The sequence below is a fragment of the Paenibacillus xylanivorans genome (assembly GCF_001280595.1).
In the GTDB taxonomy this organism is placed as follows: Bacteria; Bacillota; Bacilli; order Paenibacillales; family Paenibacillaceae; genus Paenibacillus; species Paenibacillus xylanivorans.
The window spans coordinates 17345-75015 of sequence record NZ_LITU01000005.1; the positions used below are offsets into that span (position 1 = coordinate 17345).

The 57671-nt window shown below is 47.1% G+C and carries 49 protein-coding genes, 3 pseudogenes and 1 riboswitch (1 of these 53 cut by a window edge); of the genes and pseudogenes, 14 read left to right on the forward strand and 38 right to left on the reverse strand.

The features are described 5' to 3' along the window. From AMS66_RS32605 to yyaC, 5 genes and pseudogenes are all read right to left on the reverse strand, one after another. A pseudogene (locus AMS66_RS32605) lies at positions 1-1128 on the reverse strand (hypothetical protein); the annotation flags it as partial. A 183-nt stretch (positions 1129-1311) separates the two neighbouring features. Continuing rightward, positions 1312-2589: a class I SAM-dependent methyltransferase gene (locus AMS66_RS00470; protein WP_082350503.1), complete on the reverse strand. Its 1278-nt coding sequence runs from the start codon at positions 2587-2589 to the stop codon at positions 1312-1314. A gap of 90 nt (positions 2590-2679) precedes the next feature. Next, the gene (locus AMS66_RS00475) at positions 2680-3369 is read right to left on the reverse strand and encodes a DUF6483 family protein (RefSeq protein WP_053778970.1); all 690 of its coding nucleotides are present in this window, start codon (positions 3367-3369) and stop codon (positions 2680-2682) included. Between the two features lie 239 nt (positions 3370-3608). Further along, a complete protein-coding gene (locus AMS66_RS00480) occupies positions 3609-4400 on the reverse strand; it encodes an alpha/beta fold hydrolase (RefSeq protein ID WP_053778971.1) in 792 nt (263 codons plus the stop codon). Between the two features lie 76 nt (positions 4401-4476). Beyond that, positions 4477-5019, reverse strand: a complete 543-nt coding sequence (gene yyaC / locus AMS66_RS00485) for a spore protease YyaC (protein ID WP_236703052.1) — start codon at positions 5017-5019, stop codon at positions 4477-4479. Between the two features lie 160 nt (positions 5020-5179). On the opposite strand from yyaC, the gene AMS66_RS00490 reads away from it, so the two are divergent. After that, entirely contained in the window at positions 5180-5404 is a 225-nt protein-coding gene (locus AMS66_RS00490) for a DUF1128 domain-containing protein (protein WP_053778972.1), read from the forward strand. 121 nt (positions 5405-5525) lie between these two features. Here AMS66_RS00490 and AMS66_RS00495 read toward each other — a convergent pair whose 3' ends face one another. Continuing rightward, positions 5526-6251 carry a pirin family protein gene (locus tag AMS66_RS00495; RefSeq protein WP_053778973.1) on the reverse strand — a complete coding sequence of 242 codons (726 nt, stop codon included), beginning with the start codon at positions 6249-6251 and terminating at the stop codon, positions 5526-5528. A gap of 143 nt (positions 6252-6394) precedes the next feature. Next, complete coding sequence (locus tag AMS66_RS00500; RefSeq protein WP_053778974.1) at positions 6395-7414, reverse strand: asparaginase; 1020 nt, start codon at positions 7412-7414, stop codon at positions 6395-6397. Positions 7415-7593: 179 nt separating this feature from the next. Here AMS66_RS00500 and AMS66_RS00505 point away from each other — a divergent pair, with 179 nt between their 5' ends. From AMS66_RS00505 to AMS66_RS00520, 4 genes are all read left to right on the forward strand, one after another. Continuing rightward, positions 7594-8289, forward strand: a complete 696-nt coding sequence (locus tag AMS66_RS00505) for a phosphatase PAP2 family protein (protein WP_053778975.1) — start codon at positions 7594-7596, stop codon at positions 8287-8289. Between the two features lie 134 nt (positions 8290-8423). Further along, positions 8424-8681, forward strand: a complete 258-nt coding sequence (locus tag AMS66_RS00510) for a GlsB/YeaQ/YmgE family stress response membrane protein (protein ID WP_053778976.1) — start codon at positions 8424-8426, stop codon at positions 8679-8681. 64 nt (positions 8682-8745) lie between these two features. After that, positions 8746-9153 (forward strand): YtxH domain-containing protein, encoded by a 408-nt coding sequence (locus AMS66_RS00515; protein WP_053778977.1) that lies wholly within the window; start codon positions 8746-8748, stop codon positions 9151-9153. Positions 9154-9236: 83 nt separating this feature from the next. After that, entirely contained in the window at positions 9237-9602 is a 366-nt protein-coding gene (locus tag AMS66_RS00520; RefSeq protein WP_024631356.1) for a DUF5665 domain-containing protein, read from the forward strand. 24 nt (positions 9603-9626) lie between these two features. Here the strand turns inward: AMS66_RS00520 and AMS66_RS00525 are convergent, their stop codons facing one another. The 11 genes from AMS66_RS00525 to AMS66_RS00575 form a co-directional block, all read right to left on the reverse strand. Further along, positions 9627-10655: a magnesium transporter CorA family protein gene (locus tag AMS66_RS00525; protein WP_236703054.1), complete on the reverse strand. Its 1029-nt coding sequence runs from the start codon at positions 10653-10655 to the stop codon at positions 9627-9629. 129 nt (positions 10656-10784) lie between these two features. Then, positions 10785-11558 carry a sigma-70 family RNA polymerase sigma factor gene (locus tag AMS66_RS00530; protein WP_024631358.1) on the reverse strand — a complete coding sequence of 258 codons (774 nt, stop codon included), beginning with the start codon at positions 11556-11558 and terminating at the stop codon, positions 10785-10787. Next, positions 11555-12007 (reverse strand): anti-sigma B factor RsbW, encoded by a 453-nt coding sequence (gene rsbW / locus AMS66_RS00535; RefSeq protein ID WP_053778979.1) that lies wholly within the window; start codon positions 12005-12007, stop codon positions 11555-11557. Before rsbW ends, AMS66_RS00530 begins: the two co-directional genes overlap by 4 nt. Positions 12008-12025: 18 nt before the next feature. Next, a complete protein-coding gene (locus tag AMS66_RS00540) occupies positions 12026-12364 on the reverse strand; it encodes an STAS domain-containing protein (protein ID WP_053778980.1) in 339 nt (112 codons plus the stop codon). Positions 12365-12450: 86 nt separating this feature from the next. After that, entirely contained in the window at positions 12451-14124 is a 1674-nt protein-coding gene (locus tag AMS66_RS00545) for a response regulator (RefSeq protein WP_053778981.1), read from the reverse strand. Between the two features lie 16 nt (positions 14125-14140). Further along, positions 14141-15013, reverse strand: a complete 873-nt coding sequence (locus AMS66_RS00550; protein ID WP_053778982.1) for a CheR family methyltransferase — start codon at positions 15011-15013, stop codon at positions 14141-14143. A gap of 71 nt (positions 15014-15084) precedes the next feature. Next, on the reverse strand, positions 15085-18804 hold the full coding sequence (locus AMS66_RS00555) for a response regulator (protein WP_053778983.1): 3720 nt from the start codon (positions 18802-18804) through the stop codon (positions 15085-15087). Beyond that, positions 18801-19970: a PP2C family protein-serine/threonine phosphatase gene (locus tag AMS66_RS00560; protein WP_144424374.1), complete on the reverse strand. Its 1170-nt coding sequence runs from the start codon at positions 19968-19970 to the stop codon at positions 18801-18803. Before AMS66_RS00560 ends, AMS66_RS00555 begins: the two co-directional genes overlap by 4 nt. Before the next feature lie 389 nt (positions 19971-20359). After that, on the reverse strand, positions 20360-20704 hold the full coding sequence (locus AMS66_RS00565) for a general stress protein (RefSeq protein ID WP_053778984.1): 345 nt from the start codon (positions 20702-20704) through the stop codon (positions 20360-20362). Positions 20705-20797: 93 nt separating this feature from the next. Then, positions 20798-21331 (reverse strand): hypothetical protein, encoded by a 534-nt coding sequence (locus AMS66_RS00570; protein WP_144424375.1) that lies wholly within the window; start codon positions 21329-21331, stop codon positions 20798-20800. 66 nt (positions 21332-21397) lie between these two features. After that, the gene (locus tag AMS66_RS00575) at positions 21398-21910 is read right to left on the reverse strand and encodes a DUF948 domain-containing protein (protein ID WP_053778986.1); all 513 of its coding nucleotides are present in this window, start codon (positions 21908-21910) and stop codon (positions 21398-21400) included. A gap of 219 nt (positions 21911-22129) precedes the next feature. Here AMS66_RS00575 and AMS66_RS31465 point away from each other — a divergent pair, with 219 nt between their 5' ends. Both AMS66_RS31465 and AMS66_RS00580 read left to right on the forward strand, forming a co-directional pair. Next, the gene (locus tag AMS66_RS31465; RefSeq protein WP_017692264.1) at positions 22130-22294 is read left to right on the forward strand and encodes a DUF1328 domain-containing protein; all 165 of its coding nucleotides are present in this window, start codon (positions 22130-22132) and stop codon (positions 22292-22294) included. A gap of 400 nt (positions 22295-22694) precedes the next feature. Next, the gene (locus AMS66_RS00580) at positions 22695-23198 is read left to right on the forward strand and encodes a hypothetical protein (RefSeq protein ID WP_053778987.1); all 504 of its coding nucleotides are present in this window, start codon (positions 22695-22697) and stop codon (positions 23196-23198) included. Between the two features lie 105 nt (positions 23199-23303). Here AMS66_RS00580 and AMS66_RS00585 read toward each other — a convergent pair whose 3' ends face one another. Then, complete coding sequence (locus AMS66_RS00585; RefSeq protein WP_053778988.1) at positions 23304-24194, reverse strand: cation diffusion facilitator family transporter; 891 nt, start codon at positions 24192-24194, stop codon at positions 23304-23306. A gap of 291 nt (positions 24195-24485) precedes the next feature. On the opposite strand from AMS66_RS00585, the gene AMS66_RS00590 reads away from it, so the two are divergent. Further along, a complete protein-coding gene (locus AMS66_RS00590) occupies positions 24486-24674 on the forward strand; it encodes a hypothetical protein (protein WP_024631370.1) in 189 nt (62 codons plus the stop codon). 140 nt (positions 24675-24814) lie between these two features. On the opposite strand, the gene AMS66_RS00595 is transcribed toward AMS66_RS00590, so the two are convergent. The 6 genes from AMS66_RS00595 to AMS66_RS00620 all read right to left on the reverse strand — a co-directional run bounded on the left by AMS66_RS00595 (position 24815) and on the right by AMS66_RS00620 (position 33546). Further along, positions 24815-26440, reverse strand: coding sequence for an ABC-F family ATP-binding cassette domain-containing protein (locus AMS66_RS00595; RefSeq protein ID WP_053778989.1), 1626 nt, complete (start codon positions 26438-26440; stop codon positions 24815-24817). Between the two features lie 214 nt (positions 26441-26654). Further along, positions 26655-27719, reverse strand: a complete 1065-nt coding sequence (locus AMS66_RS00600; protein ID WP_053778990.1) for an MBL fold metallo-hydrolase — start codon at positions 27717-27719, stop codon at positions 26655-26657. 71 nt (positions 27720-27790) lie between these two features. Next, positions 27791-28000, reverse strand: coding sequence for a cytochrome bd oxidase small subunit CydS (gene cydS / locus AMS66_RS34605; protein ID WP_407944514.1), 210 nt, complete (start codon positions 27998-28000; stop codon positions 27791-27793). Further along, on the reverse strand, positions 27997-29031 hold the full coding sequence (locus AMS66_RS00610; protein ID WP_053778992.1) for a cytochrome d ubiquinol oxidase subunit II: 1035 nt from the start codon (positions 29029-29031) through the stop codon (positions 27997-27999). The genes cydS and AMS66_RS00610 overlap by 4 nt, the downstream gene beginning before the upstream one ends. Next, positions 29028-30374 (reverse strand): cytochrome ubiquinol oxidase subunit I, encoded by a 1347-nt coding sequence (locus AMS66_RS00615; protein ID WP_053778993.1) that lies wholly within the window; start codon positions 30372-30374, stop codon positions 29028-29030. The genes AMS66_RS00610 and AMS66_RS00615 overlap by 4 nt, the downstream gene beginning before the upstream one ends. A 325-nt stretch (positions 30375-30699) precedes the next feature. Beyond that, a complete protein-coding gene (locus AMS66_RS00620; protein ID WP_053778994.1) occupies positions 30700-33546 on the reverse strand; it encodes an ATP-binding protein in 2847 nt (948 codons plus the stop codon). A 344-nt stretch (positions 33547-33890) separates the two neighbouring features. On the opposite strand from AMS66_RS00620, the gene AMS66_RS00625 reads away from it, so the two are divergent. Beyond that, the gene (locus AMS66_RS00625) at positions 33891-34589 is read left to right on the forward strand and encodes a response regulator transcription factor (protein WP_053778995.1); all 699 of its coding nucleotides are present in this window, start codon (positions 33891-33893) and stop codon (positions 34587-34589) included. Between the two features lie 40 nt (positions 34590-34629). Here the strand turns inward: AMS66_RS00625 and AMS66_RS00630 are convergent, their stop codons facing one another. Next, entirely contained in the window at positions 34630-35070 is a 441-nt protein-coding gene (locus tag AMS66_RS00630) for a hypothetical protein (protein WP_053778996.1), read from the reverse strand. 225 nt (positions 35071-35295) lie between these two features. Between AMS66_RS00630 and AMS66_RS00635 the strand changes: the two genes are divergently transcribed. Further along, positions 35296-36438 carry a virulence factor gene (locus tag AMS66_RS00635; RefSeq protein ID WP_053778997.1) on the forward strand — a complete coding sequence of 381 codons (1143 nt, stop codon included), beginning with the start codon at positions 35296-35298 and terminating at the stop codon, positions 36436-36438. Positions 36439-36580: 142 nt separating this feature from the next. Beyond that, positions 36581-36797: riboswitch (Lysine riboswitch) on the forward strand. Between the two features lie 115 nt (positions 36798-36912). Then, a complete protein-coding gene (locus AMS66_RS00640) occupies positions 36913-38379 on the forward strand; it encodes an amino acid permease (protein WP_053778998.1) in 1467 nt (488 codons plus the stop codon). A 168-nt stretch (positions 38380-38547) separates the two neighbouring features. On the opposite strand, the gene AMS66_RS00645 is transcribed toward AMS66_RS00640, so the two are convergent. From AMS66_RS00645 to xylA, 7 genes and pseudogenes are all read right to left on the reverse strand, one after another. Further along, positions 38548-39675, reverse strand: a complete 1128-nt coding sequence (locus AMS66_RS00645) for a transglutaminase domain-containing protein (RefSeq protein ID WP_053778999.1) — start codon at positions 39673-39675, stop codon at positions 38548-38550. 204 nt (positions 39676-39879) lie between these two features. Next, positions 39880-42279 (reverse strand): YcdB/YcdC domain-containing protein, encoded by a 2400-nt coding sequence (locus tag AMS66_RS00650; protein ID WP_053779000.1) that lies wholly within the window; start codon positions 42277-42279, stop codon positions 39880-39882. A gap of 202 nt (positions 42280-42481) precedes the next feature. Further along, complete coding sequence (locus AMS66_RS00655; RefSeq protein WP_053779001.1) at positions 42482-43432, reverse strand: alpha/beta hydrolase; 951 nt, start codon at positions 43430-43432, stop codon at positions 42482-42484. Between the two features lie 154 nt (positions 43433-43586). Beyond that, positions 43587-44219: a bifunctional 4-hydroxy-2-oxoglutarate aldolase/2-dehydro-3-deoxy-phosphogluconate aldolase gene (locus tag AMS66_RS00660; protein WP_053779002.1), complete on the reverse strand. Its 633-nt coding sequence runs from the start codon at positions 44217-44219 to the stop codon at positions 43587-43589. A 290-nt stretch (positions 44220-44509) separates the two neighbouring features. Then, positions 44510-45584 (reverse strand): annotated as a pseudogene (locus AMS66_RS00665) (glycosyltransferase). A gap of 199 nt (positions 45585-45783) precedes the next feature. Then, positions 45784-47277, reverse strand: a complete 1494-nt coding sequence (gene xylB / locus AMS66_RS00670; RefSeq protein WP_053779003.1) for a xylulokinase — start codon at positions 47275-47277, stop codon at positions 45784-45786. Positions 47278-47696: 419 nt separating this feature from the next. Further along, entirely contained in the window at positions 47697-49013 is a 1317-nt protein-coding gene (gene xylA, locus AMS66_RS00675; RefSeq protein WP_053779004.1) for a xylose isomerase, read from the reverse strand. Between the two features lie 199 nt (positions 49014-49212). Between xylA and AMS66_RS00680 the strand changes: the two genes are divergently transcribed. Beyond that, positions 49213-50379, forward strand: coding sequence for an ROK family protein (locus tag AMS66_RS00680; protein ID WP_053779015.1), 1167 nt, complete (start codon positions 49213-49215; stop codon positions 50377-50379). 145 nt (positions 50380-50524) lie between these two features. After that, positions 50525-50722, forward strand: a complete 198-nt coding sequence (locus tag AMS66_RS00685) for a hypothetical protein (protein ID WP_053779005.1) — start codon at positions 50525-50527, stop codon at positions 50720-50722. A gap of 236 nt (positions 50723-50958) precedes the next feature. On the opposite strand, the gene AMS66_RS00690 is transcribed toward AMS66_RS00685, so the two are convergent. After that, positions 50959-51189: a glutaredoxin family protein gene (locus AMS66_RS00690; protein WP_053779006.1), complete on the reverse strand. Its 231-nt coding sequence runs from the start codon at positions 51187-51189 to the stop codon at positions 50959-50961. A 60-nt stretch (positions 51190-51249) separates the two neighbouring features. After that, entirely contained in the window at positions 51250-52191 is a 942-nt protein-coding gene (gene trxB, locus AMS66_RS00695; RefSeq protein WP_053779007.1) for a thioredoxin-disulfide reductase, read from the reverse strand. A 253-nt stretch (positions 52192-52444) separates the two neighbouring features. Between trxB and AMS66_RS00700 the strand changes: the two genes are divergently transcribed. Beyond that, on the forward strand, positions 52445-53176 hold the full coding sequence (locus AMS66_RS00700) for a ZIP family metal transporter (RefSeq protein ID WP_053779008.1): 732 nt from the start codon (positions 52445-52447) through the stop codon (positions 53174-53176). A gap of 147 nt (positions 53177-53323) precedes the next feature. Here AMS66_RS00700 and AMS66_RS00705 read toward each other — a convergent pair whose 3' ends face one another. The 3 genes and pseudogenes from AMS66_RS00705 to AMS66_RS00715 all read right to left on the reverse strand — a co-directional run. Continuing rightward, the gene (locus AMS66_RS00705; protein WP_053779009.1) at positions 53324-54139 is read right to left on the reverse strand and encodes an alpha/beta fold hydrolase; all 816 of its coding nucleotides are present in this window, start codon (positions 54137-54139) and stop codon (positions 53324-53326) included. Between the two features lie 204 nt (positions 54140-54343). Then, positions 54344-56355, reverse strand: a pseudogene (locus AMS66_RS00710) (heavy metal translocating P-type ATPase). A 361-nt stretch (positions 56356-56716) separates the two neighbouring features. Continuing rightward, positions 56717-57671, reverse strand: the 3' portion of a protein-coding gene (locus AMS66_RS00715; RefSeq protein ID WP_053779010.1) for a homocysteine synthase. Its footprint extends 353 nt past the window's final position; 955 of the gene's 1308 nt are visible here — the last part of the coding sequence; the start codon falls outside the window, past its right edge — the gene reads right to left on this strand; its stop codon occupies positions 56717-56719.

A 57671-nucleotide genomic window follows, 5' to 3' on the forward strand; every position in this document is an offset into this window, starting at 1 on the left:
CAGCACTGTGGCCGTCAGGGCAGCGGCGCGTGCACGAGCGTCGCTGTGCCACAAACGGCACAGCAGCAGCGTGCCGAGCAGCGCAGCTGCCCATGCCCCGGCCAGTGCCAACAGGCCGGGCACGGGTGCAGGCGCCAGCTGGGCAGCAGCCAGCTGGCGGTAGAGCCAGGCCGCGCACGCCAGGGGCGCGGCCATGGCCAGCAGCAGCGGCAGGCGGGCACCGCGCCGCTGCAAAGCGAAGGCGGCGACCGCGGCGCAGCCGGTCGCCAGCCAGGCGCCGCGCGACTCGCTCAGCAGGAGCGCGGCTTGCGCGGGCATGAGCGGCAGCACTGCCGCGATGAGCCGCCCGGCCGACAGTGGCCGGGCCATGGCGCGTGCGGCGGCAGCCAGCCGCTCCAATGCGTACATGCCGGCAACGGCGCCGTACGCATTGGGGTACTGCAACAATCCGCCGAGCCGGGCTCCGGCGGAGCTGATCTCGGGGTCAGCGGTTCGCATGACCCCATAAGGCAGCGGCAGCACACCGCACGCGGCAAGCACTCCGCTTAGCACAAGCAGGCCGCCTGCCATTTGCCAGCCGCAGACAAACCATCGCGCTCCGTTCGCGCGCGAAGCCAGCATCGCTGTTAGCAACGCAAATATAGCCAGCAAGCTCCAGCGCAGCATCTCATCCAAGCTTCCCTGTACGCTGACAGAGCCCGTCCATGCATGCAGGCCAAACCAAACTGCCAGAGCCAAGGGCCAAAGCATCCATCGGAGATGAGCGTACTGCATAATAACCACATACAATCGTTTGAGGTAATCCAACCACTGAGCAATCCCTAGGTGCCCACTCGTCTTCGGTGCATTGAAGCACATCATGAATAGGATAAACCAAATAAGTGCACTGCCTGATGCCATCAGCACTATGGGGTATACGTCCGTAAAATAAAACAATCCCCTACGTAGACAGCCTGCTAACAGTAAAACGACTAAGATTACACCAAGCACTACCGTTAATGCTGGCTCTGATAATCGGGAAAACGTCATCCCCTGATTTGCTCGGTCCAACTGTTCCACCTTGTCCATGCTGTACCAATCATCTGACTTACCCCACTTAACCTTTTTATCCGATTTTGCTTCCTCCATACGTCCACCTCCTTTCTCACATCATCGTATTCATCAAAATTCCAACTAAAAACAAAAAAGACAGAAGCTCCCGTTAGGGTCTTCTGCCTGATTACATGCCTCTGGCACCTTATGTTGTTTTCACGGGACCCTCTTACCAGTATGTCCCGTCAAGGACGATGGCAGACGATCTGCATCAACTATTCAACAGTGATCACAGTTGCTAGGATCTGGGGTGACATCTTGGATAGATTCCCCATTTGAATTCTCTTGGCTCGCATCTGCCCCATCGTTCGGCACAGCTTCTTTCAGCTTGCCCCCACCTGGAAGCAAGTCCGCACAAGCTCGCTCCAAATAAGGATCTGCGTGAATGAAATCACGGAATGCGGTATATTCGTTCCACATGTCAGCAGTCTGCCCAGCCTGGCCTCGTACTGCACGGATTAATATATTTTTTGGCGTATGCTCCATATCGATAAATTCCAGCAGCTGCGTTTTGTATCCCATCAGATCCAGCAGCTTCGCCCGGATGGCATCCGTTGCTAGTGCGGAGAAACGTTCCTTCAGAATACCGTGTGACAACAACGGATTCATCACGTTGGATTCAATCTGGTCAAACAGCTCGTGCTGACAGCACGGTACAGATAGAATGACGGAAGCCCCCCAACGAACGGCCTTCTCCAAAGCTGCATCGGTAGCTGTATCGCAGGCGTGCAGAGTCACGACCATATCCACTTCATTCAGCTCGTCATAGTCAGCGATGTCTCCAACAAGGAACTTCAGATCACCGTAATGCAATTTGTTTGCCAGATCATTGCAGTGTTCAATAACATTGGCTTTTAAGTCCAAACCAATAATCTTGAGCGATCTGCGCTGCTGTACAGACAAATAGTGATATAAAGCAAAGGTCAGATAAGACTTCCCACACCCGAAATCAACAATGGTAAGTGGACGGCCCTCCGGCAGATGCGGGATGACATCCTGTACCATTTCGAGGAAACGGTTGATCTGTCTAAACTTGTCGTACTTGCGAGCCAAAACGCGGCCTTCCTCGCTCATAATCCCCAGCTCGACCAGGAACGAAACGGGAACTCCATCTTCCAGCACATATTGCTTTTTGCGATTATGCGAGAGGTCCACCGCCGTCTTGGAAGGCGACTTGGTCAAGATGGACACTTTATATTTTTTGCTGATCAAAATTTGATAGTCTGCGTCTGTAGTACAGAGCAGACCTTGACGAAACGTCTCTTCGCATAGCAAAGTCATGCGCTCTGCCGCTTCATCCGGAGTCAAATTCTCGTGCAGCACTTTGTTGGTATAATGAAATGCGAATTGATAATGAAGCTGATTCTTGAGCGTTACCGGCTTGACTTGCACTTTCGTATACGAGACATTGTCCCGTCTGCGCAGCTGGCTCCAGGTCGCTGTAATCAGCGAATTCTGTTCAAAGATGTCTTGTATAAGCTTTCGCAATGAATCCACGGGGGTACATCTCACTTTCGGTTTGGTTTGGTCAACCGTTACCATAACACAATTCCGTTCCCTCTCCAAGTTAACGTCCTATTCATCGGTTTAACGGTTCAGCTCGGCAAGCCCCTCTTCCACTTCCTCACGAGGCAAGCCACCTTGTTGCAACTGCTCATCTTCCAGTTGTCTTAACCTTTCATAGAAAGCCTGTACCTCACCCCGATACTGAATAGGATGGCTGTCGTCTACCTGCAGCAGTCTGTACCAGCTATTCTCAGCCTGATCATAACGCCCCTGCTGTTCACGATACAGGGCAAGCTGCTTTTCCGTTCGTGCCGGAAGTTCGTATTGTTTCGTCTGCTTCAATATTCCCTCCACACGATCTGGTGCATCCAGCAGCTTCGGATTAGCCCCATTATTCAGTGCGTACAGGTAAAAATGAAGTGATCTCATCAGACGAATAAGTGCTTCATTCTCTGACTCTATTTTTTCCTGGTCATCTATGCCCTCTACTTTGGCCTTTTCATTATAAATGTACGCCTCTTCTTCGATCAGCCTGGCGGCTTGTTGCAGATTGTCCACTTCAATAACGCCGCGAAAACGGAACATTTCAATGACATCTTCGGCCGGCAGTGAGTTCAGCAGAGATAAATTCAAACCAAACTGCCTACGTAGGAGCTCGTCCAACTCAGACAGAGCCTCCGTGTGTTTTCGCTGTTGTTTGAGTGTAAATACTTTGCCGATCGCTTCTGTCATTTCCTCCATCATGCGGAGCAGATAATCTTTCCTGAACATGCTATGTGCCCCCTCATCGTTCGATCGTGTACATCCAGTTTCACTTGAGTGATCCATTCTCATCATTTTAATTCATGCCATGACAAAAAGCCAAAACATGGTCTATGGCTCGTCCTATGCTCTGGCCCTGAACAAATAAAACCCCTGCCGTTCTTGAGCGAACGTTGCAGGGGTTTAGCAAGGTACCGACGCTCCGCCAAGGAGGCGAAATCATCTGATACTCTATTCATGTTCCATTATTACTTCGATAATCCCGTCAAAAATTGTTTAATGACCTGAATTAATTCTTCCGGAGCTTCATACATGCTCATATGTCCTGCTCCAGGAATCACGGCTTGTGTAATATGTGGCTTGTCACTTGTGAATGTACGTTCCGGCGGAATGACGGCATCCTTCTCTCCGGCAACCAGCAGGACGGGAAGCGGTGTAGCTGACAATACATCACGACGGTCCGGTCGTTCCCGCATAGCCAGTGCAGCTCCAGTTGCCCCTTGTGGTGCAGTCTGGTAACCAATTTCCTTCACACGAGTCACTTGCGTCGATAGCGATTCTACATGTTCTTGTGCAAACAAACCGGGAACCAGCCCATCTACAAAGTGAACAATGCCTTCCGTCTGAATGGTGGATACTGCACGAAGGCGTTTTTCTTTGCCTTCTTCACTATCCGGATACGCTGTGGAATGAATCAAGCCGAAGGCATTCAATCGTTCTGGGTGGCGCTGTGCGATAGAAAGTGCGATATATCCGCCCATGGAGTGACCGAGCAGGAAAGCCTTGTCCACCTTTAGCTCGTCCATTAATTGCAATACGTCATTGCCCATCTGATCAATGGTATAACTACCTACAGGTGCGTCCGTTTTGCCGTGTCCACGCAGATCGGGTACGATGCAGCGATAGCTGCGTGCAAGCTCAGGCACTACTTCATCCCAGTAGGATGAACTGCCGCAGTATCCGTGGAGCAAAATGAGTGCTTCTCCCTTACCCTGTTCGGCATAACAAATCGTCGTTCCGTCACACATCACTTTTTCCATATAAATCCCTCTCTCTGCGCGAATTAAATTAATTCAAGTTGTATATTATTAAGCCTGCATATCATTAATGAAACGTTTATCTGTATTTCACTGCTTCGGCGACCGCCTCAGCAATCGTTCGGGACATGCCCATAACAAAATGAAGCGAGGTCATCTGTAGAATGGAATAAGGTCTCGGTCCATTGGCATTCACTACAGCAGCCACGCTGTAATGACCAACTGGCGGCAGCTTTCCGCCAACCGATTTTGCCGGAATAAGTGGATGTTCCGCAAGATAGTATGTACCTGTTGCCTGTTTTGGACCCAGACAAGCATCTATGGCGATGATGACATGATGTGACGGGACAAGCGCCAACCTCTTCTCCAGCGTATCAGCATCACAAGGAGAAGCCAGAGTCCCTACAACGTGATTCACTCCATACTCCTGCAGTAGACTGCCTGTCAGTGGGCCCAGTGCATCTCCGGTGGAACGGTCCGTCCCGATACAGACAAAGGTGATTGCATCCAGTGAATGAAGCTTATAGATGTGCTTGAAAAATAATACCAAGTCTTCTCCGTGCACATTTTTGCGGGCTTCCCTACTTTGATGCCTAACCAATTCCCGCTTATATGTTGCCAATCTATTTACCTCCTTTACACATGTACTCCCTACCTGAGGCTCTATTGTTGTATTCCTCATTTTACCCGATGCTTCGTTACGCCGCAAAAGCATTGGCCTGGGCCTGTCCAATCATGATACAATGACAACAGTTTCCGATACGGAAGGGATGGACATAACAATGGATTTAACGCAAGCAAGCCCAGCCAACATGGAATATATGATTGAAGCGATCAAAACGAAGCTGCGGATGGCCAGTGGAGCTGCAATGCAGGCTTCGGCTTTTCCACTCGACAAGTATGAAGATCTGTTTGACCTGTATGAGATGGTTCTGGGCAAGGAACATCTCAGTATTTCTGAAGTGGAAGCTGTCGCTTCCGAACTGGGTAACCTCCGCAAATCTTAGGGCGACATTGTTCTTGGACATTTGAGCGGCTCTTTTATGAAGGTATCCAAAGCAACCCGTACAAAGAGGACCTGTCTTCCACATCAGAGTGGAAACAGGTCCTCTTTCGGTTGTTTTTTCGTTAAGGCAAATCCACCAATACAAATTCAGCAGTCTCGCTGCCTGTACCTGTAATTTGCAGATCACAGCTTTTACGGATTCGTGCAGCGTCACCCGGCTTGAGATTGAAGTTGCCATCTGAACATACAATCTCAATATGACCACTAATCAGGAAAAGATGTGTACGCCTATCTTCATGTTGAGGGTACATTAATTTTTTACCGGATTCCAGATGGGATAGATAGCAAGTTACATCCTGTGAAATAGGCAATGCTCCCTCAGCTCCTTCTCCCCCTTGTCCCGATACAATCGGACAAAGACGATTCAAATGCTCCTGAGCCTCCACACGACGATTGGTATACGATGGCTTCAGCATGCGCTGGGATGGCAAAAACCACATTTGTAAAAAGCGTACAGCTTCATCCTCGGAGGGGTTAGTCTCCGAATGCTCGACACCGGTACCCGCACTCATGACCTGAACCGTTCCCGGTTCCAACAGTTGCTCTGTTCCCATGCTGTCCGTATGTTTCAACGTACCTGAAATCACATAACTAACAATCTCCAAGTCATGATGTGGATGTCGCTTAAAGCCTTCCTGCGGCATCAGTGTGTTGTCATTATGAGCCAAAAGACAACCAAAATGGGCATTGCTTGGATCATCATAGTCCGCAAAGGAAAAGCTGAATTCACTGTGTATCCAACCTCGATCCGACGTGTGCCTTTCTTCCGATGTCACTACTTTAATCATGTTCATCCACCTCCAAGGGTTTAGAACTGCCACACTTTCGTAACAGTTCATGCGTGTATATTTAGAATTCTATAGATCAATACCAGTTGGTATGTCATCTTTACCCGTGGTCCGAGAATTCTAATCACGCCCCTTGCTTATGGTTATACGCTTTCTTCAGGTGAGTGAAGCTTGAATTCGCTGTCTGCCCGCCCCACGACTTTACCCGCGTCGTTCCGAATATCAGGTGGATATACTTCTGCCAGTCGTTCGATAGTTTTCCTATTGCTATACCCAATCTGTTCCAGAATAGATTGGGCAATAAAGGCCCATTCTTCTTCCGAACCGTCAAGCACTTTGAACGTAATTCCAAGACGTTCCTTTTTCAGGGCAAAACCAAACACACCCTTGAAACCGCCCTTGGCTACTATGTTACTGTCTTCAAGCAGCACGGAATCCACACGCTGCGTTCCTCCAACCATTAGCGGATATTCGTTCATGGCTCCAGTAATGGTTTCTACCGCGGAGCGTGTAGATAGATCTTCGATCAGATCCGGGCAAGCCAGCTTCAGATATGCGTTCGACAATGCCGACAACGGCAACGAAAATACCGGAAAGCCGCAGCCATCCGTCCCAAGTTTAATCTCTTTCTCTTCAATACCTGCCATATAAGCCATGGTCTCCAGAATTTCACGCTGTACCGGATGTTCTGGTTCTGCATAACTACCCAAATCAGCCTGTTTCATCTGAGTGTACGCGAGAATGCCCAGATGTTTACCGGAACAGTTGTGGAGGATACGACGCTTCTCTCCTTGAGCACGCAGCCATTGATTCCGGCTTTCTTCATTTAGGGGATAACTTGGTGCACATATGAGGCGTTCTTCTCCCAATCCTATCTTGCTTTCCAACTGCTCCAGCACCTGAATATGCATCGGTTCCGATCGGTGCGAGGAAGACATGATCGCAATCTCCTGAGCTGTCAGGTTATAATGCCCGGCAATACCGGCCCGAATTCCCGGAATGGCCTGAAAAGGTTTGGCAGATGAACGGGTAAACGCTCTAAAATGAGGATCGCCAGCTGAATATACAACCTTGCCGTTCTCATCCGTAATGCTTATGTGTCCGTAATGGGCGCATTCCATAACGCCCGCACGGTATTCTTTAATTAACAGGGCACTCTCCATGCGAGTTCTCTCCTTTATACTCCCGAATTCATCTCTGCTTTGCGTCACGACGCCGCATGGGATATCTTAAATAGTATAGTACAAAAGCGACGTTTTTACAGTTTTTTCGACAGACATTTCGGGTAATCCTTTATCAATCTTTATCTACCTACTACCATCACTGAAGGAGATACTCATTTATGCAGCGCAAAACGCATTCATCCTCATCCGGCTTAATTCGCAAAACTTCAGTACGTCCACTGCTCAACTGGGCTGGTGTTGGAATTATAGCCAGCGTTTCAGTCGTCTTCTTACTGGCGGCTCTGGGAGCGTTGCTTGGTACCGATGCTATCCTTTCAATGGATGAGCGTATCCAGCAGCTGTTCTATCTGAACTCGGATTCACGTATTTATCTGTTGCCCTTCATTTCATTCATTACTGCGCTCGGTTCTTTCAATCTTTCTGCCATAGCAGCTATCGGTTTTTCAATTCCTTTCTTGCTGCAGCGTCGTCCCCGTTTCCTCATATATGGATATGCGTTACTCAGCAGTTTTGCCATGATGTGGATTCTCAACACCTTATTGAAGGAAATTTTCAGGCGCAGCAGACCTGAACTGGAACATCTGCTGGTCGTTCATGGATATAGTTATCCAAGCGGTCATGCGATGATCTCGATGGGGTTTTATGGAATGATCTTTGTCATCTGGGCGATTGAACGTCATCAACGGTTGTCTGGAATCGCTCTGCCTGTCCTTTGCGGAATTGCGTTTATAGTCCTGGTCGGCCTCAGTCGTATCATGCTGGGTGTACATTTTCCAACCGATGTTTTCACCGGATTTGCTGCCGGACTGGCTTGGATCTTCTGCATGATTAAAGGGATTAAACGTTCCGTCTGAATTGTATTATCCTACAATTTCCATACCATTTCTCCCCACGTTGATTGTTTCACCTGGAAGCACGGCGTTTATATACGAAGTAAGCAAACGCGAACAGACAACATCCTACATCAAGCATAAAGGAGGCGGTTGTTATGTGGGGTATTATCATCAGCATTGTGATGGCAGTCATTATTGGTGTAATCGGTGATGCACTTGCCGGTCATAACATGCCTGGAGGAATCATCGGTGCAATGATTGCCGGATTTGTCGGAGCCTGGCTAGGAGCACTTTTGCTTGGTAACTGGGGGCCGGTCATCGGTAACTTCGCCGTAATTCCTGCCATCATTGGAACAGCGCTCTTTGTCTTCTTGCTGGGGCTTGTGTCCAGACTGTTCAGACAGGCTGCCTGATCGGTTTACAAGGTGTTCGTTGTTTCGTATCTGTTTTTTAAATTTGAAGAAGGAGTGATTTGACATGAATAAAGCAGAAGAACAATATCCTGTACAAAGCGGTTCCACTTTCGCCAAAGGCATTTTCATCGGAGGTTTGCTGGGTGCTGCAGCAGCGCTGCTCTTTGCCCCTAAACCAGGACGCGAATTGCGTGGTGACCTTTCCGAGAAAGTGGGGATCGTTACGGATCGCACGAAAGAAGTTGCAGCGGTTGTGGGTGATAAAGCTTCCGAACTGGCTAAAACGGTCTCTTCCAAAACTTCTGATATTGCAAAAACGGTAAATCAAGGACGCAATGACGTCATGGATTCCGTGAGAAAAGCTTCCGCTGATGTGGCGAATGAAGCGACCAAAGCATCAGAAGAAGTGGCTGCTGCTTCTGTAGAAGCCAAGGAAGATGCACGTAAAGAAATAAACTCGACCAGCCTGTAAGGCTTGTGATTGAGTGACCAATAGCCAGCTGTATTCCAGCTGGCTATTTTTTATCCACACCGCGAGATTAAAGGAGGAAGAACATGAGTAAAGTCACAATGAACGGAAATACGCCCATTACCGGAGGAAAACCCGCACAACAGTATGATACCAGCGAACATCCTTTTGAATTGCGTCATGAGGTAAAGCGCCTGAACACAAGGCTGGATCAAATTGCTGACAGTCTGGAGAAATCTCAAATCAAGGATATTATCGAAAACTACAGTAGTCCCAAAAAACGCATCATTACCAATTTTACAGCGGGTATGGCACGTGGTTTGGGTTTGACCGTAGGGACCTTCGTTGTTCTTGGTCTGCTCGCCTTTATTCTCAGTCAATTCGTGAATATGCCGATTGTGGGACAATATATTGCTGACTTGCTGGGATACATCGAAGATTATAAAAAATAAAGGAAGCCTGTGATGCTTCCAAAGTCATTGCCTTCGTTTACCAATGCCACGCTTCTCTGTTTCTTTGACTGACGGCTGGGAGGACTTTACTTTGAGCAGATCCCCTGTCCAGCCTTTCATCATCATCCATACATACATGCCGACCATGCTAATGATGATAAGTGCAAGGACTAGTACAACACCCCAGGTTTTGTCGATCCAAGGCAGATTCTCGAAGTTCATTCCCCATATGGCTCCAGCAGCGGTTGCGGGCGTGAATACCGAGGTAACGAGTGTCAGCGTCTTCATGATCTCATTGCCACGAACCCCTGAAATGGCATTATCAATAGAAATAAGCGTATCAATCTCTTTCTCATAGTGTTTAAACAAACGCTCCATACGTTCGATCCGGTGATGAAGCTGCTGGAAAAAACGATTCTCTTTCAATTCATCCAGGTAGGCTTCTCTGGCGGCGGCCATCAACTCAGAATACGGAATAAACAGGTTACTCCAATACAACAGTTCAAATCTGGCCGCAAGGATCTGATCCATCAGCGTGCGTGCATTGCGGGATTCCATCGTCCGTTCCAAATCCCTCAGATTCATCTCAAAATGATCCATACCCACATGGTAATAATGCAATATGGCCCGAAAGAGCACAAACATGCCGTCTCGTGCTTCACTGCATTGTTGTAACATCGCTGCACGCTCACCTGTATTCATAATACCTCTGGTATTGTCATCTATGTTCAAGGTAACCAGTCTTTCTTGATCCACATAGAAAAACATCTGATTATCTTTACGTTGATCGTTTCTTTCATTCTTAACTGCATATAATAATGACCCGAATATCACGGGTTCCGTACCGTTCATGAAGCGGACGGACAGGTAGTTGGACTCTACCTCCGGTATTTTGCGAAGCCAGTACTGCATTTCTGGAAATGTGCTCGTTAGTTCCTCCAAGGCGCCAGCCATACTCTCCTGATCCGGTGCCACCCAATCCCACCATTCCCAATGGTCTGAGTAGGTGACCTTGTCCCGACGCGCTTCCAGCTTGACTTTGTCCACAATCACAAACATCCACTCCTGCATTCATACTGTTCATTAGGAAATCACTGATCCCCAAAAAAGGACACGTATGCATTCCATTGGAATCACGTGTCCTTCTCTATGCCGTGCTTAATATCATCACCAATCTGCATCTCATAACAATGAAGCATTCGACATAATCTGCTTTAATTTCTCAGTGGCTCGCTTCTGGATGCGGGATACACTCATTTGGGAGACTCCCAGTTTCTGAGCAATTGCCCGCTGCGACTGACCATCCTGAAATGCCAAAATAAGCACCTTTTGTTCCTGTTCCTTCAACTGTCCCAATGCCTGCTGCAAGTCCATCCGCTTCTCAACCGAATCGAAGTCATTCACATCAGAACTGATCAGTTCGCCCAATGTGGCTGCACTCTCATCCTGTGATAGCGGAGAATCCAGTGACACATAGTGGTAACATTCCCGACCAGCCAAGACTTCGATGGTTTCCTCAGGGGTTAAATCCAGGTATTCTGCAATCTCGTTCACACCTGGTGAACGCTCCAGCTTCACTGTCAATTCATCAATGGCATGCTGGACAAGTGCTCCCTTTTCCTTAATCCTGCGAGGCACCTGAATATACCAGGACTTGTCCCTTAAATAATTTTTCATATGACCGATCATGCTCTTCATGGCATAAGGTTCAAACGGAATACCCAGATTGATATCGTATTGCTTAAGCAAACGAATTAGGGCCATCTGCCCGGTCTGATACAAATCTTCATACAGATCGGGTCGATTCCGCGCAATTTTACCTGCTGCCATCTTCACCATCGGTTCATATTTGCGGATAAGAACTGTTGCAATTTCGTTATCCTGGGTCTGCTGGTATTCCCAGATCAAACCTATTGCTTCAGACATGGACTCTGGGGGAGTCACTTTTTCATTCATACTTTCTCCTCACTTCTTGCAAGACGTTTTACGAGTACTACTTTCGTACCTTTGCCCGTCTCACTTTCCACACTGACATCGTCCATCAGAGCTTGCATCAGGTAAAATCCAAGTCCACCGATTTGGGCATCAGTCAGCTCTGTGTCGTGAAGGCCTGCACGGGATACCGCCGGGTTAATGTTCTCAAAGCTGGCACCTTCATCTTTGACGGTAATGGCCAACGTGTCACTATCCACTTCGAACACAACCTCAACCATGCCGCCTTCGTGTGAGTAAGCATACAGTACAGAGTTATTACAGGCCTCGGATACAGCAACCTTCATATCCTCAATGTCCTCATAAGAAAATCCCATTTTGGACGCAACACCATATAGATTGAGTCTTACAATATCAACGTAATCAGCTGTCGCCGGTAAATTAAGGGTGACTCTTTGAACTTCTGCATTCATTCCTTTTTCGATCCTTTCCTATTGGGAATTCTTCTGTGAGACAAAGAATTTGGCAATACCCGTCATATCAAAAAGTTTCTGAATTTGCGCAGGAACTTCCTGTACTTCAAAGCGAGCTTCCATTCCATGCCGTGCTTTCAGAACAGATAACAGGATACCAATCCCTGTACTATCGATGTACTTCAAGTCTTGCATGTTAATGATCAAATCTTGTTCCTTGTTGTCCACGAGCGGCTCCATCACCAAACGGAATTCAGGAGCAACCGACAAATCCAGTTCGCCAGTCAGATACACCGTGCACACGCCGTCATGTGTTTCTGTTCTTGCATTGAATTTTTCATTTTTATTTGTATTCATTAGACATCTCTCTCCTGATCAATGGTTTCTTTACCTAATAACCCATCTTCAGCACATATGAAACAGGAATCGAATTAGCAAATATTTCAATTGGCCTGATTTATCGCCGATGCGTCGGATTTGAACACTTGCCTTTCTTCTTGAAATCGGGACAACTTCTGTTTCACATTGCCCATTTTCACAGGTTTACTGATGTAATCGTCCATACCTACAGTGGAACATCTCTGCTGAATACCATCCATGACATTGGCGGTCATCGCTACAATAACCGGCTGCTGGTCTTGAGGGAGACTCTCACGAATTCTGCGAGTACACTCCAACCCATCCATCACGGGCATTTGTAAATCCATAAATATATAATCATAATTGCGGTTCCCCAAAACCATATCCAATGCCTTCTTACCATCTTCGGCGATATCTGCGATGAGTCCAAGCTTGCTCAGCATGATGGACATTAGTTTCTGATTAATAGGGTGATCATCGACGATTAATACGCTTGGATGCATTTCATAATTTTTCATATCCGTAAGCTGATCTTCCCCAATACCTGTCTTAAGCTCAGTCTCGATATACCGCTGCGCCTGAATGGTGAATACAAACGTAGCACCACGCAGTTCCGACGTATCCAAATATATCTGTCCACCCATCATTTCAACGAGCGTTTTACATATAGCCAGTCCCAGACCGGTTCCACCATACTTGCGCGTCATGGACGTATCCAGTTGGGAAAACGGCTGGAAAAGGCGGTCGACTTTGTCTAGAGCTATACCTATTCCTGTATCTTTTACCGCAAACTCCAGCGTCATTCGCCCGTCTTTTTCCTCATTAACGGATACGATCAGATACACGCCGCCATGGTCCGTAAACTTGATCGCATTGGCAATGAGATTCAGCAAAACCTGACGTAGCCTTGCCATATCTCCATAGATCAATTCAGGAACCGAATCTTCAAGGAAATATTCCAGCTCAATATTCTTTTTGCCGGCTTCTGCCGCGAATAGTCTCAGTACTTCACGAATACAGGAAACAAGTTCGAATGGATGCTCTTCCAGCTCCATTTTTCCGGATTCCATCTTGGTGAAATCAAGAATATCATTAATCACCGTAACAAGTGCATCCGCACTGCGACGTACAATATCCGCGTATTCCTTCTGATCTTCCTTCAGATCCGTTTCCATCAACAGATCAACCATACCAATGACGCCATTCATTGGCGTGCGAATCTCGTGACTCATCATGGCAAGGAACTCGGTCTTGGCGTTCGCAGCGATTTCCGCTTCCTCTTTGGCCTGAATGAGCTGCTGATTCATCTTCTCCAATTCCTGCGTCTTCTGGTGCAGAAGCATGGTCTGTGTTTTCAAACGTTTATTCGTGATAAACATTTCCACAAAACCCTCGATTTTGGACTTCAAAATCTGAGGGATAAACGGTTTGACCATGTAATCAATGGCTCCGGCGGAATAACCTGCAAATAAGTGCTCGGCCTCTCTGCTATTTGCAGAGATGAAAATGATCGGCACGTCCTTGGACTTGTCACGCGCCTTGATTAATTTTGCTGTCTCAATACCGTCCATACCAGGCATCTGCACATCAAGCACAATGACCGCAAATTCGTCTTTCAGCAAACAACGAAGTGCCTCTTCTCCTGAGGTTGCCTTGACGAGCTTGTACTGTTCCGATTCCAGAACCGCTTCGAGAGCGAGCAGGTTCTCGGGGCGGTCATCTACCAATAATATGTGGATTGGTTCATTGAGCCCCATGACTAAGCCTAACCCCCTATTTAATCTTCCGGTATATTTTTTCATTCCGGTCTAATGGCTCGTAGGCATCGCTGAATTCCGTAAAATGTATCGATTCTTTAGAACCCAGAACAAGGATGCCAAAGTGGCTCAAACTTTCATGAAAAAGTCCGTGTACATGGTTCCGCAGTTCATCATTGAAATAAATCATGACATTGCGGCAAAAAATCACATTAAACTCGTTAAATGAACGGTCTGTTGCCAGATTATGCTCGGCAAAAATAATGTTTTTCCGTAGATAAGGATGGAATATAACGGAATTATATTTCGCTGTGTAATACTCCGAGAATGCACGGGTGCCCCCGGCTTCAAGGTAATTGGTAGTATATAGTTTCATTTTATCAATGCCATATACGCCTTCCTTGGCCTGCTGCAATGAGCGATCATTCATATCTGTCGCATATATTCTTGCCTTGTCGTACAGTCCTTCCTCGTGCAGCATAATCGCCATGGAATAGACTTCTTCCCCTGTAGAACAGCCTGCATGCCATATTCGGATGTACGGATATGTTCTTAATATCGGAATAATCTGTTCGCGAAACATTCGGAAAAGCGTAGGATCACGAAACATTTCCGTCACGGGAATGGACAAGTTCTGTACAAAACGATCAAACGCAGAACGGTCATGCAGCACTCGCTCTTGTAAACCGGAAATGGTCTTAACGCCTTCGGCATGTGCATAGTGCCAGATTCTGCGTTTTAATGAAGGCAACGCATAGTTTCTAAAATCATATCCATATAAACGGTGCATACCTTCCAACAGCAACTCGATCTCGATCAGTTCACGCTCTTCGTCTTGCGGCATGCGGATCGATTCTGCCTCCGCCTCGGTAGGTTCCCACGGTGTCATATTTTCTCTCCACTTCTTCATTTGTTACTTGCGTTGTAGATGTATTGTCTTTCATTACCCAAACTATCGGGTTACGAATACAACCATACCCGCATTAAGGATAATAATTGATCTGTTTGGATCGGTTTTTTCACATAATCGGATGCTCCAGCCTCAATACACTTGCCACGATCATCTTTCATCGCTTTTGCGGTTAAGGCGATAATTGGCAACTTTTCGAACTTCGGTATTTGTCTGATCCGCGTCATGGCCTCATAACCATCCATTTCCGGCATCATCATGTCCATTAAGACCAGATCAATTTCCGGGTCCTTATCCAGAATCTCCAGTGCTTCACGGCCGTTCTCTGCAAATGTCACATCCATCCGATAACCTTCGAGCACGCTTGAGAGTGCAAATACATTACGGATGTCGTCATCCACAAGCAATATTTTCTTACCTTCAAATAAAGTTTCCTTGTTATGCAGTTTCTGCAGAATTCGACGCTTATCTTCCGGCAGGTTGGCTTCTACTCGGTGCAGGAACAAGGTCGTCTCATCGAGCAGACGTTCAGGTGACTTCACGTCCTTGATGATAATGGACTCCGCATATTTGCGAAGCTTCATCTCTTCTTTACTGTCCAGCTCTTTGCCTGTATAAATAATGATCGGCAGATCATTCAAATATTGATCGTCCCGAATCTGGTCAAGCAATTCGAATCCGGTCATATCTGTCAGCATCAAATCCAGTACCATGCAGTCATAGCGTTGACTGTGCAATTCATTCAAGGCCTCACTGCCGGTGGAAACTGCTGTGATTGCAACATCATCGTGGCCAATCAGTTCAATAATTGCTTTCCGCTGTATTTCATCATCTTCCACAATCAACAGACGTTTCAATTGATTCTCTGTATAGGATTCGATATGCGAGAAAGCTTTATCCAGCGAATCTTTACTGGAAGGTTTCTTCAGATATGCAATGGCTCCCATCATCAAACCTTGTTTCATATCATCTATTACCGAAATAACATGTACCGGGATATGACGTGTCGCTGAGCTGCCTTTCAGTTCGCCCAGAATTGCCCAGCCATCCATGACAGGCAACTGAATATCAAGGATAATCGCATCCGGCAAATATTGACGGGCCATTTCGAGTCCTTTGTCTCCCTGAAGCGCCACAATAGCCTTAAATCCTCTGCCTCTCGCCATATCCATCAAAATATGCGCAAAATTCACATCATCCTCAATGATGAGGAGAATTTTGTCGCCCTCCATCAGATTCATCTGATCATCTTCCAGCTGTGCAAGTACAGGTGAGTCGGATTGAGGCATCTCCATGAACGAATTGCTATCCGGATCCGGTGTGAGGATCGTCTGTCTACCCGAACGCATGGTCCACGTGTCTCTTGCAGACTTTTCGATCTCAGAAGAAGCAGCAGCTTCTGTCATAGCTTCGTCCACCTGAATTTCTTCATCGTGATTATCCGGCAGGAACAGAGTAAAGCAGCTGCCCACACCTTCGGAGGATTCTACCTGAATGGCGCCACCAAGCAGGCGGGCAAGTTCGCGACTTATAGACAACCCTAAGCCCGTTCCACCATATTTGCGGCTGGTTGTGCCATCCACCTGCTGGAATGCTTCAAAGATTAGATCCGTTTTGTCCGAAGGAATTCCGATCCCGGTATCCTTCACGGTAAAGCCTACATATTCCTGATTCGTATTTAGGTACCCAGGAAGCTCTTCAATTTTCATCTTTCGTCCAATCAGGCTTACAGATCCCCGGTTGGTAAACTTGAACGCGTTCGACAACAGATTTCGCAAAATCTGCTTGACGCGATGGCTGTCGGTATATACCCATTCCGGCAAATTGCTGTCGAACTCAATGTTCAAACTAAGTTCTTTTTTATTCGCCATTGGGCCAAAATTCTGTTGAACAAAGCTGGTCAGTTCTTCCATGCGAACCGTCTCATAGTTGATATCCATTTTGCCCGCATCCACCTTGGACAGATCCAAAATTTCATCAATCATTTTCAGCAGATCAGCACCGGACATATAGATCGTTTGGGCATATTCCTGCTGTTTAACACTCAGATTTCTATCCTTGTTCTCAGATAACAGTTGGGACAGAATCAAAAGACTGTTAAGTGGTGTACGCAGTTCATGCGACATATTTGCCAAAAATTCCGATTTGTACTTGCTCGTCATCGACAATTGCATGGCTTGCTGTTCCAACTGTGTTTTCGTTTTCTCAATCTCGTCGTTCTTCTCTTCCACTTCACGGACTTGCTCTTCCAAAGCTCGTGTTTTGGCAATCAGTTCGGTATTGAAGTGCTCCAATTCTTCCTGTTGACGCTGAAGGAGCTCTTCCGAACGTTTAAGGGCCCCCGTCTGCTCTTCCAGATTTTCATTGGAACGACGCAATTCTTCTTGCTGGGTCTGAAGTTCTTCAGATTGAACCTGTAATTCCTCCGTAAGCGCCTGGGATTCACGCAGCAGTTCTTCCACCCGCAAACGGCGACGAACGTTGTTGAGAATGACACCAAGATTCATAATCAGCTGCGAGAACAGCTGTGTATGCAGATTTGTGAACCCTTCAAACGAAGCCAGTTCAACAACACCAATTAATTCATCCTCAAATACGACAGGATAGATCATCACACCAGATGCACGCGATGATCCCGTTGCTGATCCAATATTCACATAATCCTCCGGAGTTTTCCCCAGGATTATTGGAGTCATATCCAATGCGGCTTGTCCAATTAATCCCTCTCCGATACGGTAGACCTCTTTGCCAACATCTTCATTCTCTTCAAACGCATAAGCACCATAACGTCTCAGTTCGTCCGGATGTTTCTCTTCATCGATCAGATATACGACGCCCAGTTGAGCTCCAAGTACAGGCGTAAATTCACTGATAAACATCTGTGAGATCTGGCGAATCGAGCCAATACCTCGCAGCAATTCCGGAACTCTGGCTATGTTGGAACTCATCCAGTTCTGATCTTGCTGTGCTTGTAAATAAGCTTTCTCGACTTCCAGTTTCTCCTCCAAATCATTGGAGACATCCTTGAACACACTGGCAATCTGTCCAATCTCGTCGGTGGACTTCACCTGTATACGACGAATGGTTCGATATCGACCTTTACCAAAACTGGTAATCATCATCGACACCGTATTCAGACCACGCGTAATACTAGGCAGTACCCACATAATAACCCCGAGAGCAAGTAGTAGCCCCGCAATCATGATGCCTACTGTAATCTGAACTGCCCGTGTATATGCTGCGTTAGCAGCCTTAATTTCGCTATCAATCTCCTGATCCTGAAAACGGGAGAGTGCATTTAGACTGTCTACAGCTTCCTTTTGCACAGCAAGACCTGTTGAATTCCTGTAGCTGTTTCCATCTTCCGCACGTCCTTGAGACATCAAGCTGAGCTGTCTGGCGGCATAAGAATTATAAGAATTCCAAGCCACATTCACACGGTCAACCAATTGATGCTCCGACGCACTGTCAGCCCGTTCACGAACTTCCTTAAGGTAACTTTCTCCCCGTTCCTGCATTTCCTTAAGCTCATTTTCTGCAGTGCCGGTTGAGTTATTCGGGTTAAGCAACAAGTTAGCCAGCACTTTCGCGATATCATTAACCTCTCCACGTACGGACGAGGTGTATCTAACCTTTAAATATCGCTCCTGATACATTTGGTCAACCTGTTTATTGCTGCTGTTCAGCCGTTCGTAGCTCACAAACGTAAGCACGATCAATATGGCCATCAGAGCGGTAAAGCCAATCAGCAGTTTATTTCTGATTTTCATTCAGCTTCGACCCCTTTATTTAAGGTAATCCACACCAAACATTTATCATCATCCCGCTCTTGCGGAATTTCATCATCAAAAAACAATGCCTGCATGGCCGCTTCATCCCACTGGTGGGAGCCCGCCAGTTGTTCCTTCAGAAATGCCTGCTGCATTTCCTGATCTCCCTGAACAGCTTCGGTTAAACCATCCGTATAAAGCGCAATGTGCCCGTCGCCTTCATAGTGAATCGTCTGTGGTTCAATGTCCATCTTGTCGAACAGACCTACAGGACAGCAGACGCTGTCAAACGTTGTCACACTTCCGTCGTGACGGAAAAAGAGTGCTGGCGGATGACCTGCATTAACATAATCAATACGCTTCATTCGTGTATCAACTACCAGATATATCGCTGTAAAATAGTACTGCACCAACTGTTTTTCCAGATGCAGCTGATTAAAGCGACGATTCAGCTCCTGAATAACCTTCTCCGGGTCTACATACGTTGTAACGGTGTCTTTCAGCACGGAAGCAATAAACATGGTAAATAGTGATGAAGATATCCCATGCCCCATCATATCCAGCAGCAGGACCCCATATCTGCCTTCACCAAGCGGGTACCACGAATACAGATCACCCGCGAGTTCAAACGAAGGTTTGTACATGGCATTAACGTGAAACAACGGATCTTCAATAGCAGGGCTTAACACGGCATTCTGTACCATCGCCGCAAGTTTCAGCTCATCCTGAATCCGCTGATCACGCTCTTTATGCCAGTCCTTTTCTTGCTTCAGACGAAGCGCAAGACGGATTCTCGCCATCAGTTCCACTTTATTGATTGGTTTGGTCACGTAATCAGATGCCCCTGCATCCAACGCCTCGGCCAATTTCTTGGAATCTCCGATCGCGGTTACCATAATAATAGGTATATCTTTGAGATTTTCAAATTTCTGCACAATACTGCATGCTTCGATTCCATCCATTTCCGGCATCATCATATCTAGCAAAATCAAGTCAATATCCGACGGTCTGGGACGAAGTTCATTCTTTTCCTCCCCAATCCCTAGAACTTCAAACATCTCCATGGCAGAACTTGCCGTTACAATGTCACGATAGTTTTCTTTTTTCAGAATTTCTCGAATGATAATGACATTCGTCGGATTGTCGTCAACAATAAGTATTCTCATTTCTATCTCCTTATCTGTGGCGTCCGGGTTTGTCGATTCTTATCAGGTCTGCTAACAACCTTAATTATACAAATTTCGCGTTCAAGACAGCGGTAGACATAATAATTCCTAGTCTAACTATAATCGTATTATCAAAAAACTTCTATCAGTAAATGGCACCATCGCAGGAGAATTCCCTCGCTTGTCACCCTGTTTTTGCTGCGTTCTGATCCCGCTTCCAAACTTGCAAAAACATAGATAAGGAATGGGGATATCCCCATTCCTTATCTATGTTTTTGGTTAAGCATTTTGCATCCTCAACTGTAAAGCTCCTTTGATTCAAGCAAAATACTCAATTCTGAAGCTTGTCCATTTTCAGAAGGCTCCAGCTTACGTGTGTATCGGCTAAGCTATTCTTTCTTTTTGGCAATCACAAGCACTTTGCCTTTATCGAGTTCACTCTCATAAAAATCTGCCTCAGCTTCGGTGAAGCCCATCGAAACAATTTTGGCCCGGAGTTCATCACCACGGGAGCGGAACAGATTCGCAAAGGAATCAAATACGCCTTCTTCCTTGATGCCAATCTCTTTGGCATCTGCCGTATCGGCAATCCGATCTGTACGATCCTTTTCATGGGCTAGAACGAAGATATGATCAGCAAGGTATCCGGTAATCTGCAATTCTTTCACCGCTTCTACCGCTTGGACTCCGTTTTCTACCACTTTTGCATAAGCTTGCGCATTGGTTGAATTCATCGTTTCCACTCTCCTCTGATTGATCTTCTTTATCGAGCTACTTAGTATATAACCATGTAATAATGGGTTGAAACGCTTCTGAATTAACCAATCCTAGGAAACCGATTCATCAAAGAGGTCTATTCCTTCAATATGATTGGAGCCTGCCTTCATATAAACTTTTAGCGCCTGATTTCCACGAAGGTATACTTCTCCATCCTCTGCTACATAATACGGCTTGCCCAAAGCATCTCGAATGGCCTCAATGTTCATATCAATCCATTCCTGATTCAGCTTCAGACGTTTCTCGGATGAATCAATATGCACATAATTGACCACTCCTGTATCTTCGCAGAGCCCCACCGTTACATCTTTGAATTCATACTCCGGACAACCCAGATAGGGGTCATGTTCCTTATGAGCCGGTTGACCTTTATTGGCTAAAATATCATCGATGCTGTCATCCAGAGAAATGTCATTCAGAGTCCGGAAATGCTGGACAGGTCCGGATCGATCAGCAGCCAGAACCATCTCTGGTGTTTCCTCTTTCGCTACCGTCCATTGCATATCATGAGCAGCGGGTACCGCTGCCGGTTGAACGGAAAAGGGAGAAATTACGCTAAACATAACAAGCAGTAGTTTCATCATGATTCTCACCCTTTCTTCAGGTTCATCACCGCTCTGAAGACTTCTATTGATTACAAAACGGTCATGCTATTTCCGCATACGTTGCCATACATTAGCGGCTACATCCACATATTTCAGCCAGCTTTTCCCGCCTTTGGCATCATCATGATATGTAGCTTCATAGGATTGCAATGTTCGATCTGTCGGTGTAGCAGGCGGAGTCTGTACTACATTCGCCACTTCTGAATGTTTACTCTGCTCCGTGCTGCTGCGTTTTGTCTGAAACTTGGCCATCAGTGTGGATGATACCTGCTTTGCTGCTTCCGTCACTTCGTTCAGCACTTCCCCCAGATTTTGTACAGATTCCATAACGGGATCAATTTGTTTCATTTTGTGCTGCACATCAACGGTAATATCATTGGCATGCCTTACTGTCTGTTTTACTTCATAACTTAGCTCATCAATGGTCTTTTGAACTTCCTGCAGTGTCTGTGACACATTGTCCAGTGAACCCTGAGCAGACTTCAAGGTACGAATTAAAAAGAATACGAGTACTGCAAATGCAATTGCAATTAATGCCACACTAATTTGATAGATCATAAAAGAACCTCACTTTCCAGTATAAATCGGTTTTGTTATTGCTTAGTTACCCGACCAATTCAGAGGCGAAACAAATAGGATATGAACAGTAAAAACAGCTCCACCTGGTAAAATATCGCAATGTTTCAACCCGAAAGGCCTCGGTTAAAGAACAACTACACACGGCAGTGAGACGAACACTTCTCGCTACCAAGTTCTATAAACGAAAGGATGATACCCATGTTGAAATGGTCGGTACTATTTCTAATTATTGCTCTTGTTGCAGGTATTTTCGGATTCTTCGGTATTGTTGAGGCAGCTGCTTCCATTGCCAAAGTACTCTTCTTCATCTTTGTTGTACTGTTCGTCATCTCCCTGATTACGGGACGTAGCCGAATGCGATGAATGGGGCTTCTTCCATTATGAACAGCAATCGAGACATACAAAAGCCTATCGCGCTTGCAAAAGCCGGTAGGCTTTTGTGCGTTCATAGCATCTTTTTTTGCAACAATTGCCCCCATGTACATTACGACTTATCTCTATTATGTATTACGCTCCCTTCTCGTCTATTCCATCGCTTCTCCCCGATTACATCATGAAAAACAGGACCATTAAGACATAGCCAACCCGATTTTCTCCCACCGAAGTATGATAAACATAGGCCCCCCTTATACCCACATATGCTCCCGTTGACACTGGAGAATCCAAGAAAATATTGTTATAATTTGTGATTCACAAGGGAGCTTGCTTGGTTACTTTTAACACAGGACAACAAACTACATACCTAACCGAGGAGGAAAAACAAATGAAAAAAATCGTAAGTTTTGCCGCTGCTCTGACTTTGATGGGTTCCATGGCTGCTGCCGCAGGTGCGGAGGAAGCCGTTACCGGAACGGTAACTCCAGAAACAGGAACACAGGCAACCACAACAACGCCCGCTGTTGAAGTAAACAAACCTGCTGTAGACACTGTAGAAGGCACAGCTGAGACCGTAACTGGCACAACAGAAGACACAACGGGTACAGAAGGTACTTCAACGACCACTGAAACAACAACTCCAACAACGGACGGCAAAATGTTTGATGAGCCGGTTGTGAAAGCAGGAGATGAGGTTCTGGTCCCAACGATGCTGCTCAACCTTTTGGAGCGCACATGGTTCTATGACGCGCCTAATGGCAAGCCAATCGGTGCACTTGGTTCCCAAATCATCGATACAACAGGTGAAGTTGTAGATGGATTCGACGGAGGTCAGTGGGTACAAGTATATACGTGGAAAGGAAAAGCTTGGATCCACGTTGCTATTCAATAGTATCGTATAATCGTTCTAACGATAAGTAAAGAGGACAGCGCGCATGCAGCGGCTGTCCTCTTTTTCAATTCCAATGCGCTTATTACGGGTTTGTCTCTCCCGGTTTTAAGGGTTTCTCGTGCTTCCTTCTTCCATCTTCGGCTCCACATGCACATGTACATTCATAATATTATGTGAACGTTTCAAGCGCTCTTCGACCCGGTCACAGATCTGATGACCTTCGATCAAGCTCAGTCCTCCATCCACCTCAATAACCACATCCACCAGGACATGACTACCGTGCACACGCGCCTTCACGTCCTTGATCATTTCCACACCAGGAACCCGAGCCACAGATGATCTTAGGTCTGTCAGTTCTTTCTGATCAAATCCGTCTGTCAGACGATGTGTTGAATCCCGGAAGATCTCCCAAGCTGTCTTACAAATCAACAGACCTACAGCAATTGCAGCTACTTTGTCCAACCAAGGAAGGCCAAATTGTGCACCGATGATTCCGACCGCAGCCCCTATGCTGACCCAAGCATCCGAACGGTTATCTTTGGCTGCAGCCATCAGGGCCTGACTGTTAATTTGCTTGGCAAGACGATGATTATAACGATATACGCCCAGCATCACCAGCGCACAGACAACCGCAACCGCTGCTGACCACAGGTTTGGTGCTACAAAGTTCCCTTCATACCAGGAACGAACCGCTTCAACCAATACCTGCAGGCCAACCATGGCCATAATAAATGAAGCAATTAGGGCAGCGACCGTTTCCGCTCTAAAGTGACCATAGGCATGATCGGAATCAGGCGGCTTCTGGGAGATGCGAAGTCCGATCAATACAGCAACAGACGCAACAATATCTGTAAGGTTATTAAAACCATCCGCCAGCAAAGCGCTGGAAGCAAACAAATATCCGCAGATCAACTTAAAAGCAGACAAGACAATATAGGCCACAATACTGACCCAAGCCCCGCGCTCTCCTTTTCGTATTTCTTCATAGACGTTCAAACCGGGCGACACTCCTTTAACGTTTCGTATTACGGTTGTTCCATGTTAACAAATGCGTACCGTGTGGGTCTATAGAAACAGTGTTGCTAAGCTGCATTGCTGTAGGGAAGCCGAAACAAAGTTGCCAGACCGCAGGGCTGTAGGCGAAGAGAAAAAATGTTGGCCCAGTCAAAAAAGTGAAGGATTTCAGCATTTTATCAGGTTGCCCTTGTGGGGCTTTTGTAAAACGTATAAAATGAGTACATCCCGTCCAATTTGGACGGCTTACTGTAAGACCGGGAGGGAATAACGATGAGCGATAATACTGAACCGAAAAAAGTCAGTTTGCAGGATGCCATACGCCAAAAACTGGCGCAGAAGAAAGAACAGGCAAACACGGGTAACCAATCCAGTGCCTATTTTGAAGGCGGCCCCAAAGCAATGAAGAGCCAAAACAACAAAAAGCCTAACAACCAACGCCGCCGTACTGGCGGGTCTTAGACCGCAAGAAGCTCTTGTATGAGATGTTCCTAAGGTTACAGGATCACCCTGTATGACCAAAAAAAGAACCGCAAGCCCTCCATTGGAGAGCTTGCGGTTCTTTTAGTTAACCATACTCAATGTAAACAGATTAGCTTATCTTAAGCTTCTACTGGATACATTTTGTTACGCAATTCTTTAATTTCGTCACTTTCCAGATACTCATCATAGCTCATTTGACGGTCAATGACGCCATTTGGCGTGATTTCGATAATCCGGTTAGCAATCGTTTGAATGAACTGATGGTCATGCGATGTAAACAGCATGGTGCCGTCAAAATCAATCATACCGTTGTTCAGTGCGGTAATGGATTCGAGATCCAAGTGGTTCGTTGGCTCATCCAGAATCAGAGCATTGGCGCCCGTTTGCATCATTTTTGCCAGCATACAGCGGACTTTCTCGCCCCCGGAGAGTACACTTGCTTTCTTCAGGGATTCCTCGCCTGAGAACAGCATACGACCCAAGAATCCACGCAGGTACGTTTCATCCTGATCTTTGGAATATTGACGCAACCAGTCCACAAGGCTCATATCTACCCCGTCAAAATATTTGGAGTTGTCTTTCGGGAAATAAGCCTGGGTTGTCGTAATACCCCAAGTGTATTCGCCACTATCCGCTTCCGTTTCACCCATAAGGATATCAAACAACAACGATTTGGCATTACCGTTCGGGCCAACAAAGGCGATTTTATCCCCTTTATTCACCACAAAGCTGAGATCATTCAGCATGTTCACACCATCAATCGTTTTGCTGATACGGTCAACGGTCAACAATTGTTTACCCGCTTCACGCTCAGGCTTGAAGTTGATAAACGGGTATTTCCGGTTCGATGGACGAAGATCATCCAACGTGATTTTGTCGAGTTGTTTCTTCCTTGAAGTCGCTTGCTTCGATTTGGAAGCATTCGCAGAGAAACGTTGAATAAAGGCTTGCAAGTCTTTAATCTTTTCTTCTTTTTTCTTGTTAGCATCACGCTGCAAAGCAAGTGCCAACTGACTGGATTCGTACCAGAAATCGTAGTTACCTACATACAGCTGGATTTTACCAAAATCGATATCGGCAATGTGTGTACATACTTTGTTCAGGAAGTGACGGTCATGGGATACCACAATAACGGTACCTTCATAGTCCATGAGGAAGTTCTCGAGCCATTGAATGGATTCGAGATCCAAATGGTTGGTAGGCTCATCGAGCAGCAGGTTGTTTGGACGACCAAACAAGGCTTGTGCAAGCAGGACACGAACCTTTTCGTTTCCGCTCAGCTCTACTATTTTCTTCTCATGCATGTCGCGATCAATACCCAGACCGATCAGGAGTGCCGCTGCATCCGGTTCTGCATCCCAACCGTTCAGCTCGGCGAACTCGCCTTCAAGCTCACCGGCGCGCAGGCCGTCTTCTTCAGTGAAGTCCGCTTTGGCATACAGCGTATCTTTCTCTTTCATAATGGCATAGAGGCGACTGTGGCCCATAATTACCGTTTCGAGCACTGGAAACTCATCATATTCGAAGTGGTTTTGCTTCAAAACGGCCATGCGTTCGCCCGGGGTGATGTGCACCTCTCCCGAGTTCGATTCAATTTCACCGGACAAAATTTTCAAGAATGTTGATTTTCCGGCTCCGTTGGCGCCGATCAGGCCGTAACAGTTGCCTGGTGTGAATTTGATATTCACATCTTCAAAAAGTGCACGTTTTCCGTAGCGAAGCGTGATGCCGCTTGTACTAATCATTAAGCATACCATCCTTTATTTAATATTCTGCATACTGCATGAATAGCAACTAATTCAATCATGGATTCAATATCCCGTAGCCTATTCTGGCACCATATTATAACACAAAAAAGCGGCAAATTCGAAAATTGGCCGCTTTTTAATCGCTAAAGATTTGGTAAATGTACTGTTCATGCGGGTATACCCTTACATTAGCATATCTGGCTCACTTTTGTTAGTCTTGTTTACTTTCCTCGTGCCGGATGCGAAGTGTCTCTCCATGTCCCAGCACCCGAATGCGTTCTTCGTTGATTCCCAGTCGTTCTCGTTCCACTTCCATTCGATCGAGTGCTTCCTTGGGTGTGTCATCCGCCAGCTTAAATGTTCCATAATGCATGGGGACCATAAGTTGGGAACCCGTCTCTACAAATCCCCGCAACGCTTCTTCCGGCGTCACATGCTGGGAGGTCATGAACCACTCTGGCTCGTAAGCGCCGATTGGCATCAGGGTGATACCGATATCGAAGCGTTCACCTATCGTTTTGAACCCCTGAAAGTATCCTGTATCCCCCACAAAATAAATGACTGGCGGGCCGCCAGAAGGATGATCAGTGGATGATCCTGATGGAGCATTCGTTCCTGCTGCTCTGAATTTTTCAGAATCATGATCCTCGCTCGTCGCAGCGCTCTCTTCAGACGGGACGACTGCCGGATGATTCTGTTCCAATACATAACCGCCCCAATGAGACGTGTTGGTATCAAATAGGGTTCGGCGCGTCCAGTGCTGCGCGGGTACAAAAGTTATTTTGATTCCGCCAAGCGTAATATGTTCCCACCATTTCATCTCATGACACCGATGGAATCCTTTGCGCACCATTTTGCGTTTGAGACCATCGGGAACGATGAGCAGCGTCTTGGCCGTGACCAACTTCCGCAATGATGCGAGATGCAAATGATCATAGTGGGAATGCGAGATCAGAATGACATCCAGAGGCGGAATATCCTGAATCGGAATGCCAGGCGCACCGAGTCTGCGCTGAAATCCCATTTTTTCGGCCCAAACCGGGTCTGTCACGATGTTTAGTCCATGATATTGAATGAAAAATGTGGAATGTCCAATCCAGGTAATCGTGGTTTCAGCCCGGTTGGCATGCAGATAATCCAGTTCAGGTGGGTGCTTGGGCACGGTGTAGGAATAATCCTTCATCTTGCTGCGCCGTTGCTCCCTCCATTGCTTGAATTCCTTCAGCGTTTTGTCCGTACTTACATTATCAATGTTGTTATAACGGATTTTGGGCATGAAAGGGCCCTCCTCCCCTCCTCGTATCTTAACAAAAGATTACCCCGAATTGGAAAGTACGTACCAACGAATCAATCCCTTGGATTTTTGCACTTCGCCAAATAGACGAACAAAAACGCAATTGCAGCCACGATAATCAGGGGTGGGGCGTACATAATCGTAAAGGTCTCAAAAAAACTCAACCCTGTTATACCGGGAATTCCCGTCACTCCCGAGTCAGAGCTGAGAAGAAACTGTGGAAGCATGACGAACAGCATGTTGGGAAGCATGAACGGACTCATCCTTTCTTTTTGCCAGCATTACCGCGCACATAATTGGCATCAAACAGAAACAGCTTCATAATGAGCACGAGTGAAGGAATGAGCACCAGCAGTCCCAGGCTGAACGCCGTAATGAGTGCAATCCCCATCGTCTTGTTCGTAAAGCTGTCGTAAATATTAATGTACGGATACAGAATGTATGGAAGATGTGAGCGCCCATAACCGTACCAGGCAAAGGCGAACTGCAGCATGACGGCGATAAAGCACCAGCCCAGATATTTACGTTTCCATACCAGCGAGACGGCAATCACAAAACAGATAAAAGATGCAATGAACATCCATGAGATATTCAACATCTGCTCAAAGTGGGCGGGATTTTGTTTGTTAATCTGCAAAAATGCCAGAAAGCTGGCAAAGATCGTAGGCAGACTCCATAGGAGTGCATACTCCCGGAGGACTTCAAACGCAGTCTCATCCTCCGCCCGCTTGGCATAGTAGGAAAGAAACATCGCTGAGATATACAGCACACTTACCAGTGCAAGCAATACAACAGACCAGGTATACGGATTCGTCAAAAACTCACGCCAGCGGAAAAATACCTGATCACCCACCTGCTCAATAATTCCACCTTCGGATATCGCCAAAATGGTAGAAAACACCGCCGGTATCAGCAATCCCGTCGCTCCATACAATGCCATGTAGATCCGGCTGTTCTGACCTTGGTTCCCATAGGTATTGTAGGCGTAGTACACGCCCCGAATCGCAAGCAGTACAATGGCCAATGAACCTGGAACAAGCAAAGCTGTCCCATAATAAAAAGCGCTGTCCGGATAAAATCCGACCAGACCGACAACAAAAAAGATCAGAAACACATTCGTCACTTCCCACACAGGTGAGAGATAGCGCTGAATAATGTTATGGATTTTGTTCTCATGTCCGGTTAATATGCTGTAAAAGCTGAAAAAGCCGGCTCCAAAATCAATCGAAGCCACGATCAGATATCCAAACAAAAACGTCCATAAGATCGCAATGCCTGCAATTTCAAAGCTCAATGCACGATCCCTCCTTCCAGGCCGAGAGACTCTAGCTCCTTCTCTGCTTCCTTGTTACGGAATAGCTTGCTGAGTACCCGGATCGCGGAAAAGCAAAGGATCAGGTACAGCAGAATAAACAGAACCAGCATCCAACCCACGGAGGTTGACGTTGTTGCTGCCTCCGAAACCTTCATGTAACCGCGCAATATCCAGGGCTGCCTGCCGACCTCGGCGAACATCCAGCCCAGTTCAATGGCAATCATGGCCAAGGGCCCGAGCAGGACGATGCCGAGCAGCAGCCATTTGGGATAAGGCTTGCGCCCCGGCAGCCAGCGACGGAATACATAGAGCACCGGGATGAGCAGAATGATCACGCCGGTCGTCACTTTCAGGTCAAACATATAGTGAATGGATAACGGCGGCCTCAGGTCGGCCGGAAATTCTTCAAGTCCCTTCACTTCCGTGTCGGGTCTGTTCCCCGCCAGTATGCTTAGGGCATACGGAATCTCAATGGCGTATTTGACTTCATTGTTTTCATCAAGAACCCCTCCATAGACCAGCGGCGCCTTCGTCATCGTTTTGAAATGCCACTCCGCGGCAGCCAGCTTCTCCGGCTGGTATTTCGCCAGAAATTTACCGGAAGAATCTCCGATCATGACCGTGCTGACCGCAAAAACAAGTGCACATACCGTTGTGAGTTTAAGTGCTTTTTTGTAATACACATGATCTCTGCCCCGAAGCAAGCTGAATGCGGCGATTCCTGCCAATATGCCCGCACTCAATGTGTAAGACGAGGCGAGCACGTGGGATACCTTGGTTGGGGTAGCGGGATTCAGCATCGCAGCAATCGGATGGATGTCCTTCATGATGCCATTAATCAGTGTAAACCCCTGTGGCTGGTTCATAAAAGAATTTACCGTTGTAATGAATATTGCAGAGGCAGAGGATCCCAGTGCCACCGGAATCAGCAGCAGCATATGCGTATATTTCTTTTTGAAACGGTCCCATGTGTAAAGGTAGATTCCAAGAAAGATGGCCTCCACAAAAAAGGCGAACGTCTCCATAAACAGTGGCAAGGCAATCGCCTGCCCCGCTACTCGCATAAACATCGGCCACAGCAGGCTGAGCTGTAAACCAATTGAGGTGCCTGTAACCACACCAACGGCAACAGTAATGACAAAACCTCGCGCCCATCTGCGCGCCAGCAAGGTGTAATGGATATCATTGGTGCGCAGTCCGCGCCATTCAGCCAAGGCAATCATTAGTGGAACGCCTACACCGATGGAGGCAAAAATGATGTGCACAAACAGGGTAAGACCGGTCAGCATCCGGCTGAGTAGAACAGGGTCCAGGGATGACATGGGTTACACTCCTCTTTCACTAATCATTATGTACGACTTCATACCGCCTGGGTGACGGACTCCCTCAATAACTCATGATCCGGATAATACTTTTGACAACGGCATATAGCACGATAACGGCTGCGACCAAGCAGACGATAATAAGGGTTTTCTCTTGTTTACGGAACATAGACCTGCCATCCTCCTTTTGCATGGAATGCAAATTATGGCTCTATAGACAGTTTGCAAAAGAAATTGTTTTTTTATCCGGGAAATTTTGAAAAACAAAAAAAGCCTTTATCTATTCAGGATGAAAGCATCCTATCCGATAAAGACTCCTCTTGCCTTACACAAGTTCGTCTTGCTTGGGCAATCGAACCATGAACGTACTTCCTTTGAGTGGCGCGGATATAAAGGTAAGCGTACCCTGGTGATCTTCTACAATTTTTCGCGAAATGTAAAGCCCTATTCCAGTCCCACCAATCTGGCGATGATCCGAATTGTCCACACGATAAAACTTCGCAAACAGCATGTCCTGTACGTTCTCTGGAATACCTATTCCATAATCACGTACATCGATGCATAACCATTCTTTTTCTTCCCACAGCGTAATATCGATCCTCTCTGCTCCGGGTGAGTACTTGACCGCGTTGCCAATCAAGTTATGGAGCACCTGAACCATCCGGTTCTGGTCCGCATAAGCAAAAAAGTCTCCATTAAATGCATGCACATAGATACGCTGAATGGATTGCATATTCCATTGTTCAGCCACACCCTCAACCAGTTCAACCAGTGGTACATAGGTCTTGTGATAGGTCATGCCTTCATTGTCCAAACGCTGAATATCCAGTACATCATCCAGCAGACTACTCAGCCGTGCGCCTTCCGAAGAAATGGTTTCCATGAACTGCTGACGCTGTGAAGCGGGAAGATCATACATCATCATTAACTCCACATAACCCATAATGGTCGCCACAGGCGTACGAAGCTCATGCGACACCACACTGATCAGTTCGTTTTTCATCCGATTCAGACGTTCTTCCTCCGTACGATCGCGGAACACAAGGAGAAATCCATGGTTTTTACCGGGAACATCCATTTGCTTCATGTACAGGGAAAATACACTCTTTTCCACATCATTGAATATAAATTCAGTCTCAACTAAGGCCCGTTCTCCATTCAGAAAAGCACGAGTCTGCTCCACCAAATTGAAATCAGCGGTTAACACCATGGTATCAATTGCATTGGCTAAATCTTCGATGGATCTGCCCGAAAAATCTCCGAGGCCAAACATCTCTTCAATTCTTCTGTTCACTATCGTGATGGTGCCAGAACGATCAGTCATGACCAGACCTTCCCGAACAGATTCAATGAAATGCTCGCTAATGTCCCGCTGCTCCTGAATGGCAACTTTTTCATGAAACAGTTCAGCATTCAAGTTCTCCAGGGCTAGCGCATGACGTACACGTTCTTCTTCAGCCCTTGTCCGCTCCGTAATGTCCTTGATAAATAAGTTATACAGCGTTTCGTTATTTCCCAGCTGAATTTCTACAATTTTGTACTCAATCGGAAAAACCGAACCATCTCGGTGAATGCCTGAAATCTCTTCCACATTGACATACCGTTTCCCCCGGATATATTCGAATCTTTCCAGCATTTCTTTGATTTCCGCACAGCTCGCTCCCTGAAAAAGGGAAGGAGCATCCTTCTCGAATACAACTTCTTCCCGTTTTAGTCCAAACATTCTTTCGGCTTCGGGATTAAACTCAATAATCAGTCCGTTGGAATCGACAGCAATAATGGCATCAATAGATGAATCAATAATAGCGCGTTTGATCTCCTCACTATTCTTCAGCTCCTTGGTTCGCTCTATGACCCTGTCCTCCAGAGTGAGCTTGTCCTGACGAATCTGTTCGAATTGTTCCAGGAGCACATCAGCCATTTTGCGTAAATTGCCAATCAAAATCTGTACTTCTGTTACGTGGCTAGTCGGCCATTCCAACTTCCCATTACGAAATAACAGCCTCGGAAGAGACCCAGTCATGCGTGTAAGTCGCTTCAATGGACTTACCACTTTTCGACTGAGAGGAGCGGCCACAATCATGGAAACCACAAAAATGACGAATAGAGATTGAAGTGTAGTTAGATAAATCGCCTCAATCCGAGTGTAATAATTGACTGAGTTGGTCTCAACAAATACTCGATAAGGAGCACTTGTAGTCATATCCGCTTCGTACATGAACGATGCCTGTTTCCAGTGTGTAAGCACATCGCTATAGTAAACATCCCCCGAATGAAATAGTATGCTGCTCTCCCCTGGCTTGAGTAAACGATATTTGTTGATATCCAAATATTCTCCCACCGGAAGTGTATCCAGCCCTGAAGCAATGACCTGATCATTGGGATCAAGGATGATGACGTTCACATCCAGTAGATGATGATAGCGCTCCATACTTTGATGCATGTTCTCTTGGGTCAGATATTGTTCATTTAAATCCTTAATCACAGCATTCGCAGCATGTTTTAGATTAGAAACGATCGTGTTATTGATCTGACCTAGCTGTCTGCGACTATCGGCTGATAACAGAACAAGAGAGACAACAACTACAAAAGCTACGACGTATTTAAAAGCAATTCGTGTGAGCGGAATAGTTCCTGTTCGCTTCGACTTCATCTCGCCATTTGTAATCCAGAAGTCCACCACAATACCTGCCATTAGCGCGTTAACCATACTGGTCACAGCCACATGCATGTAGGTATATTTTAATTCTTCAAGATTCATGCCCGTAATGAAATATCCGTAACAGGTCACTGGCAATAACATCACAACCCAGAATGCAGCATTGGCCTTCATGATGCTTCCATTTTTCCAGCGCATCTGCCATCCCAGCATCCAGATTAGTTCAATGAAATGAGCGCCAATCATAAAAAAACTGTTAGGGACCAGACCTGCGCATAACACACCCAAGGCACAAATCGCTACCAGGGTGGTAAATCCGTATATGGCTCCGTGCAAACGCAAGGCAATAAAAGCTGCGGCTGTGCCAAACAATAGTTGTACCCCGTAAAAAAGAGTCAACGGAAATATCGTTCCCAGCGTACCAAGGATAATAAGTATGGCCGTACCCAGCCACGGAATACGGAGTTTGATCACAATCCACTCCAATACCTTATTTACCTTTATGTAATCCATAGGCAACTGGCCTTATGACTGATTTCTATGTTTCCATTCAACAACAACGTTGGTTCCTCCTATGAATTAAAGCTCTAAAGCACTACTTTATTTCCCTCAACTCGTTCTGATACATTATACTGTAATTACTACTCGATGTAGCTTTGGGAAATTTTGAATGATCGGCAATTGAGCTGCATTCATGGTAAAATACTGAAGTTTGGCTAAATATTCTATAGATTCAAATACATATTCATCCTATATTCTGGAATATAAATATTAAAATTTCGCAGCATTTCTACACAAATTGTGGCTTTCTTTTAGAAATTTCTTAACAAATTTATTTCATCAGGAGTGTGACCTCAATGTCTATCAAAGTACTTCTTATAGAAGATGAGAAAAATCTGGCCGACATGATTGCTTTCTTTCTTGAGGAGGAGGGTTACATAACTGAACGGGTTCATCATGCACGCGAAGCACTTCAACTTTTCCCACGATTCCAGCCCGATATTGTAGTGACTGACTTGATGCTGCCTGAAACGGACGGCAATGATCTGGTTGATGCGTTTCGTCAGCACTCCACTGTACCCATACTCATGATCTCAGCCAGTACCATGTTGAATGATCGGCTCCGAGCATTACATAATGGTGCGGATGATTTTCTATGTAAACCCTTCAGTCTGAAAGAGCTTGATGCGCGGATTAAGGCACTAATGCGCAGATCGGCAATCTGCTACCCGGATAAACCGATAAAAGAGGACAAACCTGCTGAATTCGCCGGACATGTCAGTGTGAATGAGTACAGACGAACCTTGTTTGTGGATGGTAATGAAATCGAGGTAACACATATCGAGTTTGAGATTATGAAGGAATTGTACCGGAATCCCGGCAAGGTATTTACCCGCAATGAACTTATGGATCGAATTAAAGGCTCAGAGCGGGCATATCTCGACCGCACAATCGATGTGCACATTTCCAGCCTGCGTAAAAAAATTGAACCCGACCCCAAAAATCCAAGGTATATCAAAACGGTTTGGGGAACCGGATATAAATACGTCATTTAGTACACGTCGAAATTAAATAACGGCTCATGTCCTCTCACTCTCATCGTCTCATCGACTGGGTTGAGGGCAGAGCTGTTTTTGTTTTGTAAGCAAAATAATACAGCCACCGCTGGATTTCAATGATCAGCCTTTCCGGTTCTTTCTCTTGCCAGAGGATCATCTTCGTCAGACCCGTACCCGTGATATGCTGCAAATGGCGCTTGCGAATCAGGGATTGGAAATCTGTAATGACCAATAAAGGAATCTTAGGCACAAATGCCCGAATGGCATTCGATGCTGAAACGGCTTGCCTGGCGTCCTTATAATCCACAATACAATAACGGGCTGTCCCCCATCCCGACCCGGCCATACTTTCCTCATTCTTTTCTGTTTTAACTGCTGACTCCCTCTGCTCGTCTGTTATCCATTCATTCAACAATTCAATAATATAATCATAATCAATACCACGACTTCCGTCCGAAAGTACGGTAATGGGTTCCATAGCGATTACCTCCAGTTCATTCTCTCTTCTTATTGTGCCAATCTTCATTTAAAAATGTTCGTGTTCGAACATAAAAGAAGTGTTAACTATCTTCGTACCTCTTCACAAACGGTGTAAGGTTCATTACCCATTTCGCAGTTTGCAGCAATTCATGTAAAATAGGGATATGCCCGTGCCAATTGCGGGAACTTTAAGTATGAATCCGGTACAGGAGGTTATGAACCGATGAATATTGTTTCCATTGAACCAACACCCAGTCCCAATACGATGATGCTGCATCTGGATGAACGTCTGGAGGACGGGATTCGCAGAACATATACACTGGATAATGAACGGTCTGCTCCGGCGTTTATTCGCCAGATGCTACATATTCCCGGAGTTAAAAGTGTATTCCATACGACCGATTTCGTAGCGCTCGATCGCAAGGGAAATGCGGACTGGTCCGTCATTCTTGGCGAAGTTCAAAGTCGTCTGGGGCAGCAGGGAATTGATCTAGATTGGATTGAATCTGAAGATGCCTCTGGTGAGCACTTCGGTGAAGCACAGGTATTCGTTCAATTCTTCAGAGGCGTGCCGATGCAAATTCGGGTCAAAGCCGGCGCGAAGGAAGAGCGGATCTCGCTCTCGGATCGGTTCGTCAAAGCTGTTACTGAAGTCGCCAGTGCAACGCTGATCAAGGAACGAAAACTGAGTGATTACGGTGTTCGTTACGGGGAACTGCCTGAAATTGCAAGGGAAGTTGAACAGGAGCTGGAAGCAGCATATCCGCCAGAGCGTCTGGAACGAGTAATTCAACAAGCCATTGAACATGGCACCAATGCGGAAGAGTTCGTGGAACGTCGTCGCCAGCTGGATGGTGCCGAGCTTGAAGAGGCTCTCCATCATGAGGACTGGAATGTTCGCTACGCAGCATTTGATGGCATGGAGCCTACAGCAGCACGACTGCCACTTGTATCCCATGCACTCCATGACAGTAAAATGCAGATACGCCGGCTGGCTGTCGTATATCTCGGTGATATCCGTACACCGGAAGCGATGGAACTGCTGTACGAAGCTCTACAGGATAGTTCGCCTGCTGTACGCCGGACTGCCGGTGATACCCTCTCCGACATCGGTGATCCTGCAGCAACGGCAGCCATGACAGCTACGTTATCCGATAAAAGCAAGCTTGTACGCTGGCGTGCGGCCCGCTTCCTGTACGAAGTGGGGACCGAAGAAGCAGAGCAAGCTCTGCGGAAGGCAGCCGATGACCCTGAATTTGAAGTCAGCCTGCAAGCCAAAATGGCACTGGAACGGATTGAATCCGGGGAACAGGCAGCCGGAACCGTATGGCAGCAGATGGCCGGGCGTAACAAAACGTCGGAATAGTCCTTTCGATTCATATCCAACAATTGTTATTGCACTGGAATACCATGGGGGTTATACTGATTGTCTGTTTACCAAACAGAACATGGAGTGTTACGTTCTGTAATTTATAATTTCATAGACAATAGATACACCTCATCCATGATGATGAGGTAGAGGTCGCGGGTGCGATCAGTACGCTGAGGGAGGCGCTAAGGAGCCGCTTATGAATTCAGCCGAAAGGTGCACCCGCCGAAGCCCGCAGGACGTTCCTTACGTTGTCCAGCGTGGCTGGGGCTGTTGCCGAAAGGTGCAGAACTGTCACAGATGAATGATACCTTCCTCGGAGGGTATGATTTCTACTGTGTTGAGCTATCTTAAACATTTGGGACGAGGTGCGGACAACTGATATAAAGACCGCAGGCTAATGCCTGCGGTCTTTTGTGTTATTTGCCATTGTTCTGAACCCATTAGTACGCTGAAAGAAGGAGTGTTTCCATGCAAGACCGCAACAACCAAACCACAACAGGACCCACCCTGAAAAAAGGACTACGCGCACGACATATGACTATGATTGCACTCGGTGGATCCATTGGTACAGGGCTGTTCCTCGCAAGCGGCACCGCCATATCCAATGCGGGCCCCGGCGGTGCACTGATTGCTTACGCTGCCGTTGGTATAATGGTTTTCTTTCTAATGACCAGTCTCGGAGAACTGGCTACCTTCATGCCAGACTCCGGTTCATTCAATACGTATGCGGCCCGCTTTGTCGACCCGGCCCTTGGGTTCGCCATGGGCTGGAACTTCTGGTACAACTGGGCAGTCACCATTGCGGCAGAGCTCGCTGCCGCAACCGTACTCATCAAATACTGGTTCCCTGACAGTTCATCCATGTTGTGGAGTCTGTTATTTCTCGTATTAATCTTTGCCCTGAATGTGTTGTCCGTAAAAGGATATGGAGAGTCGGAATACTGGTTTGCCATTATCAAAGTTGCTACCGTGATTATCTTCCTTACCGTTGGTGTGCTCATGATCTTCGGTATTATCGGCGGAGAAGCAGTGGGATTCAGCAACTTTACTGTAGGGGATGCACCATTCCATGGCGGATTCTTCGCGGTTCTCGGTGTATTTATGGCCGCAGGGTTCTCTTTCCAGGGAACGGAGCTCATTGGCGTCGCAGCCGGTGAAAGCGAAAATCCGCGTGAAAATGTCCCGCGTGCTATTCGGCAAGTGTTCTGGCGTATTCTGATCTTTTACATTCTGGCGATTACAGTCATCAGTCTGATCATCCCTTACACACATCCGGATCTACTCAAAGGTGATCTGAACAATATCGGAGTCAGTCCGTTTACCCTTGTCTTTGAAAAGGCAGGTCTGGCCATTGCTGCTTCTGTCATGAATGCCGTTATTCTGACCTCTGTACTGTCAGCCGGGAATTCGGGTATGTATGCTTCAAGTCGTGTCCTGTATGCTCTTGCCCGAGATGGCAAAGCACCTCGCTTCCTGGGTCGGCTGAACAAAAAGGGCATTCCAATGAATGCCCTTCTCTTGACCACAGCGGTAGGTATGCTCGCTTTTCTAGCCTCCCTTTTCGGTGATGGTATTGTATACACCTGGCTGCTTAATGCATCCGGTATGTGTGGATTCATCACCTGGCTTGGCATTGCCATCAGTCATTATCGCTTCCGCCGTGCCTATGTGGCTCAGGGACGTGATTTGAACGATCTGCCCTACCGTGCACGCTGGTTCCCATTCGGACCGATCTTTGCTTTTGTGTTATGTATCATCGTCATTGTTGGACAGAACTATCAAGCGTTCACGGGCGATCAGATTGATTGGAGCGGAGCCCTCGTCGCTTACTTGAGCGTTCCGCTGTTCCTAATCTTATGGCTGGGTTATAAATTTATCAAAAAAACAAAAGTCATACCGCTACAAGAATGTGATTTTACAACAACAAACGAATAACGATATTGCGCAGGCATCCTTCTTTCCACTGGAGAGAAGGATGCCTTTTTGGTTCGTCCAAGTTTCGAGATAGCTATCATCCACGCAAAAAAAAGAACGCTCATCCATGAGCGTCCTTGTTCACCATAAGGTGTGTCCTATTATAATCATTCATAGAAAGTCTGCTGTTCACATGGTCCAGGTAATCTTCACACGCAGATCGACGGTATCCTGCATGTTGGACACGTAATACGATATCGACTTCATGCCAAGCTGATACAAATCCTGCAAATCCTCTACTAGTCCCGTCTCGGTACCTTTGTATCTGAAAGTCAGCGAGGTTCCGCCATCCTTCAGCACACTCTGAACTTTTGTTTTCAGCGCGGAATGACCACTAACCGCATCACTTTCGTCATATAGCGTATATTCCAGCGCATGATACAGCTTCTGATAGGCGGTTACTTTGCTGCCTCCCGCCTTCACCAAAGTTTGCAAAGCTTCACGATAGGGGGCAGATGCAGCAGGATACTTGCCTTTTGCTGTCCAGACATGGTCGCGTGCCATCTCATCATCACTGAGCAAATAATAACTGTGACTTACCTTCCCTTTGCGATCAGGAGTAGGATCATCCCACGTCGTATCCATGTGGTACCACTTGCCATCCAGCTTGACGAGATTCCAGGCATGTAATTGATCACCAGCCGTTCCTTCCACAATCCGGTTATCTATACCCACCTGCTCCAGCATGCGATAAGCCAGCAGTGAGTACCCCTGACATACGGTGCTGCCGGTAACAAGTCCGTCGTACGCAGTATATTTCTGCAAGGATGTGTCGTAAGAAAGGTTAAGTACAATCCAGTCATGAATGGCTTTAACTTTCTCATGATTCGTCATGCCAGGCATGATAATCTCTTTGAGCACGTTGGTCACCTTACGGTTCACATAATCGGTCTGCTCCTTCGTTTCCCGATATGCCAGCTTCACATGTACCTCTGCGGATACATTGGAGCCTTTATAGTTAAATGCGTAACTTTTAACGGTATATTGGATATAGGGATCACTGGTCATTGCTTCGTCAATGGAGCTCTGCAACTGTTTCTTGAGGCCTTTCACATTGCCTTTGTATGTAAAAACAAGTTCCTCCGTTCGCTGGGACATCGCGGTAAGCAACGTCTCGCGCAGATCCGTATTCGTGGATATGTCCGATGTTCCCGACGCCGCGTACAGCTGATCCAGATCGACCGCATGTGGAACTGCCACAGCGATGAGACAGCCAGCCAATAGCAGGGTTATCACTCGTTTTCCGTGCTTGCCCATGAAAGGATACCACCTCTCTTTGCAAAGTTCTCATGCCTCATTGTATCACAAAAGGGATTGACGGCAGGCTTCTAGTTTTGTCGAAAAGCATCAAAAGAGACCCTCCGCAGAAGGTCCCTCTGTCTTCAGCAAAATAAACCCAACCTACCCGTTATCCTCATCATATGACTCTTCCGGGTATTTATGCAAAAAAACAAACTCTAATCAATATAAGCGATTGCCGCTCATAAAGGTATCCGTCTTGCCCTGAAGCTTGGCCAGCCGTTCCAATACCTGAGCCGCTTCGGCAACCGTCACTTTGCGTGCAGGCATGAAACGTCCTTCGATAGAAGGCAACAATCCCAGCTTGATGCTGAGGGAGACAGCTCCCTTGTTGTTGACCGCACTGGCATCTACCAGATTCGGAAGATCCGATGGCAATGTGTAGAATCCGGCTAATTTTTCATAACGCAATATGCGCACGAGTAATACCGCCAACTCTTCACGAGTCATCTCCTCCTCTGGATTTAGTTCCGTTTCAGAGTCGGCACCCGCTAACCAGCGCTGATCAATTAAGGTCCGAACAGCTTGGTAATAAGGGCTCTCTGGAGTGATGTCAGCGTATAGATTGCCATCCCCATCACCGCTATAATAAACATCCATATTTGGATTAACTGCTCTTGCCAAATAGGTAAACCAGTCTCCCTTGGTGATAACCCGATCCGGGAATACACGTCCCTTTTCATCTGCAAGAAGCACACCATGCTGCACCATGTTCTGCAGAGGTGATTCAGCCGCGTGCCCCGTAATATCGCTGGTTGTAACTTGAACTGCTCCAGTCATACTTCCGTACATCGACTTCCATTCTCCCGTGTTGGCATCAAGTACTTCATAGGTCATGCCAGTCAACGGACTGTCCGTACGAGTAGGCATGTAGGCTAGCTTGACACCCGCAGGAACGGCTTCACCATTACCCATGCCGAAACCTCCATAACGCGAGTAGGCCAGTACCAATTTGAATTCTTCAAGGTAGGTAGCTCTGGCTTTCTCATAGCTGATGGCTGGTTTGATATCCGTCGGCAGTTGCTCTGGCGATGCAGCAACCATCGAATAAAATTCGTTGATCGTTCCATCATTTGAAATTTGTACCTGAACCGTATCATCCTTAACCACAATTCCGTTTAAATATCGCTGGAATATAAATGTTCGTGCATCGTCCAATTCAAGCACCGTTGAAAGTCGGAATTGCTTACTTGCATCCGGCACAAGTGAGATGATTGTATTGACAGCCAGCTTCTCGGCTTGAGCTTTGGTTACGGTCTTGCCTTTTACTTCCGTCTCCGACTTTTCCTGCTCCATGCCCGGCATCATGCGCTGATAAATGTTCACACTGTAGATCTGTCCGGTTGCTGCATCAACCTGAGCCGAAATGTCTCTCATAAACATGTAAGATACACTTGCATTGCGATTGCTCCAGCTCAGGCTCCAGACCTGATTGTTTGGACTTGCAAAACTCCCTTTGGTTAACTGGCTATAATCCAATTGATAACCTTCCGGTATAGTAAAGCTCTTTTTGACCAGCTTCTCTGCCTGCTGCGCATTCAATTTCGATCCAGTATTCGGTGTAAAAGCAGCTACACTGCCTTTCAGCGGTTTGTCCTCTTGGGAATCTTCCTGGACAATGGCTTCACCTGTCATGCTGTTGATTCGATCCAGTGTATTCGCATCAAGTGGAGTAACACTTGAATTCTTCGGCGTATACCCCAAGTAGTACTTCTGGCCTTTACGAGAAGAATAACGGTCTTCGCTAATATAGGCCAGCTGAATATCGAACTGTTCCTCGAACTTCTGCTGAGCCTGCTGCGCTGAAATTGCCGCCTTAGATGTTGGATATTCAGCTCCAATGGTAGTTCTTGAATATCCCGTCACTAAACCGCTTTGATCCACACTTATGTAGGCTGTTTCCGCCTCGGAGACCAAACCTTCATGCTTCATCTGGTAGCTGTAAGTATATTCTGTTCGGCCAAACAGGGATTGCTGCGCATTGTTTACATACTGATCATCAACGGCATCAAAACCACTTTCCTTCAAATTCGGAATCGCCTTGTACAAGAACTCATCCGCCTGCTTTCTCGCTTCGGTTTTCGTTAATTTCGTCTCCGAATTCGAAACCTGCTTTTCCAGCAACTCAGAAGGCAAATGTACACTCAGCACTTCCCCTGTAACCGCATGTACCGATGCGCTGAATCCAGTGGAACGGTTTCCTTCACGCAGTTCAAATCCGATATCCCACGCCTTGTAATCCGGTGGTGGAAAAGAGTTCGGTGAATCAAATCGTGCGGATGAGATCGTCGCCTTTTTTAGCAATGGAAATAATTTCAGTATATTCTCGCTGGCTTGCTTGGAGGAGATTTTGGCTCCTTCAGGCACCTCGTTGTCTATTACTCCAAGTTGTTGTTCGGCTTCCCCCGCTGCGGCTTCGGTTACCCGTTCCGCTGTCGCTGCCGACGCGCTGCCTGCAAATCCTGGCGTCTGTGATGCCAGAAGCAATGTTGCCATGGCTGCGGTAGCCGCTTTGGCTGTGAACATTTTGAATCGTCCATTAAAATTCCAATCAAAACTCAAATCTGGACCTCTCCCTTCAATTTCATACAAGGATGCATGCAAAATAACCTCGCATGAATATTGCCAGTCTATTCTATGATACCATAAGCTTCCTTTTTAATCGTCATTTTCCCAACAATTTTACAAATGTGAATTTCTGCATATTTTATAGAAACAGCAAAAAACGCCAACTGGGTTGGCGTTTCAATAACCAGCCGGAGCATTAATTAGGCTGAATTTTCTCTATATTGACGTTCGGTATAACAGATTCGTTGGACTGAGCCTGCACCTGTACATGATTTTTCAAAAATGGAATCACCGTATTCCAGAACGCAGGATCTTCTTCTGAACAGCTATGCCCTCCGCTATTGACCCATAGATGCTCCACAGGAGGATCAGCTTTGGACATAAAATATTCAAGTTCGCTTGGCGGAATAAAGTTATCACCTTTGGAATGTACCATAAGCATCGGCAGCTGCATTCCCTTGCGCCGTTCATTCAGCAGTATGACTGGATCGCGCTGGCGATACGTTTTCAGAGATTCACCAAGACGCCAGAACCAGATTCGCGGAATCAACTGGGCCAGCGGAAACAGAGGCAGACGACGCCGTCTCAGCTCCGCACTGACGATAACCTCGAATTGGGATGGCATGGAGTCTGTAATCACCGCGGATACAGGAATGCCCTCCGTCACAGCGAGGATCGTCCCTAGCCCACCCAAGGAGTGCCCAAGCACACCGATTGCCGCAGGATCAATTTCCGGCCGTGACGACGTATATTGCAATGCTGACAGCAGATCGTCGCGGAACAGATAAGCTGAAGCCGCTTTAACCGGATCACTGGCCCCATGGCTTCGAACATCGTACATAAACAGGGCGTAACCTGCTTCCCAAATTGGACGTGCATAACGGAGGACACGTGATCGGTTGGAGCCCCATCCATGTGCTATGATAACCAACGGCCAAGGCTTCGGGACATGGGCTCCAGCCGGAATGAACCAGCCATGCACTCTCCCACCTCCGCTCTCGAAGGTTATATCCTCAAATGGCATGGGCGGTGTGAGCGTAATCGGAATCTTTTTGGGGGTCTGGCTATTTACGGCTGCCTTCCATAAACCACCCGCAGTTACCGCGGCAACAGCAATCATCCCACCAATCATCGTTTTAGCTTTCACTGGTGTCACCCCTCTCCGTTTTCTCGCTAACTCCATCATACGACATCAAGATCAACAGGACGTTAATCCACATCACTTCTTATATTATCTATGGATACAGAATCTCCCCTTATATACCCCGATGTGTAGGGTCCACTTCCGTTCGTTTCATTCTTCAACCCTCGATTTTCGCTATTTCCACAAATGCACGTGTGCAAGCGGCTATCTGCTCATCATTTCCTGCTGCAAGTGCTTCTCGCGGCAGAAGTGCACTTCCAAGACCTACTGCTGCGGCACCCGCTGTATAATAATCTGCAATGTTATCCAGTGTGGCTCCTCCTGTTACAAGTAGCGGAATATGATTCAGTGGAGCCTTGATTTCACGTAGATATGGAATGCCCAGACTGGCCATTGGGAACAGCTTTACCACTTTGGCTCCTGCTTCATATGCAGCTACAATCTCCGTTGGAGTCATAGCCCCGGGCCAGATCTCCACTCCATGTTCTACAGCATATTCAATCACAGACAGATCGACATTCGGAGACACGAGAAATTGGGCACCGGCTGCAACAGCTTCTTTAGCCATCTGCACATTCAGTACTGTACCTGCCCCGATATAAGCCTTACCCTCATGTCGTGCACGCCAGTCTGCAATAATATCGTGGGCATCCGCTGTGTTTAGCGTCACTTCCATCAGACGAATTCCCCCATCTGTCATCCCCTGCCCTGCTGCCTGAGCAGATTCCCTGCTAATACCACGAACAATGGCTACCAGTCTCGATTCCAATAATACTTCCGTCAGATTCATGCCAACTTCCCCTTGTTTCATAGATTCGGCAGCCGAAGACAAGTATTCGTTATCACCGCTTTTCCGTTAGTCACTATTGTAAAGCATATCGTCCCCTGGATGAAATCATTTGATCCAATTTCCTATGCATATGAGCAGGCATCAAAGTCTCCGGCATATAGTGAAAAGAAAACGCAAAAAACCTCTCCAAGGAATAGGGTGTAATCCCCAACTCTATTCCCCTAGAGAGGTTTTATGTTCTATAGATCCATTAGACCAATTTCTAGTAATCTACAGTTTGCATGAAAGCTCTAAGCATTTTCCAGCACACTATCCTTCTCCAGATCCTTGAAATACTTATCATTGTACAACATGCTGGGATGTGTTGGATGGTACATCAAAGCAATATCATTGTGCTCTTTGGCTTTTGCCCGATTACCCATCCGGTCATAACACACACACAATTGTAGATGCGGCATCCATGTCCAAGCAGCTTCGTTCAATACGACCATTGGATCCGTCGGGCGTATGGCGCGGGTCGCCTGATCATACCAGTATAAAGCTTTGCGATAATCCGTACGGTCGGCAAAATATCCACCCAATCGGCAACAAATCTCTGCCCTCGGCAAATCAAAGGCAAAGGATCTCAGCAATGCCGAAACTTCCTTTTCTGAACGTTCAAGTGCTGCCTCGCAATCCGCTATTTTCTGGCATGCTGCAATCTGGTCCTCCACCCATCCCAGCCCGGTATCCAGAAATTTTCCATAGTACTTCACTGCATCTTCAAGTTGCCCGTGGTCTTTCAGTTCATTGCCAAAATAATATAAATCACGCGGAGAGAATTCCTCCCCTGCTTGTTCGCGTTTACGATAAATCCTTAGATTGCGATCCGTGTATTCCTTATCCTTCTTATGCGTGACTGCCACATCACTATGCAGCAGATGACCGGCCACTTCCAGATATTCATGCACTGCATGCACCAATCCAGCGATAATTCCGGTCCCGTCGCACCAGCCGGTTCCGCCGCAGACTGTATGCCACCTTACCCTCCGCCGTAAAGGACAGATGATAATCCATCGTGACACTGTCAACAGCAGGGTCCAGGGAACGCTTCAGTTCAATGAGCTTCACCCGGTCATCCGGTTCAAACACATCATCTGCATCCAGCCATAATATATATTCACTTGTTGCTTGTTCAAAGGCAAAGTTCCTTGCCGCCGCAAAATCATCCACCCATTCAAAATCGATGATACGTTCCGTATAACGAGCTGCAATCTGGCGCGTCTGGTCTGTCGAACCCGTATCTACGATCACAATCTCGTCAGCGATCCCGTTAACCGAGTCCAGACATCTGGTGAGGGAAGCCTCTTCATTTTTCACAATCATACACAGCGAAATACTAATCGATTCCTCTCCGCGTATGGCTCTGCGATTAAAAGCAGCTACTCTCGGCATGATATGTCCTTCTTTCATAAACAACGACAAAAAAGGCACCCGCTTTCGCAGGTGCCTCCCTATTGTAATATTTCACTGGTTTAATATTTAATGACCTATTTAAATCTCAATATGGAAGAGATCTAAATAATTAACGATATGCTTCCAGACGGTCATTCAGGCTGCGTGTTTGCCCGTACACATCCTGATACAATGCAAACAGTCCATCATATGCGGCAACCGTTTCCGGATTTGGGGCATAGGATTTGGCTGGACGAATGAACGCTGCTGCACATTCCTGCAAGGATGGGAACCAGCCACAGCCATAAGCTGCAAGCATCGCTGCGCCCATTGCTGGACCCTGCTCACTTTCCAATTTCACAATGGTTGCATTGAAGACATCGGCCTGCATTTGCAGCCAGGCTTCATTTTTGGCGCCTCCACCAATGGAGATAACTTCATTGACCGTTTTGCCAGCATTACGCAGAATATCGATGGACTCACGCAGAGAGAACGTAATGCCCTCCATAACAGCACGTCCAAAATGCTCCAGCTTATGTCCGGCATCCATGCCGATAAAGCTGCCACGAATGTTTGCATCTGGATGCGGCGTACGCTCACCAACAATATAAGGCGTGAACAGCAATCCGTTGCTTCCTGCCGGAATCGCATCAATGCCCTGCAAGAGTACATCAAATGATTTGTCCGCAGCAAATGTATCTTTAAACCAAGAAAGGCTGTATCCTGCCGCAAGCGTTACCCCCATAATATAGAAGGCATCTTTCTCTCCATGGTTAAAAAAGTGTACTTTGCCTTCGAAATCGAGATCCTTGCGCTCCTCATAGGAAAGCACAACCCCGGACGTTCCGATGCTGCACATCGTCTGTCCTTCACTCAGAATGCCTGCGCCAATCGCCCCGCACGCATTGTCCGCACCGCCTGCGTATACTTTGGTTGCCGCTGCAAGTCCTGTTTGATCCGCAATCTGAGGCAGCAATGTGCCCACTTCCTCAAATGACTCTACAAGACGTGGGCATAAGGATACCGGCAGTTCAAAAGCTTCCGCGATCTCCGTGCTCCACTGTTTGCCCGCTACGTCCAGCAGCAATGTGCCCGCTGCATCCGAATAATCCATGGCATAATCACCTGTCAGGCGATATCGCACATAGTCCTTCGGCAACAGGAACAGGGCCGCTTGTTGCAGCAATTCCGGCTCGTTCTCCTGTACCCAAAGGATTTTCGGCAAGGTGAATCCTTCCAGCGCACGGTTGCGAGCGATGCTCAGCAGTTTGCCATCCAGTACTTTCTCGATGCGATGGCACTGAGCGGTTGTCCGAGTATCATTCCACAGAATGGCATTACGCAGCGGTTTGCCCTCGGCATCTACCAGCACCAATCCATGCATCTGACCGGAGAAGCTCAGTCCTTCGATTTCCGAAGGATGTACGCCGGACACTTCCAGCAATTTGCGCAGCGAAACAAGGGTCTGCTCTACCCAATCCTCGGGGTTTTGTTCACTGTATCCAGCCTTGGGCTGGTACAGCGGATAAGCCTCGGATGCTTCAAACGCCACTTTCCCTTCACGGTTAACCAGCACGGTTTTGACTGCGCTTGTTCCCAGATCGACACCAATTACGTAACTCATGGATATCCCTCGTTTCTTTCATGGTTGTATAAATGAAGCTTGTTTAGCATGAAGTCACTCCGTGATCAGAAAACCCTCGGATCGCCGTTACCCCCGGATTTCCTTTATCCCCTTTAGCAAGGGTGAAATCCGGGGATAAATGCGACCGCTTCGCTTCCTCGGGTCCTTTCTGCTCACTTCGTTCTGCATGCAAATTATTCATTTATATCAAAAATTTAAAAACCGTTTAGTTTGTTTAATCAAAAAACCGTCCCCGTCTTCCCATGGGAAAGTCGGGGACGGTCCGAATGTCATGCTTGTTCAGGCGTTCCGTGGTACAAGCTGGTCCCGCACAGTGCAGGCGAAGATCTGTTTCAACCACACCCGAGTATTCTCAGGTAGGCTGATATCCCTTCATCCTGCATTTTGCTTGACTTCTATTAGTCAGCCAGGATGTATTGGTTGAGTTTTGCTCTCAGCAATTCCTGACGTCCGGATTGGTTTTTGCGTGGGCTTTCGTTATTCAGCGCGTACTCTGCAAGGGAAGCCAGTGTTGCTTTACCTGCAACCACATCTGCACCGATACCTTCGCTGAAGCTGCTGTAACGTTTTTCGATGAAGTCATCGAATACGCGATCCTCAATCAATTTTGCTGCCACTTTCAGACCTTTAGCATACGTATCCATACCAGCGATGTGTGCCAGGAACAGATCGTCTGCTTCGAAGGAACCACGACGTACTTTGGCGTCGAAGTTCACACCACCACGGCCGATACCGCCGTTTTTCAATACTTCGTACATTGTCAATGTAGCATCGTACATATCAACCGGGAACTCGTCCGTATCCCAACCGATTAGCATGTCGCCTTGGTTGGCATCAAGGGAACCAAGCATGCCGTTTGTGCGGGCAACGCGGATCTCGTGATCAAATGTATGACCAGCCAGTGTAGCATGGTTGGCTTCCAGGTTCAGTTTGAAGTGTTTGTCCAAACCGTATTTTTGCAGGAATGCAATGGAAGTTGCTGCATCATAGTCATATTGGTGCTTGGTTGGCTCTTTCGGTTTAGGCTCGATCAGGAATTGCGCATCAAAGCCAATTTCCTTCGCGTAGTCTACAGCCATGTGGAACATGCGGGCAATGTTGTCTTGCTCCAGTTGCATATCCGTGTTGAGCAATGTGTCATAACCTTCACGACCGCCCCAGAACACATAGTTTTCTGCGCCCAGACGTTTACCCACTTCCAGACCTTTCTTGATTTGCGCTGCAGCATGAGCGTACACATCTGCGTTGCAAGTGGAAGCTGCACCAAACATGAAGCGTGGGTTGGAGAACATGTTCGCTGTGTTCCAGAGCAGTTTTTTGCCGCTGGATTTCATGTGGCCTTCAATCAGGTCAACGATCGTATCGATGTTGCTGTAGAACTCACGCAGGCTGTTGCCTTCTGGTGCGATGTCCACATCGTGGAAACAGAAAAACGGTAGATTCATTTTTTCCAAAAATTCAAATGCCGCTTCCACGCGTACTTTCGCGAGGTCCAGACCGGAGTATTTATCCCAAGAACGAACAGCAGTTTCCGCACCAAACGGGTCACTACCGCCCGCTGTTAATGTATGCCAGTAAGCCATGCCGAAACGGAAATGCTCTTCCATCGATTTTCCAGCTACAACTTCTTCGGAATTATAATGTTTAAAAGCAAATGGATTCGTGGAATCTTTACCTTCAAATGCAATTTTATTAACGGATTCAAAATAGGCCATGTAAAATGCCTCCTCAATAGTTTTAAAGAAATCGTTTACAACGTTATCCTATCACATCAGTTATACTTTGTCTATTGGTTAAACAAAGTAAAAATAAAAATGTTTTTTGCACGTTTGTTTACGCTATAATAGTCGAATAGCTTGTTTACGGATAGCGGGTCTGAACCCTTTTATAGAAGAATAGGAGTGCCTAATGGATATGAAAATTACCGGAGACCAGATGCTAGTCAAAAAAATAAACAAGTCGATCGTCCTGGATACGATTCGGCGTCATGCCCCTCTCTCCCGTGCACGGGTATCCGAGGTTACAGGGCTGAATAAAGCAACGGTATCCAACCTGGTTGCTGATCTGATCAATGATGAGCTCTTGCAGGAGATTGGCCCTGGGGAATCCAGCGGTGGACGCAAACCTCTGATGTTGCTATTCCGGGGTACATCGGGATATGCCGTAGGTTTGGAGCTTAGTGTGACCCACTTAAAGGGTGTGCTTACCGATCTGGAAGGTCATATCATCACAGAGTACGCCGTGAAGCTGGAACATCATGATGTGTCCTCTGTATTTGAACAGTTGAAACTTGCGGCAGAACATTTGATTCATGCAGCCCCTCCCTCCCCTCACGGGGTAATTGGCATTGGTATCGGAGTGCCGGGTATGGTGGACGAGGAAGGAACGGTGCTGTTTGCACCCAACCTTGGGTGGGAGAAGGTCCCCCTTCGTGCCATGCTGGATGAAGCGTTCGAACTGCCCGTGACGATCGATAATGAAGCCAATGCAGGTGCGCATGGAGAATTGAATTTTGGCGCAGGCATCGGAGTACGTCATCTGATTTATATCAGTGCAGGTATCGGGATTGGTTCAGGCATAATGGTGGATGGCGAGCTGTACAAAGGAGCTTGGGGATATGCCGGAGAAACAGGCCATATGTCCATTGAAGCAGAGGGCAGACCTTGCTCCTGTGGCAATCGTGGCTGCTGGGAGTTATATGCTTCGGAGAAAGCTTATGAGCACCCGGATCATCAGTTGCTATTGCCGGCACATACTACACGGGAATTGATTGATTATGCAGAGCAGGGCCATGAAGATGTATTGAAGTTATACCAAGAAATCGGCCGTAAACTGGGCGTCGGCATCACCAATATCGTCAACAGCTTCAACCCGGAGCGTATCATTATCGGTGGTCCTCTTTCTGAAGCAAGACCATGGATTGAAACGGCGCTGAAACAAGTGGTGGAGGAGCGTACCTTGCCCTATCACCGCCGCAGTTTGCAGATTGAATGGGCAGCTCTCGGTAGTCGGTCCACGCGTGTTGGTGCCGCTTACTCAGCCATTTCCCAATTTTTAGGAAAAATAAGAGTTTCCGTTTAATAATCGATGAAAATTGACATCATTTCGCCCCATTTCCTCCCTTTTTGTTAAAGAAATCCAGAGGTATAATAGGGATATGTGATTTTTGTCATCGCGGCATGATTGTCGCTGTGTTAATTCCGATAACGAAACGGAGTGAAAATTCGTGACCTACGTGGATACTTCAGATATCTCGGCGCAAATGTTTGTCACCGTACTCCTGTTCCTGATCGTGCTTGCGCCGCTGTTCAGCCTTGGCATACTTCGATTGTTTCAGAGCAAAAAGAAGGCTGGTTTCATGTACATGCTGTCAGGCGTACTGGTGTATGTTGTATTTCAGACCTTTATGAGTATCTTTTTTTAGATAAAATATGTTTGGTTTTAATGTCAAATCCCCTTTCAAAGCCACAAAAAGAGTGCATGAAAACATGCGCTCTGTTGTAGCTAATGGAAGGGGATTTTTCATGGTGTGGACACTACTAATTCAAATAAAAGAAGCCTCAGTCCTGAACTGGACTAAGGCTCCCCCAATATATATTCAAACGGCTCGCGCGAACCGGAATAGCTCCATGTGACTTGAACTTACCCTATGAGGGTAAATTAAGCGTCCAGTGCTTTGGCGAATTGGGTTTTGTTCATACCCAGAATGCGGTGTTCACCAATGACAGTCAGAGGCACGGCACGTACGCCCATATCCCATACTTGTTGTGCGAATTCGTCGCTTGTCTCGATGTTACGCTCTTCATAAGTGATGCCTTTGTCAGCCAGGAAGCTTTTTACCGATTTGCAGTTTGGGCAGTTGGTTGATGTGTATACAATTACGTTTTCCATGTTTATTCACCTCATATTGTTTTTTATAGATTAAATCTATTGATATAGACAGCTCTTCCCTTAAAGGACTACTGCGCTGTGCTCCAAGCTCTCAATATATTTCTCTGTATCCATCGCAGCCATACATCCACTACCTGCAGCTGTGATTGCTTGTTTGTAACGGGTATCCTGTACATCACCACAAGCAAATACGCCTGGGATATTAGTCTCTGATGTGCCCGGTGTAGTCAAAATATAACCATGCTCGTCAGTTGTGATCTGTCCGCCCAGGAATCCGGTGTTTGGTGTGTGACCAATCGCTACGAATACACCACTAGCCGGAATGATTTCTTCTTGACCTGTTTCGTTGTTCAGTACTTTCAATCCAGTTACGCCGTTGTCGCCAGCCAGCACTTCAAGAGGGGTACGGTTCAATGCCATCTCCACTTTCTCGTTGCTGCGTGCACGATCCTGCATGATTTTGGAACCACGAAGTTCTTCACGACGGTGTACAAGAGTTACTTTGGAACCGAAACGGGACAGGAAGCTTGCTTCCTCCAGCGCGGAGTCGCCACCGCCAATTACGATGATTTCTTTGTTGCGGAAGAAGAATCCATCACATGTCGCACAAGTGCTGACACCACGGCCCACATTCGTTTCTTCTCCAGGAATACCGAGGTATTTAGCAGATGCGCCCGTAGACAGGATCAACGTTTCCGATACGAGTTCACCCATGCCTTCAACCTGAATTTTGAATGGACGCTCGCTCATATCAATGTTGTTTACCCAGCCTGTACGGAATTCTGCACCGAAGCGTTCTGCTTGTTTGCGCATATTGTCCATCAGTTCAGGACCCATAATGCCGTCAGGGAAACCTGGGAAGTTCTCCACTTCGGTTGTTGTTGTCAGTTGACCACCAGGTTGTGGTCCTTCAATAACGAGTGGGTTCAAGTTGGCACGTGCCAGATAGATTGCTGCTGTTAGCCCTGCAGGGCCTGTTCCAATAATAATTGATTTATACATGTATAGTTCCTCCCCCGGGTTCTGCAAAAAGGTCAGGCTCTCCGGCATCAAAAGCAAATGCTTTTGCATACACTAGAACAAAAGCCTACATCATGTCCACATGACCTGCCCATTATGGCAATTAACCTATGCAGAAACGGAATTCTAATTTATAATCATTCTAATCTGTTGTTCATTATGAGCGCTTTTATGTACGGTGTCAATGCTCGGCAGCGATTATGAAGAAGTCTTCATCAGGAGGGAAAATGGAAGCATGAACGATGCACTCATTGGCAGCTTTATCTCAGCCATGTCTACTGGCCTTGGGGCCATACCTATTCTATTTATGCGCAAAGTAACCCACCGTCTGCGTGATATTTTGCTTGCCTATGCAGCAGGCATCATGACCTCTGCCTCGGTGTACAATCTCATTCCGGAAGCGCTCGGGCAATCCAATCTGTTTGTACTTGCCCTCGGTATTATGCTGGGTAGCATGGTCCTGCTTGTGCTGGAGATGAAGATTCCACATGTGGATCTGGAAAATCCCGAGAAGATGCCTTTCAAAATTGAAGCCAAAGCCTTCATGATCATTGCAGCCATCACCATGCATAACCTGCCCGAAGGTCTATCGGTAGGTGTCAGCTACGCGAGCAGTGATGCAGGACTTGGCAATCTGATCGCCTTCTCCATTGGATTGCAGAATGCACCGGAAGGATTCCTGGTTGCCCTCTTCCTTGTCAATCAGAACATCGGTCGCTTCAAGGCGCTCGGCATCGCTACGCTGACGGGTGCGGTCGAGATTGTTACAGCCATGATTGGTTACACACTCAGTAGTCTGGTATCCGGTCTGGTCCCTTATGGGCTCGCCTTTGCAGCGGGTGCGATGATGTTCATCGTGTACAAGGAATTGATTCCCGAAAGCCATGGCGATGGCAATGCACGGGCGGCAACGGTTTCCTTTTTGCTCGGACTGATCACGATGATTGGTCTGACTGAGCTCTTCTAATGGAAAGAACAGCTCATACATGAAGACAACGATAGACGGCAAAAGAACCTGAAAGGGCAGCGACTCGCTGATTTCCAGGTTCTTTTTTTGTTCACAAATGAAGATTGAATGAAATCGTTGGAACGATCTGTAAAGGTCGGTTGACGATCACAATCCGGATTTGATAAATCGAATCAATTCAGCATTGAATTTTTCCAATTCATCATAGAATGCCCCGTGACCACTCTCCTCAAAAGCAATCAATTGAGAGCCAGCAATGCCTTTGTGCATCTCTTCGGCAAACTCAAACGGGCATATCTCATCCTTTTTCCCATGTAAAATGGCTGTTGGCACCTGAATTGAACTCAGATCCCCGCGCAAATCCTCATCCCGCAATGCAATCGCACTGTTAATCGTACCGTAAGAAGAGGCTTCCATGCCCAAAGCATGGAACCAATCCATGAACGGCTGGCTGTGCTGCTTCGCGAAAAACATACCGCCAAACGTCTCCAGCAGTTTCGGACGATCTGCGAAGATCGGCTCGATAATCTGCTCGGTCAGCTGCGCCGGAGTCAATCCATACGGATAACCTTCGCGCTGTGTGAACACCGGTGCCGCCGCAGACAATAACGCCAGCTTGGATACACCATGTCCCGCATGGCGGGCCATGTAATGCACGGCAATCGCTCCACCCATGGAGAAGCCTGCCAGTACAGCGTCCGTCAGTTGCAGGTCATCAATCACGGCACGAACATCGTCTGCCATGCGGTCATAATTATACCCTGTCGAAGGTTTATCCGATTTGCCGTAACCTCTGAAATCTATGGCAATCGCACGAATGCCCTGATTCGGCAATACATTTAATTGATATTCAAACATTTTATAATTAACAGGCCAGCCGTGCAAAAAGACAACCGGTTTTCCTTCGCCAATATCTTCAACAAATACATTCACATTCGGTTCCACTTGTACGTAACGTCCCATATTTCACAGCTCCCTTTATTGTCATGTCGTTGCAACGGCATATGCCGTGGTTATGTTTCAATCATAACGCTCCATTTCCTGTTCCGTGCGGAACGTTCATCTGGAATCGCCTCTTCGAATCATTACCCTCTGACCCAAGGTTCAAACGCCATGCAATTCAACTGAATTAGAAGCGTCATCTAACCCCGACCACTTCATGACTTATTAGCGCAGCAATCTCAACCCGTTCAGAATAACCAGAATTGTGCTGCCTTCATGGCCTACTACACCCAATGGCAATGCAACGTCCTGCAGGAAATTGCCCGCGATCAGCGCCAGAATAACCGTAATGGCAAAAAACATATTCTGCTTCACCGTCCGCTGCGCCCGGCGAGCCTGACTGATCACCCAGGCGATCTCTTCAATATTGTCGTTCATCAGCACCACATCCGCCACTTCCAGTGCCGTACCGCTACCCGATACACCCATACCCATGCCCACCGTTGCCGCTGCAAGTGCAGGCGCATCATTCACTCCATCCCCAACCATCAACACTTGCCCGTACTGTTCACGAAGCAGATGCACCTGCTTCACTTTATCTTCGGGCAGCAAACCTGAATATACCAGACTCACGCCTGTCTCACGAGCAATCACGGCTGCAGATTCAGGACGGTCGCCTGTCAACATCGCTACTTTTACACCCATGGCTTCCAGCTTCTTCACCGCGGCGGCCGCTTGTGGCCGAACCTATCCCTCATCGCGATCAGACCCGCCATTTCCCCATTCGCTGTTATAGCAGACACGGTCTTGCCTTCTCCCTCCAGACGGGAGCGAATATCCTTCCATTCAGATGAGTCTTTAACCGCTTGCTCACCTAATCCATTCTGATTGTCGTTTCCGTATATCACATTCTCCGACCCCATTGAATCAATGACGTCCGTTTTGCCGATTTTCCAGAGAACACCGTTTACTTTCCCCTCAATCCCCCAGCCCGTCAGAGCCTGAACCTGTTCGGCAACTGGGAGTATGATGTCCTCCTTGGTGGCCTGCTCCACAATAGCCCGAGCCAGTGGATGCATCGAAAGGTTCTCGATGGCGGCTACCGCACCCAACAACTGTGTCCGGTCATATCCGTCTGCCGTTATAATATCGGTCACCTGTGGAGTACCCATCGTCAATGTCCCTGTTTTATCAAAAGCAACCACCCGGGTCTGGGCCATATTCTCCACATGAGCTCCACCTTTGAAAAGAATACCGCGACGTGCACTGCTGGACATCGCTGATAACATGACCGGCATAATGGAAGAAACCAGGGCACAAGGTGAAGCCACAACCAGAAAGACCATTGCTTTGTAAAACGCCTCGTTCCATGTCCAGCCAAGCAGTAACGGCATTCCCCCAATGACCAACAACGTTACAGCAACAACAATGCGGGCGTATATCCCCTCGAACCGTTCAATAAATCGTTGAGAATCCGGTACCTCCGTCTGTGCCTCTTCCACCAGTTTAATGATCTTACCAAAAAGTGAACCTTCAGCTGATTTGGTCACCTCCACATATAGAGCACCTTCGCCATTCACGGTACCTGCGTATACCTCGTCACCAGCGATTTTGTCTATAGGTAAGGATTCTCCTGTAATCGAGGCCTGATTGATAAAAGAGCTACCCCGGTACACTACACCATCCGCCGGAACCAGTTCGCCTGGTTTGACCAGCAACAGATCCCCCGGCTGCAAATCATCGATGGATACACGATTCATCTTCCCGTCCTCAATACGCAGCGCCGTTTCCGGTTTGAGCGCCAGCAGTGATGAAATATCCTTGTGACTGCGCTCCGTTGCATAGCTTTCCAACGCACCACTTAACGCAAAAATAAAGATTAGCATGGCGCCTTCATTCCAGTAACCGATGGCTGCCGCTCCCAACGATGCTGCAATCATGAGCAGATTTACATCGAGATCACGATCCTTGACCAGTGTCTCTATGCCTTCTTTGGCCTTGGTCCATCCACCTATGGCATACGCAACGATATATAGCAGTACGGATAATGGGTTGGACCACGATGCAGTCGCCCAAGCAATAAGCATCAAAAGTCCACTGCCCAGAGCAGCTTGCATTTCCTTGTTGCGCAGCATCGCCCGAAAGTCTGGTTTGCGCCCTCGTCCCGGACCAGGTGTGTTGGCAGAGCGCTGTTCAGCTTTTGCTTGGGTTTGAATAGGTTGGTGTATCGCTTGCATATGAATCACAATCCTTTCTGATTGTCGGGTTGTGGAGTGCATTTTGCAGCATCCATGTTCCCTGTATTGAAGTCGTATTGAGAATGAGAGCCATTGTTAATGCCCTAAAAATGACACATGCTGCTGCGGGAATCCCGCAGCAGCATGGTTATTGAATGATTTTTGAATCATTTTGAATGAGAATGATAATCATTTTTGTACTTATGCAATTATTTTTACCCAATACAACTTTTGCTTCATTATATGCCTGTGTTCTGCATTTGTAAATGGGTTTTTCACCTTAGCCGATGTAAAATTAAAAAAAGCCACTCGTCCATAAGGACAAGCGGCTCGTGTAAATTTAATTTATTAACGTTATGAATTAAACACTAACACTTGATTGCTGACTAGCCTTAATGGCTTGCTCCAGATCGTAGAGGATATCCTGAATATTCTCTGTACCCACAGATAAACGAATCAGCTCAGGATTAACGCCTGCTGCAGTCTGCTCATCTTCTGTCAGCTGTTGGTGCGTCGTACTTGCCGGATGAATGATCAGTGACTTGGAGTCACCTACGTTGGCAAGGTGAGAGAACAGCTTCACATTCTCAATCAGTTTGCGTCCTGCATCCACTCCGCCTTTGATACCAAAGGTCAGAATGGCTCCCTGGCCTTTCGGCAAATACTTCTGTGCCAGTTCATAGGAAGGGTGACTCGGCAAACCTGCGTAGCTTACCCAGTCCACATCCTCATGTTTCTCCAGATATTGCGCCACAGCCAGTGCGTTGCTGCTATGACGTTCTACACGCAGATGCAGTGTCTCCAGCCCTTGAATGAGCAACCATGAATTGAAAGGTGAGATAGTAGCACCAAAGTCACGCAGCAATTGTACACGAGCTTTGATAATATAAGCAATCGGTCCAACCGCTTCTGTATATACGACACCATGATAGCTGGAATCCGGTTCTGTCAGTCCCGGGAACTTGCCACTTGCTTTCCAGTCGAATTTGCCACTGTCCACAATAACTCCACCAATGGAAGTACCGTGACCGCCAATAAATTTGGTAGCCGAATGAACGACAATATCAGCTCCATGCTCGATTGGACGAAGCAGATATGGACTTGGGAATGTATTGTCTACAATCAAAGGAATGCCATGTTCATGGGCGATGGCTGCCACAGCTTCAATATCCAGTACGTTGCCTTGCGGATTACCGATCGTTTCAGCGTACAATGCTTTTGTCTTCTCCGTAATCGCCGCCCGGAAATTTTCAGGATCACTGGAATCTACAAACTTTACATCTAGGCCAAGTTTCGGTAGTGTGGTTGAGAACAGA

Bases quoted from the DNA above. Each gene is read 5' to 3' on its own strand.
- rsbW (WP_053778979.1), bottom strand. From the start codon at position 12,007: ATGAATGCAGAAGTTCAAAGAGTCACCCTTAATTTACCGGCGACAGCT.
- AMS66_RS00680 (WP_053779015.1), top strand. From the start codon at position 49,213: ATGAAAATTACCGGAGACCAGATGCTAGTCAAAAAAATAAACAAGTCG.
- trxB (WP_053779007.1), bottom strand. From the start codon at position 52,191: ATGTATAAATCAATTATTATTGGAACAGGCCCTGCAGGGCTAACAGCA.
- AMS66_RS00660 (WP_053779002.1), bottom strand. From the start codon at position 44,219: ATGAATCTGACGGAAGTATTATTGGAATCGAGACTGGTAGCCATTGTT.
- AMS66_RS00505 (WP_053778975.1), top strand. From the start codon at position 7,594: ATGCAGCGCAAAACGCATTCATCCTCATCCGGCTTAATTCGCAAAACT.
- AMS66_RS00630 (WP_053778996.1), bottom strand. From the start codon at position 35,070: ATGGAACCCATTACCGTACTTTCGGACGGAAGTCGTGGTATTGATTAT.
- AMS66_RS00645 (WP_053778999.1), bottom strand. From the start codon at position 39,675: ATGGGCAAGCACGGAAAACGAGTGATAACCCTGCTATTGGCTGGCTGT.
- xylA (WP_053779004.1), bottom strand. From the start codon at position 49,013: ATGGCCTATTTTGAATCCGTTAATAAAATTGCATTTGAAGGTAAAGAT.
- AMS66_RS00700 (WP_053779008.1), top strand. From the start codon at position 52,445: ATGAACGATGCACTCATTGGCAGCTTTATCTCAGCCATGTCTACTGGC.
- AMS66_RS00530 (WP_024631358.1), bottom strand. From the start codon at position 11,558: ATGAATGAAAAAGTGACTCCCCCAGAGTCCATGTCTGAAGCAATAGGT.
- AMS66_RS00600 (WP_053778990.1), bottom strand. From the start codon at position 27,719: ATGCCCAAAATCCGTTATAACAACATTGATAATGTAAGTACGGACAAA.
- AMS66_RS00510 (WP_053778976.1), top strand. From the start codon at position 8,424: ATGTGGGGTATTATCATCAGCATTGTGATGGCAGTCATTATTGGTGTA.
- AMS66_RS00590 (WP_024631370.1), top strand. From the start codon at position 24,486: ATGAGCGATAATACTGAACCGAAAAAAGTCAGTTTGCAGGATGCCATA.
- AMS66_RS00595 (WP_053778989.1), bottom strand. From the start codon at position 26,440: ATGATTAGTACAAGCGGCATCACGCTTCGCTACGGAAAACGTGCACTT.
- cydS (WP_407944514.1), bottom strand. From the start codon at position 28,000: ATGAGTCCGTTCATGCTTCCCAACATGCTGTTCGTCATGCTTCCACAG.
- AMS66_RS00490 (WP_053778972.1), top strand. From the start codon at position 5,180: ATGGATTTAACGCAAGCAAGCCCAGCCAACATGGAATATATGATTGAA.
- AMS66_RS00690 (WP_053779006.1), bottom strand. From the start codon at position 51,189: ATGGAAAACGTAATTGTATACACATCAACCAACTGCCCAAACTGCAAA.
- AMS66_RS00635 (WP_053778997.1), top strand. From the start codon at position 35,296: ATGAATATTGTTTCCATTGAACCAACACCCAGTCCCAATACGATGATG.
- AMS66_RS00520 (WP_024631356.1), top strand. From the start codon at position 9,237: ATGAGTAAAGTCACAATGAACGGAAATACGCCCATTACCGGAGGAAAA.
- AMS66_RS00540 (WP_053778980.1), bottom strand. From the start codon at position 12,364: ATGAATACAAATAAAAATGAAAAATTCAATGCAAGAACAGAAACACAT.
- AMS66_RS00575 (WP_053778986.1), bottom strand. From the start codon at position 21,910: ATGATCTATCAAATTAGTGTGGCATTAATTGCAATTGCATTTGCAGTA.
- AMS66_RS00475 (WP_053778970.1), bottom strand. From the start codon at position 3,369: ATGTTCAGGAAAGATTATCTGCTCCGCATGATGGAGGAAATGACAGAA.
- AMS66_RS00550 (WP_053778982.1), bottom strand. From the start codon at position 15,013: ATGACACCGTGGGAACCTACCGAGGCGGAGGCAGAATCGATCCGCATG.
- AMS66_RS00480 (WP_053778971.1), bottom strand. From the start codon at position 4,400: ATGGAAAAAGTGATGTGTGACGGAACGACGATTTGTTATGCCGAACAG.
- AMS66_RS00705 (WP_053779009.1), bottom strand. From the start codon at position 54,139: ATGGGACGTTACGTACAAGTGGAACCGAATGTGAATGTATTTGTTGAA.
- AMS66_RS00515 (WP_053778977.1), top strand. From the start codon at position 8,746: ATGAATAAAGCAGAAGAACAATATCCTGTACAAAGCGGTTCCACTTTC.
- AMS66_RS00625 (WP_053778995.1), top strand. From the start codon at position 33,891: ATGTCTATCAAAGTACTTCTTATAGAAGATGAGAAAAATCTGGCCGAC.
- xylB (WP_053779003.1), bottom strand. From the start codon at position 47,277: ATGAGTTACGTAATTGGTGTCGATCTGGGAACAAGCGCAGTCAAAACC.
- AMS66_RS00555 (WP_053778983.1), bottom strand. From the start codon at position 18,804: ATGAAAATCAGAAATAAACTGCTGATTGGCTTTACCGCTCTGATGGCC.
- AMS66_RS00615 (WP_053778993.1), bottom strand. From the start codon at position 30,374: ATGTCATCCCTGGACCCTGTTCTACTCAGCCGGATGCTGACCGGTCTT.
- AMS66_RS00620 (WP_053778994.1), bottom strand. From the start codon at position 33,546: ATGGATTACATAAAGGTAAATAAGGTATTGGAGTGGATTGTGATCAAA.
- AMS66_RS00560 (WP_144424374.1), bottom strand. From the start codon at position 19,970: ATGAGAATACTTATTGTTGACGACAATCCGACGAATGTCATTATCATT.
- AMS66_RS00495 (WP_053778973.1), bottom strand. From the start codon at position 6,251: ATGATTAAAGTAGTGACATCGGAAGAAAGGCACACGTCGGATCGAGGT.
- AMS66_RS00570 (WP_144424375.1), bottom strand. From the start codon at position 21,331: ATGATGAAACTACTGCTTGTTATGTTTAGCGTAATTTCTCCCTTTTCC.
- AMS66_RS00580 (WP_053778987.1), top strand. From the start codon at position 22,695: ATGAAAAAAATCGTAAGTTTTGCCGCTGCTCTGACTTTGATGGGTTCC.
- AMS66_RS00545 (WP_053778981.1), bottom strand. From the start codon at position 14,124: ATGGGGCTCAATGAACCAATCCACATATTATTGGTAGATGACCGCCCC.
- AMS66_RS00640 (WP_053778998.1), top strand. From the start codon at position 36,913: ATGCAAGACCGCAACAACCAAACCACAACAGGACCCACCCTGAAAAAA.
- AMS66_RS00500 (WP_053778974.1), bottom strand. From the start codon at position 7,414: ATGGAGAGTGCCCTGTTAATTAAAGAATACCGTGCGGGCGTTATGGAA.
- AMS66_RS00565 (WP_053778984.1), bottom strand. From the start codon at position 20,704: ATGAATTCAACCAATGCGCAAGCTTATGCAAAAGTGGTAGAAAACGGA.
- AMS66_RS31465 (WP_017692264.1), top strand. From the start codon at position 22,130: ATGTTGAAATGGTCGGTACTATTTCTAATTATTGCTCTTGTTGCAGGT.